This is a genomic window from Ensifer sp. ENS11, from assembly GCF_014851895.1.
Lineage (GTDB): Bacteria > Pseudomonadota > Alphaproteobacteria > Rhizobiales > Rhizobiaceae > Ensifer > Ensifer canadensis.
Map to the genome: position 1 here is coordinate 1 of NZ_JACVAN010000031.1, position 57,223 is coordinate 57,223.

General features: G+C 62.3%; 51 protein-coding genes (1 of these 51 cut by a window edge). 32 read left to right on the forward strand and 19 right to left on the reverse strand.

The window, feature by feature from the left end:
• Positions 1-214 precede the first annotated feature (214 nt).
• Together IB264_RS32210 and IB264_RS32215 are read left to right on the forward strand one after the other, a co-directional pair.
• Positions 215-1,612, forward strand: a complete 1,398-nt coding sequence (locus tag IB264_RS32210) for a PLP-dependent aminotransferase family protein (RefSeq protein ID WP_025428411.1) — start codon at positions 215-217, stop codon at positions 1,610-1,612.
• Positions 1,613-1,995: 383 nt separating this feature from the next.
• Positions 1,996-3,039, forward strand: coding sequence for a glutamine synthetase beta-grasp domain-containing protein (locus tag IB264_RS32215; RefSeq protein ID WP_025428412.1), 1,044 nt, complete (start codon positions 1,996-1,998; stop codon positions 3,037-3,039).
• A gap of 185 nt (positions 3,040-3,224) precedes the next feature.
• On the opposite strand, the gene IB264_RS32220 is transcribed toward IB264_RS32215, so the two are convergent.
• The 7 genes from IB264_RS32220 to IB264_RS32250 all read right to left on the reverse strand — a co-directional run bounded on the left by IB264_RS32220 (position 3,225) and on the right by IB264_RS32250 (position 10,172).
• Positions 3,225-4,133, reverse strand: a complete 909-nt coding sequence (locus IB264_RS32220) for an ABC transporter ATP-binding protein (RefSeq protein ID WP_025428413.1) — start codon at positions 4,131-4,133, stop codon at positions 3,225-3,227.
• Positions 4,130-4,933 carry an ABC transporter ATP-binding protein gene (locus IB264_RS32225; protein ID WP_025428414.1) on the reverse strand — a complete coding sequence of 268 codons (804 nt, stop codon included), beginning with the start codon at positions 4,931-4,933 and terminating at the stop codon, positions 4,130-4,132. Before IB264_RS32225 ends, IB264_RS32220 begins: the two co-directional genes overlap by 4 nt.
• Positions 4,930-5,820 (reverse strand): ABC transporter permease, encoded by an 891-nt coding sequence (locus IB264_RS32230; protein ID WP_025428415.1) that lies wholly within the window; start codon positions 5,818-5,820, stop codon positions 4,930-4,932. The genes IB264_RS32225 and IB264_RS32230 overlap by 4 nt, the downstream gene beginning before the upstream one ends.
• Position 5,821: 1 nt before the next feature.
• Entirely contained in the window at positions 5,822-6,799 is a 978-nt protein-coding gene (locus IB264_RS32235; protein WP_025428416.1) for an ABC transporter permease, read from the reverse strand.
• Between the two features lie 164 nt (positions 6,800-6,963).
• A complete protein-coding gene (locus IB264_RS32240) occupies positions 6,964-8,610 on the reverse strand; it encodes an ABC transporter substrate-binding protein (protein WP_025428417.1) in 1,647 nt (548 codons plus the stop codon).
• A 35-nt stretch (positions 8,611-8,645) separates the two neighbouring features.
• Entirely contained in the window at positions 8,646-9,668 is a 1,023-nt protein-coding gene (locus IB264_RS32245) for a glycoside hydrolase family 3 N-terminal domain-containing protein (protein WP_025428418.1), read from the reverse strand.
• Between the two features lie 24 nt (positions 9,669-9,692).
• Positions 9,693-10,172 (reverse strand): GNAT family N-acetyltransferase, encoded by a 480-nt coding sequence (locus IB264_RS32250; protein ID WP_057208907.1) that lies wholly within the window; start codon positions 10,170-10,172, stop codon positions 9,693-9,695.
• Positions 10,173-10,693: 521 nt separating this feature from the next.
• Between IB264_RS32250 and napE the strand changes: the two genes are divergently transcribed.
• From napE to IB264_RS32280, 6 genes are read left to right on the forward strand one after another with little or no spacing between them, the layout of a single operon-like run.
• Complete coding sequence (gene napE, locus IB264_RS32255) at positions 10,694-10,885, forward strand: periplasmic nitrate reductase, NapE protein (protein ID WP_025428420.1); 192 nt, start codon at positions 10,694-10,696, stop codon at positions 10,883-10,885.
• Positions 10,886-10,893: 8 nt separating this feature from the next.
• Entirely contained in the window at positions 10,894-11,388 is a 495-nt protein-coding gene (napF, locus tag IB264_RS32260; protein ID WP_081788922.1) for a ferredoxin-type protein NapF, read from the forward strand.
• Positions 11,381-11,668 (forward strand): chaperone NapD, encoded by a 288-nt coding sequence (locus IB264_RS32265; RefSeq protein ID WP_025428422.1) that lies wholly within the window; start codon positions 11,381-11,383, stop codon positions 11,666-11,668. Before napF ends, IB264_RS32265 begins: the two co-directional genes overlap by 8 nt.
• Positions 11,643-14,147, forward strand: coding sequence for a periplasmic nitrate reductase subunit alpha (napA, locus tag IB264_RS32270; RefSeq protein WP_084815339.1), 2,505 nt, complete (start codon positions 11,643-11,645; stop codon positions 14,145-14,147). Before IB264_RS32265 ends, napA begins: the two co-directional genes overlap by 26 nt.
• A complete protein-coding gene (locus IB264_RS32275; RefSeq protein ID WP_038577799.1) occupies positions 14,117-14,617 on the forward strand; it encodes a nitrate reductase cytochrome c-type subunit in 501 nt (166 codons plus the stop codon). Before napA ends, IB264_RS32275 begins: the two co-directional genes overlap by 31 nt.
• A 4-nt stretch (positions 14,618-14,621) precedes the next feature.
• Entirely contained in the window at positions 14,622-15,317 is a 696-nt protein-coding gene (locus IB264_RS32280; RefSeq protein ID WP_025428425.1) for a NapC/NirT family cytochrome c, read from the forward strand.
• Positions 15,318-15,357: 40 nt separating this feature from the next.
• Here the strand turns inward: IB264_RS32280 and IB264_RS32285 are convergent, their stop codons facing one another.
• Positions 15,358-15,726 (reverse strand): YbaN family protein, encoded by a 369-nt coding sequence (locus IB264_RS32285; protein ID WP_025428426.1) that lies wholly within the window; start codon positions 15,724-15,726, stop codon positions 15,358-15,360.
• 19 nt (positions 15,727-15,745) lie between these two features.
• On the reverse strand, positions 15,746-16,447 hold the full coding sequence (locus IB264_RS32290; protein WP_025428427.1) for a DUF2161 domain-containing phosphodiesterase: 702 nt from the start codon (positions 16,445-16,447) through the stop codon (positions 15,746-15,748).
• Positions 16,448-16,691: 244 nt separating this feature from the next.
• Here IB264_RS32290 and IB264_RS32295 point away from each other — a divergent pair, with 244 nt between their 5' ends.
• Positions 16,692-18,056, forward strand: a complete 1,365-nt coding sequence (locus IB264_RS32295; protein WP_025428428.1) for a nodulation protein NfeD — start codon at positions 16,692-16,694, stop codon at positions 18,054-18,056.
• Positions 18,057-18,082: 26 nt separating this feature from the next.
• On the forward strand, positions 18,083-18,856 hold the full coding sequence (locus IB264_RS32300; protein WP_025428429.1) for a slipin family protein: 774 nt from the start codon (positions 18,083-18,085) through the stop codon (positions 18,854-18,856).
• Positions 18,857-18,878: 22 nt separating this feature from the next.
• Here IB264_RS32300 and IB264_RS32305 read toward each other — a convergent pair whose 3' ends face one another.
• The 4 genes from IB264_RS32305 to IB264_RS32320 all read right to left on the reverse strand — a co-directional run bounded on the left by IB264_RS32305 (position 18,879) and on the right by IB264_RS32320 (position 24,274).
• Complete coding sequence (locus IB264_RS32305; RefSeq protein ID WP_025428430.1) at positions 18,879-19,691, reverse strand: inositol monophosphatase family protein; 813 nt, start codon at positions 19,689-19,691, stop codon at positions 18,879-18,881.
• 122 nt (positions 19,692-19,813) lie between these two features.
• Positions 19,814-20,875, reverse strand: a complete 1,062-nt coding sequence (locus tag IB264_RS32310; protein WP_025428431.1) for an ABC transporter ATP-binding protein — start codon at positions 20,873-20,875, stop codon at positions 19,814-19,816.
• On the reverse strand, positions 20,872-23,109 hold the full coding sequence (locus IB264_RS32315; RefSeq protein WP_057208918.1) for an iron ABC transporter permease: 2,238 nt from the start codon (positions 23,107-23,109) through the stop codon (positions 20,872-20,874). The genes IB264_RS32310 and IB264_RS32315 overlap by 4 nt, the downstream gene beginning before the upstream one ends.
• 136 nt (positions 23,110-23,245) lie before the next feature.
• On the reverse strand, positions 23,246-24,274 hold the full coding sequence (locus IB264_RS32320; protein ID WP_192435074.1) for an ABC transporter substrate-binding protein: 1,029 nt from the start codon (positions 24,272-24,274) through the stop codon (positions 23,246-23,248).
• 192 nt (positions 24,275-24,466) lie between these two features.
• Here IB264_RS32320 and IB264_RS32325 point away from each other — a divergent pair, with 192 nt between their 5' ends.
• Positions 24,467-25,468 (forward strand): substrate-binding domain-containing protein, encoded by a 1,002-nt coding sequence (locus IB264_RS32325; protein WP_025428434.1) that lies wholly within the window; start codon positions 24,467-24,469, stop codon positions 25,466-25,468.
• A 39-nt stretch (positions 25,469-25,507) separates the two neighbouring features.
• Here IB264_RS32325 and IB264_RS32330 read toward each other — a convergent pair whose 3' ends face one another.
• Together IB264_RS32330 and fabZ are read right to left on the reverse strand one after the other, a co-directional pair.
• Positions 25,508-26,305: a phosphatase PAP2 family protein gene (locus IB264_RS32330; RefSeq protein ID WP_057208920.1), complete on the reverse strand. Its 798-nt coding sequence runs from the start codon at positions 26,303-26,305 to the stop codon at positions 25,508-25,510.
• A gap of 277 nt (positions 26,306-26,582) precedes the next feature.
• Complete coding sequence (gene fabZ, locus IB264_RS32335; RefSeq protein WP_192435076.1) at positions 26,583-27,071, reverse strand: 3-hydroxyacyl-ACP dehydratase FabZ; 489 nt, start codon at positions 27,069-27,071, stop codon at positions 26,583-26,585.
• 354 nt (positions 27,072-27,425) lie between these two features.
• Here fabZ and IB264_RS32340 point away from each other — a divergent pair, with 354 nt between their 5' ends.
• The 4 genes from IB264_RS32340 (at position 27,426) to IB264_RS32355 (ending at position 31,048) form a co-directional block, all read left to right on the forward strand.
• Positions 27,426-28,121: a response regulator gene (locus IB264_RS32340; protein WP_025428437.1), complete on the forward strand. Its 696-nt coding sequence runs from the start codon at positions 27,426-27,428 to the stop codon at positions 28,119-28,121.
• Positions 28,118-29,290, forward strand: coding sequence for an ATP-binding protein (locus IB264_RS32345; protein ID WP_171521349.1), 1,173 nt, complete (start codon positions 28,118-28,120; stop codon positions 29,288-29,290). The genes IB264_RS32340 and IB264_RS32345 overlap by 4 nt, the downstream gene beginning before the upstream one ends.
• Positions 29,291-29,506: 216 nt before the next feature.
• Positions 29,507-30,511 (forward strand): DUF535 family protein, encoded by a 1,005-nt coding sequence (locus IB264_RS32350; protein ID WP_234908102.1) that lies wholly within the window; start codon positions 29,507-29,509, stop codon positions 30,509-30,511.
• 144 nt (positions 30,512-30,655) lie between these two features.
• The gene (locus tag IB264_RS32355) at positions 30,656-31,048 is read left to right on the forward strand and encodes a GFA family protein (protein WP_025428440.1); all 393 of its coding nucleotides are present in this window, start codon (positions 30,656-30,658) and stop codon (positions 31,046-31,048) included.
• Positions 31,049-31,073: 25 nt separating this feature from the next.
• Here IB264_RS32355 and IB264_RS32360 read toward each other — a convergent pair whose 3' ends face one another.
• The 3 genes from IB264_RS32360 to IB264_RS32370 all read right to left on the reverse strand — a co-directional run bounded on the left by IB264_RS32360 (position 31,074) and on the right by IB264_RS32370 (position 33,304).
• Positions 31,074-31,703, reverse strand: coding sequence for a LysE family translocator (locus tag IB264_RS32360; protein WP_025428441.1), 630 nt, complete (start codon positions 31,701-31,703; stop codon positions 31,074-31,076).
• Positions 31,704-31,706: 3 nt separating this feature from the next.
• Positions 31,707-32,156: an Lrp/AsnC family transcriptional regulator gene (locus tag IB264_RS32365; protein WP_025428442.1), complete on the reverse strand. Its 450-nt coding sequence runs from the start codon at positions 32,154-32,156 to the stop codon at positions 31,707-31,709.
• Between the two features lie 89 nt (positions 32,157-32,245).
• On the reverse strand, positions 32,246-33,304 hold the full coding sequence (locus IB264_RS32370; RefSeq protein WP_057208922.1) for a LacI family DNA-binding transcriptional regulator: 1,059 nt from the start codon (positions 33,302-33,304) through the stop codon (positions 32,246-32,248).
• Between the two features lie 242 nt (positions 33,305-33,546).
• Here IB264_RS32370 and IB264_RS32375 point away from each other — a divergent pair, with 242 nt between their 5' ends.
• From IB264_RS32375 to IB264_RS32410, 8 genes are all read left to right on the forward strand, one after another.
• Complete coding sequence (locus IB264_RS32375) at positions 33,547-34,539, forward strand: autoinducer 2 ABC transporter substrate-binding protein (RefSeq protein ID WP_025428444.1); 993 nt, start codon at positions 33,547-33,549, stop codon at positions 34,537-34,539.
• Between the two features lie 183 nt (positions 34,540-34,722).
• A complete protein-coding gene (locus IB264_RS32380; RefSeq protein ID WP_192435078.1) occupies positions 34,723-36,237 on the forward strand; it encodes a sugar ABC transporter ATP-binding protein in 1,515 nt (504 codons plus the stop codon).
• The gene (locus IB264_RS32385) at positions 36,230-37,231 is read left to right on the forward strand and encodes an ABC transporter permease (RefSeq protein ID WP_192435080.1); all 1,002 of its coding nucleotides are present in this window, start codon (positions 36,230-36,232) and stop codon (positions 37,229-37,231) included. The genes IB264_RS32380 and IB264_RS32385 overlap by 8 nt, the downstream gene beginning before the upstream one ends.
• A complete protein-coding gene (locus tag IB264_RS32390; RefSeq protein ID WP_025428447.1) occupies positions 37,228-38,226 on the forward strand; it encodes an ABC transporter permease in 999 nt (332 codons plus the stop codon). Before IB264_RS32385 ends, IB264_RS32390 begins: the two co-directional genes overlap by 4 nt.
• 2 nt (positions 38,227-38,228) lie before the next feature.
• Complete coding sequence (locus IB264_RS32395; protein ID WP_025428448.1) at positions 38,229-39,077, forward strand: sugar phosphate isomerase/epimerase; 849 nt, start codon at positions 38,229-38,231, stop codon at positions 39,075-39,077.
• A 93-nt stretch (positions 39,078-39,170) separates the two neighbouring features.
• The gene (locus IB264_RS32400; protein WP_057226875.1) at positions 39,171-40,616 is read left to right on the forward strand and encodes an FGGY-family carbohydrate kinase; all 1,446 of its coding nucleotides are present in this window, start codon (positions 39,171-39,173) and stop codon (positions 40,614-40,616) included.
• Between the two features lie 20 nt (positions 40,617-40,636).
• Positions 40,637-41,332 carry a class II aldolase/adducin family protein gene (locus IB264_RS32405; RefSeq protein WP_192435082.1) on the forward strand — a complete coding sequence of 232 codons (696 nt, stop codon included), beginning with the start codon at positions 40,637-40,639 and terminating at the stop codon, positions 41,330-41,332.
• Between the two features lie 93 nt (positions 41,333-41,425).
• A complete protein-coding gene (locus IB264_RS32410) occupies positions 41,426-41,998 on the forward strand; it encodes a gluconokinase (RefSeq protein WP_162254190.1) in 573 nt (190 codons plus the stop codon).
• 370 nt (positions 41,999-42,368) lie between these two features.
• Here IB264_RS32410 and IB264_RS35205 read toward each other — a convergent pair whose 3' ends face one another.
• Positions 42,369-42,491, reverse strand: a complete 123-nt coding sequence (locus IB264_RS35205; RefSeq protein WP_025428452.1) for a hypothetical protein — start codon at positions 42,489-42,491, stop codon at positions 42,369-42,371.
• 620 nt (positions 42,492-43,111) lie between these two features.
• Here IB264_RS35205 and bcsN point away from each other — a divergent pair.
• The 9 genes from bcsN to IB264_RS32455 all read left to right on the forward strand — a co-directional run.
• On the forward strand, positions 43,112-44,089 hold the full coding sequence (gene bcsN / locus IB264_RS32415) for a cellulose biosynthesis protein BcsN (protein WP_246811868.1): 978 nt from the start codon (positions 43,112-43,114) through the stop codon (positions 44,087-44,089).
• Positions 44,090-44,201: 112 nt separating this feature from the next.
• Positions 44,202-46,382, forward strand: coding sequence for a UDP-forming cellulose synthase catalytic subunit (gene bcsA, locus IB264_RS32420; protein ID WP_057208928.1), 2,181 nt, complete (start codon positions 44,202-44,204; stop codon positions 46,380-46,382).
• Positions 46,379-48,727, forward strand: a complete 2,349-nt coding sequence (locus IB264_RS32425) for a cellulose biosynthesis cyclic di-GMP-binding regulatory protein BcsB (protein ID WP_113567706.1) — start codon at positions 46,379-46,381, stop codon at positions 48,725-48,727. The genes bcsA and IB264_RS32425 overlap by 4 nt, the downstream gene beginning before the upstream one ends.
• Positions 48,724-49,779, forward strand: a complete 1,056-nt coding sequence (locus IB264_RS32430) for a glycosyl hydrolase family 8 (protein WP_192435084.1) — start codon at positions 48,724-48,726, stop codon at positions 49,777-49,779. Before IB264_RS32425 ends, IB264_RS32430 begins: the two co-directional genes overlap by 4 nt.
• Positions 49,776-51,986, forward strand: a complete 2,211-nt coding sequence (locus tag IB264_RS32435) for a cellulose synthase (RefSeq protein WP_192435086.1) — start codon at positions 49,776-49,778, stop codon at positions 51,984-51,986. The genes IB264_RS32430 and IB264_RS32435 overlap by 4 nt, the downstream gene beginning before the upstream one ends.
• Before the next feature lie 283 nt (positions 51,987-52,269).
• A complete protein-coding gene (locus tag IB264_RS32440; RefSeq protein ID WP_025428458.1) occupies positions 52,270-53,433 on the forward strand; it encodes an isovaleryl-CoA dehydrogenase in 1,164 nt (387 codons plus the stop codon).
• A 53-nt stretch (positions 53,434-53,486) separates the two neighbouring features.
• Positions 53,487-55,094 carry a carboxyl transferase domain-containing protein gene (locus IB264_RS32445; protein WP_025428459.1) on the forward strand — a complete coding sequence of 536 codons (1,608 nt, stop codon included), beginning with the start codon at positions 53,487-53,489 and terminating at the stop codon, positions 55,092-55,094.
• A gap of 10 nt (positions 55,095-55,104) precedes the next feature.
• Complete coding sequence (locus tag IB264_RS32450; RefSeq protein WP_057208934.1) at positions 55,105-55,488, forward strand: RidA family protein; 384 nt, start codon at positions 55,105-55,107, stop codon at positions 55,486-55,488.
• A gap of 16 nt (positions 55,489-55,504) precedes the next feature.
• Positions 55,505-57,223, forward strand: partial view of an acetyl/propionyl/methylcrotonyl-CoA carboxylase subunit alpha gene (locus IB264_RS32455; protein ID WP_025428461.1) — the 5' portion only. It continues 270 nt past the right edge of the window; the window shows 1,719 of its 1,989 coding nt (coding positions 1-1,719); the start codon lies at positions 55,505-55,507; its stop codon lies beyond the right edge, outside the window.

Genomic DNA, 57,223 nt, shown 5'->3' on the forward strand with positions numbered 1-57,223 from the left:
GTTGAGATCTTCGAAACCCCAATAAGGTAAGCCGAAAGGCCGGAAGCGTGACTGTCCCTCGATCATCACCTGCATCTCAATGGTCCGTTCTCTCCTGGGACGCGGCTGCTTTCATGCCACCTCCTTTCCACCTGTATCGGCTGGGGGCGATGGTTCTTCCAGAGACAATGCGGTACAGTTACGCCAAACTGTCCTGTGCGAAGGTCCAATACAGATGGCGTTTCAACAAACGGAGATCGGTGGCGAAACCTTGCTCGACGGGGTCATGGGCACGATCCGGCAGCGCATTGCCAGCCGGTCGTTGACGCCGGGCGCCAAGCTTCCGTCCATTCGGGCGCTTGCGACAACGATGCGGGTTTCCAAATCGACGGTTGTCGAGGCTTACGAGCGTCTGGCGGCCGAAGGCGTGATCCGGTCGCGGCCCGGCTCCGGCTTTTTCGTGTCTGCCCCCCTGGCGCCGTTGTCGCTCACGGAAGTCGGACCGCGGCTCGACCGCGCAGTCGACCCTCTCTGGGTTTCGCGTCAGGCGCTTGAAACGGACGCCCACGTTCTGAAGCCCGGTTGCGGCTGGTTGCCGGCGTCCTGGATGCCGGAGGCAGCGCTCAGGCGGGCGCTGCGCTCGCTCGCGCGCACGGATGCCGCGAGCCTGACGGATTACGGCACGCCGCTCGGCTTGCGACCGCTGCGGCAGTTGCTGTCGCGAAGGCTGGCCGAGCATGGTGTCGAGGCATCGCCCGATCAGATCATCCTGACCGAGTCAGGCACCCAGGCGATCGATCTTCTCTGTCGGTTCCTGCTCGAACCGGGCGATACCGTCATCGTCGACGATCCATGCTACTTCAATTTCCAGGCGCTGTTGCGGGCGCATCGCGTCAATGTCGTCAGCGTGCCCTATACGCCTGTTGGTCCCGATCTCGATCGCTTCGCCGAGGCGCTGGAGGCCTACCGTCCTCGCCTCTACATCACCAATTCCGCCGTGCACAATCCGACCGGCGCCACGCTTTCTCCCGTGATTGCCCACCGCCTGTTGCGACTTGTCGAGCAGGCAGGGTTGACTGTTGTCGAGGACGACATCTTCGCCGATTTCGAGCATGTGCCGGCGTCACGGCTTGCCGCCTTCGATGGGCTCGACCGTGTGGTGCAGATCGGCAGCTTTTCCAAGACGCTCTCCGCCTCGGTGCGCTGCGGCTATATCGCCGCCCCCCGAGGCTGGATCGAGGGGCTGACCGATCTCAAGATCGCGACCACTTTCGGCGGCCCGAGCCTTGCAGCCGAACTGGTGCTGACCCTTTTGCGCGATGGCAGCTACCGAAAGCACATGGAGGCGCTGCGGCTGCGGCTGACGCGGACGATGACCGAGACGGTAGCGCGCCTGGCCACGGTCGGGATCACGCCCTGGATCGAGCCGCAGGCCGGCATGTTCCTCTGGTGTCGGCTCTCGGAAGGTCTTGATGCCTCGGAGCTGGCCCAGAAGGCGCTGGCTCACGATATTGTCCTCGCCCCCGGCAATGCTTTCAGCCATTCGGGTTCGGCGGCAGGATTTCTGCGCTTCAACGTCGCCCAATCGATTGATGAGCGGCTCTATCGCGTGCTGGCTGAGATTGCTCGATAACCACTCATATCCATAGCGGCCGATTTGAGCGAGCCGCGAGACGGTGCTTGTTCTTCGAGCAACCCTTTTGACGCAGGTTGTTGTCGACCGCGCGGCCGCGCCGCTTCTATTCGCCGGTGTTTACGGCACTCCGCCGGGCCTATGCCTCAAACCGCGGCGTTCAATGCCTATTTTATGTGCAATCCGCTTCATCCTTAGTCTTGGCGCGTCTTTCGCTCCATCGCCGCGAGTGGCGTGGGCATTGATTTTTCGATCTTTGGCGGCGCAAACGCAAACTGGCACGATTAATGCTTTCTTGTGAGTACCGGTTGTTGGGCAGCTGAATTGGGTTGCCGGGCCGCTTCGGAACTTAGCCAGATCATGGCGCCATGTGAGAGAACGCAATGACAAAGTATAAGCTCGAGTACATTTGGCTCGATGGGTACACACCGGCCCCGAACCTCCGCGGAAAAACCTTGATCAAGGAATTCGATGCATTCCCGAAGCTGGATGAGCTTCCTTTCTGGGGCTTCGACGGAAGCTCGACGATGCAGGCGGAAGGCAAGAGCTCGGACTGTGTCCTGAAGCCTGTCGCCGTCTATCCCGACAGCGAGCGTAAGAACGGCGTTCTGGTGCTCTGCGAAGTCATGATGCCCGACGGCAAGACGCCGCATCCGTCCAACACCCGCGCAACCGTCATGGAAGACGATAGCGCCTGGTTCGGCTTCGAGCAGGAATACTTCTTCTACAAGAACGGCCGCCCGCTCGGCTTCCCGGAAACCGGCTTCCCGGCACCGCAGGGCCCGTACTACACCGGTGTCGGCTACAGCAATGTCGGCGATATCGCCCGCCAGATCGTCGAAGAACATCTCGACATCTGCCTGGCGGCCGGCATCAACCACGAAGGCATCAATGCCGAAGTGGCTAAGGGCCAATGGGAGTTCCAGGTCTTCGGCAAGGGTTCCAAGAAGGCCGCCGACGAAATCTGGCTGGCGCGCTACCTGCTGCAGCGCCTGACTGAAAAGTACGGCATCGATATCGAGTATCACTGCAAGCCGCTCGGCGACACCGACTGGAACGGCTCGGGCATGCATGCCAACTTCTCGACCGCCTTCATGCGCGACGTCGGTGGCAAGGACTACTTCGAAAACCTGATGTCGGCTTTCGAGGACGCCCGCGCGGATCACATCGCCGTCTACGGACCCGACAACCATATGCGCCTGACCGGCAAGCACGAGACGCAGTCGATCCACCAGTTCAGCTACGGCGTGGCTGACCGCGGCGCTTCGATCCGCGTCCCGCACAGCTTCGTCAACAACAACTACCGCGGCTACCTCGAAGATCGCCGCCCGAACTCGCAAGGCGACCCCTACCAGATCGCTTCGCAGATCCTGAAGACGATCTCGACGGTTCCGACCGATGTCGAAAACCAGATGAAGGCGGCCTGAGCATGTGTCATGGCGTGCTGTAGCGGCACGCCATGCACGCTCTGTCTCCAAGCATATGCAATCGCTAACGGTTGCAAAGACAAAACGCCCCGCTTTCGAGCGGGGCGTTTTGTCTTTTGCTGTCCTGGGAGGATAGCTTCGGGGAGGGTGGGTGCCGGCGGCAATGCCGGCGGCGGCGCCGCGGTTCAGGCGGTGCGAACGAAGTGGTCCGTATCCACTTCGACGATGCGGTCCTGCGTCATCGCGGATTTGCGCCGGATCTCTTCGACATCCTCCGGACGCAGCCGAACGCTCGGGTCGTCGAAGCGGATATCCGGGTCAGGCACGGCAGAGAGCAGCAGCTTGGTGTAGGGGTGAGCGGGGTTGTCGATCACCTTGCCGACATTGCCCCATTCGACGATCTGGCCGGCATACATGACGGCGATATCCTCGGCGACATAACGGGCGGTGGCGATGTCGTGGGTGATGTAGAGCAGACCGAGCTTCATCTGCTGCTTCATCTCGCTCAAGAGATTGAGCACGCCGAGGCGAACAGAGACGTCGAGCATCGACGTCGGCTCGTCGGCGACGATCACTTCCGGCTTGGCGGCAAGCGCGCGGGCGATATTGACGCGCTGGCGCTGGCCGCCGGAAAGCTCGTGCGGATATTTGGGCGCGACGAGGTCGGGGTCGAGTTTCACCTGTTGCAGCAGCGCACGAACCGTCGCGTCGATCTCGGAACGCTTGATATCCGGGCGGTGCAGCAGCAGCGGCCGCTTCAAATGATAGGCGATGGTATGAGCCGGGTTGAGCGAGGCGAACGGGTCCTGGAAGATCATCTGCACCGCGCGTCGGTAGAGGACCGTCTCGGCCGGGCTGGCGCCGTCGACCGGCTCGCCCCTGAAGAGGATCTTTCCCTCCGTCGGCATATATTCGCGCATCGCCATACGGGCGCAGGTGGTCTTGCCGCTGCCTGACTCGCCGACGAGGGCGAGTGCGCGGCCTGCATGCAGCGAAAACGAGATCGAGCGGGCCGCATGGACTGCGCCCGGACCGTGGCCGAATGTCTTGGTGACCCTGTCAAGCGCAAGGATCGGGGTTGGCTGGGCGGTCATAGCAGGACACCTCCATGGAGCGACGGGAAGGAGGTCCAAAGTTGTTTTGTGTAGTCGTGCTGCGGCGATCCGTAGATCGCCTCCGCCGTGTTCTGCTCGACGAGCTTGCCGGCGAGCATGATGCCGATCCGGTCGCAGAACTGCACCATCAGCCCGAGATCGTGGGTGATGAACAGAACGGCGAAGCCGAGGGTTCGCCGCAATTCGTTGATTCGCTGGAGGATTTCACGCTGGACGACGACGTCGAGCGCCGTCGTCGGTTCATCCATGACCACCAGCCTCGGATCGAGCGCCAGGCAAATGGCGATGACGATGCGCTGGCGCATGCCGCCGGAAAACTGATGCGGGTAGTCGCGCATGCGGTCCGGGGCGATATCGACGAGTTTCAGCATTTCGGCGGTGCGGTCGCGCGCCTGCGCACGGCTCATGCCTTTGTGGGTCTTCAGCACGTCGTAGAATTGCTGCTCGATGCGCAGCACCGGATTGAGCGAGTTCATCGCGCTCTGGAACACCATGGCGACCTCGCGCCAGCGAAAATCGCGCAAGGCCTTGTCATCTAGGTCGAGCACGTTGCGGCCATTGAGCAGAATGGTGCTTTCCCTCCTGATCAGCGCTGGTGGCTTGTGTAGCCGGCTGATGGCAAAGGCAATGGTGCTCTTGCCGCAACCGGATTCGCCGGCAAGGCCGAAGACCTCGCCGGGAGCGACGTCGAAGCTGACATTGTCGACGGCGCGAAAGTCCTTTTCCTCGCCGATATAGTCGATCGTCAGGTTTTTGACGGATAGCAGTGGCGCGGTCACAGGCGACCCTCCCCGGATCGGATGAGTGCGGACCAGCGACCGAGCCGATTGCCGGTGCGCAGCCGCGGGTTGGCGATCTCGTCAACGGCGAAGTTCAGAAGCGACAGGCCGATGCCGAGGAAGGCGAGCGCAAAGCAGGGCGTGAGAATGTCCCACCACGCGCCGACCGAAAGCGCCGACGCCTTCTGCGCGGCATAGAGCATGGTGCCCCAGGAGACGACCTTCGGGTCGCCAAGGCCGAGAAACTCGAGCGTCGCCTGGGTGATGATCGCGAAAATGACGCTGCCGATGAAGTTGATGCCGACGATCGAGATCAGGTTGGGGAAGATCTCGAAGGTCATGATGCGCCAGCGCGGCTCGCCCATCATCTCCGCCGATTTGACGTAGTCCTTCTGCTTGACGGAAAGCGTCTCGGCGCGGGTGACGCGGGCGCCCCAGGCCCAGGAGGTTCCGCCGAGGATCAGCGCGATGACCCAGGGGCTGGCCTGACCGATGAAGGCGGCGAGCACCAGGAGCAGCGGCAGGTTGGGAACCACTAGCACCATGTTGGTGAAGAAGCTGATGACTTCGTCGACCTTGCCGCCGCGATAGCCGGCGAGAATGCCGAGCGCCGTGCCGACGATTGTTATGAGCAGGCCTGCGCCGAAGCCGACGGCAAGCGAGGTGCGGGCGCCATAGATCAGCCGCGTGAACACATCCTGGCCGATGCGGGTGGTGCCGAGCCAATGGGCAAACGACGGCGCCTGATGCGGGCGGCCGACGCGGGCACCCGGATCGTAAGGGGTAAGCAGCGGTGCGGCGATCGCCACGATGAGGATGAAGGCGATGATGGCGACGCCGACCAGAGCCTTGCGATTGCGGATCAATCCGAAGGGTTGGGTCTTCATCTCACGCCTTCTTCAGTCGGGGGTCGAGCAGCACATAGCTGACGTCGACGATGAAATTGGCAACCAGCATGGTCGCAGTCATGATCAGCAACTGCCCCTGGATAACGGGATAATCACGGGCGAGGATCGCCTGATAGAGGATGTTGCCGAGACCCGGATAATTGAACACGACTTCGGTGACGAGCGAGCCGCCGAGGATCGTGCCGATGGCGATGGCAAGGCTCGATACGGTCGGCAGCAGCGCATTGCGCGCCGCGTACCAGAGCATCACATGTCCGTCCGATAGGCCCTTGGCGCGGGCCATGACGATATAGTCCTCGCCGAGCAGGTTGATCATGTTGTTGCGCATGGTGACGGCGAAACCGCCGGTCAAGACCGTGCAGAGCGTCAGCATCGGCAGAATGCCGTGATAGAGGACGCTGCCGAGGTATTGCAGCGTAAAGGCCGGGTCGAGCGCCGGATCGGCAGCGTAGCCCGTCGGGAACCAGTTCAGCGTAAAGCCGAAGAAGAAGACGACGATCAGCGAGGTGACGACGGCCGGAACCGAGGTCGCGAAGATCGCACCGACCGAAACGATGACATCGAAAAGGCTGCCGCGGCGCCAGGCGGCGAGAATGCCGAGGAAGGTTCCCAGCGTGAAGCTGATGATGGTCGCCGTGCCCATCAGGCCGACCGTCCAGACCAGCGCGTTGCCGAGAACCGTCGTCACCGGAAGCGGGAAATATTTGATCGAGCGGCCGAGGTCGCCGCTGAAGATGCTGCCGAGATAGGTCAGATATTGCTGCCAGAGCGGGCCATCGACGAAACCGAAGGTGAGCTTCAGCGCCTGCAGGCTTTCGGGGGGAAGCTCCGCGCCCGCGCTCGAAAACATGATCTGCACGGGGTCGCCGGGCATCAGCCGTGGCAAAAAGAAGTTGATCGTCGCCGCCGCGACGAAGGCTGCCAGATAGAAGCATAGGCGGCGAAGCAGGAAAGCCATGGGGACTCCATCGACTGCGCCATGGCCCTGTTACCGGCAGGAAAGGCGGCAGAAACGCTTTGAAATGGCGCAAGCCTTTAATCGCGGAGCTATTGTGCTCCCGAGGCCGGCGCGAAAGCGGGAGCGGCCCGGTGATGAGCCACTCCCGCCAGTCCTGGGGGTGTTTAGTTGACCGGTTCGAGTGCCAGCAAATGCAGCAGGCGCGCCGGGTTGGTCCGCGAGATCGACGGATTGACGAACGGGGTCTCGGCCGTCACCCAGCCTTTGAAGCGCTTGGTGTTGTACTGGTACCAGTTTGGATTGTTGAAGACCGGCATCATCGGCAGGTTCTCGGCGACGATGCGCTGAGCCTTGTTCATGGCCTCCTTCTGCTTGGCGAGGTCAGCCGTGTGGGTGAACTCGGTCAAAAGCTTCTCGACATCGTCATTGAACCAACGCTGCGCGGTAAAGCGCGTCTTGCCCTTGTCCGAAGCACTGAAGGCGCGCTTGTACGGATAGTAGGGCGAGGCGGAGGCCGGCAGGCTGTTGATCGCCGCGTCGAACGTGCCGTTGATGAGATTGCCGGTCCAGACCGCTTCTTCCGGCGTCTCGATCTTGGCATCGAGGCCGACGGCTTGCAGGCCCTCGACGGCGATCGTCACCGTGTCGATCCAGTCGGTCCAGGAGCTCGGCACGATGATCGAGAAGGAGATCTTGCTACCGTCAGGATTGTCGCGGAAACCGTCGCCGTCCTTGTCGACATAGCCGGCCTCGTCGAGCAGAGCCTTGGAAGCATCGGCGTCGTACTTGCCGTAGGTGCCGAAGTCGGTCGCGACCGACGGATCAGCCCAGCTCTTGTAGAGTTCGCCCATGCCGGCCGGATCTTCGTTGAGCGTCGGATAGCCGTAGCCGGCAACGTCGACCATGGTGCCACGGTCGAGCGCCATGCTGGCCGCACGACGGAATTTTACGTCGTTGAAGGCCTTGCGGTTGTTCTCGTTGGCGGTTTCCTGGTTGAAGAGGAATGCCACCATGCTGCTCGGCGAGTACCAGAAATGGAAGTGCTCCGGATCCTTGGCGACGTAGACGTTCTCGATATCCGGGATGAAGGAAACGCCCCAGTCGAGCGTGCCCGACGCGGTCGCGGTCAGGATCTGGTTGTTGTCGGCGAGCTGCGGGAAGCGCATGCAATCGACCTTGAGCGCGGCGTCCCAATAGTGCGGGTTGCGGCACTGGTCGTAGGTCTGGCCGGTGAAGCGCGGGATCTCCGTCATCGGGCCGCTGCCAACAGGTGTTTCGTTGGCGAAGGTCACCGGTTCGGCGACATCCTTCCAGACATGCTCCGGCACGATCGGCAGCTGGGCAAGCTGTTCGGCAGCAAGCGAGCTTGGATTGGCGAGCGTGAAGCGAACGGTCTGGCCGTCGACGGCCTCGACGCCGGTGATGAAGGTCCAGATGCTGACGAAGTCGAGCGCCGGGAACTTCTTCAGGTAGTCGTAGGTGAACTTGACGTCAGCAGCCGTCAGCGGCTTGCCATCGGACCATTTCAGGTTTGGGCGCAGCTTGAACTCGATGCTTTTCAGATCGTCGGCAAGCTTGAAGCTTTCGGCAAGCCGGAAGACCGGTTTGTTGTCATCGAAGCGATTGAAGACGACCAGCGGCTCGTAGATGAAGTCGAGCGTGCTTTGGCGCGCCGACGTCTGGTTGAACGGGTTGAAGTTGCGAACCCAGGTCGTGGCCGGCTCGATATTGACCGTCAGGATCGACTGCGCCATGGCCGGTGCAGCGAAAAGGGTCAGCGCGGTCGCTGCCCAGAGAATGGATTTTTTCATTGTTTCTCCCCTCTTGATTTGTGAGTGGCGTCTCGTCAGGCGACGAGAACGCTCTTGAACATCTCTTCGACTTCGGCGTGGGCCGCGCGAATGTCGACCTTGAGCTTGCCGAGCCGGCTCTGGCCGGCGGCGATGCGCTTCTGGGCGGCCTCTGTCAGCGGACGGGCGGCCTTGGCGGCAGCCTCGCTCTCGGCCAGATCGCCGTGGCTGTGAAGTGCGACGTCGGAGCCGGCGTCGAGCACCTGCTTCACACGCTCGGGCAAGGTGCCACGCAGCGATTCCATGAAGATGCAATCGGACACCAGCACGCCCTCATAGCCCATGTCGTTGCGGATCACTTCATGCATCGTCGGCGAGATCGAGGCTGGCAGCTCGCTGTCATAGGCGGAGTAGACGACGTGAGCGACCATCGCCCAGGGCGTGTCCTTGAGGGCAACGAAAGGCTTGAAGTCGGTCGCGACGAGCGTTTCTCGCGATGCATCGACGACCGGGCGCTCCTTGTGAGAGTCGCGTGTGGCGCGGCCATGACCGGGGATGTGCTTCATGACAGGCATGTTGCCGGTCTCAAGCAGGCCATCGACCACCTCGCGGCCGAGGGCGGCGATGAAGTCCGGATCCGAACCGAAGGAGCGCGCACCGATGACGGCGCTGGTCGTTTCGAACACGAGATCGAGGACCGGCGAGCAGCCGCTGGTGAGGCCGAGTTCGCTCATCATCGTGCCCATTGCCTGGGACGACAGGCGAAGCGCCTTCTTGCCGAGCGCAAGGTCATGGCGCGCCAGTTCGGCAAACTGGCCGAAGCTGCGGAAAAGCGGCCAGGGACCGGCGTCGAGATGCTGGACGCGGCCGCCTTCCTGGTCAGTGAAGACAGGTGCGTCTTCGCGCTCGACCGCCTCGCGGAAGCGCTCGATCAGGATCTTGACCTGGCCGGGCTCGCGCAGATTGCGCCGGCCGACGAAGAGGCCGAGCGGGTTGGTTTCGCGAAACAGGGCGAACTCGTCGTCCGAGAGTGTTGGGTTTGGTAGGCCGACGAAGAGGGCGAGCGGTGTCGATGCCATTGGAGAGCTCCGATGTTCAGATGATTATTTGGATGGATTACGAAGCATGCCTTCGTAGATGCCTTTGTCGGCGGCGGGGATGGCAACGGCGCCGATGGTCTTGGCGTAGAAATCGACCGGGCCGGCATCGCCGATAAAGGCATAGGCATGGCCGAGCGTCTTCATGGTCTCGAGCGATGCGGTCAACAGATCGACGCCAATACCGCGCCCACGGCTCTCGCCGGCGACCCCGGTTGGGCCGAAGAAGCCGCGCGCCGTCGTGTCGTAGCAGGCAAAGCCAAGCAGCTTGCCACCTTCCACCGCGATCAGGCAGGCGATTGGCTGGCGGGAGAAGGCGACCGAAACCTCGCTCGCCCAATTCTCACTGAAGTTCTGCCTTACCCAGTCGACGACGACATGCATTTCCGGCGGAAGCGCCGGGCGAATGCGAATGCCGGTCGTGTCGGTTTTCCGCTTGAGATTGGCGAGCGTCGGCGAATACAAGCTGACAAGCAAGTCCGGCACCCCTAGTCCTCCGTATATTCCTTTATTAAGGAATTGATCCCTTTGTAATGCAATATGTGTCCTCATCTCCGGCGGGTTGTCAACCGGCAATCGCGGCGATGGGGTGGGAGGGTTGACGCTTCACCATGACGGCAGCGAGAACAGTCGGCTGCGCAAGTATTATCGCGTCACAGAGTCTTGGCTCCGGCGAACTCGTCGGCGGTCAAACGACGAATCATCGAGTTGCCTTCGAAAACCAATGGCTTCGAGACCGAACATGCGCGCACTGCCAGCACACGCGTCAAGCTGTCGCCGCCGCTCTTTGTTCTGCTATTGTTCTTTTCATATTGTAATTTACAAAAATACTAAGTTTGATTTTCGCTGTTTTTCTCCAAGGAACCACTGCAATTCCCAGGGCAAATATCTTGTTGAATTGACAGATGTTATTTTTATTCTTGATTACAAAAGTAGAGTTTGTTCCGCTTTATTTTCTGTCACGGATTGTTACTATGCTTTCGGTTCAACGAGCCCGGGAGCCAGGCGTGTCAGAGTTACCTCCACAGCACTTGACCGAGCAGGAGCCGCGATCTCGCCGGCGCCAGGAGCTTTTGACATTTCTTGTTCTTGCCTTTGGCATCTGGCCGTTGGTCGCCGTCGGCGTGGTCGGCGGTTACGGCTTCATCGTCTGGATGCTGCAGATCGTTTACGGCCCGCCGGGCCCGCTTGGGCATTGAGGTGATCGATGGGGGCAATGACAACCAGACGAGGATTGTTCTTGGGCCGGCAGGCGGAGCGAAGGCGCGTCCTGCCGCCGGGCGTCACGCTTGAAAGCCTGACGGCATGCACCGGTTGCGGCCAATGTGTGGAAAAGTGTCCCACCCGCATCATTTCGCTCCTGGACGAGCGTCCATCGCTCGATTTTTCAGGCGGCGAATGCACCTTCTGCGGCGACTGTGCGCGGGCCTGTCCGGAGCCGGTATTCGCAGCCGAAGGCGTAACGCGGCTTGCCCATGTCGTTGCGATCGGCGACGGCTGCCTCGCGCGCAACAACGTCGCCTGCCAATCCTGTCGCGATGCCTGTCCGCAGCAGGCGATCCGCTTTCGGCCCCGGACCGGCGGGCCGTTCCTGCCAGAGGTGGATGTCAACAGTTGCAGCGGATGCGGTGCCTGCATCGGCGTCTGTCCTGTCGGTGCAATCGGCATTGCGGATCGGGTTCAGGAGGGCGTCCATGCCTGATCCCTCCCGGCAATATCATATCTCAAGCGCCGTCGTCGTCGCTCTTCCGGCGATGAAGGATGCTGTCCTTGCCGCGCTGGCGCGCATGGCAAATGTCGAGGTTTACGGCCATGAGGGCGGCAAGATTGTCGTCGTCATCGAGGGAACGAGTACCGGCATGCTTGGCGAATGCCTGTCGACGATCTCCACGCTCGAGGGCGTGGTAGCGGCCAATATGGTTTTCGAACATGTCGAAACGGAAGGAGTGACGGACGATGACCACCGAACTGACGCGGCGTGATATCCTGAAGGCGCACGCGGCCGGCATCGCCGCCGCCACCGCCGGCATCGCACTGCCCGCCGCCGCTCAACCGGTGCCCGGCGGTATCAGCGCGCTCGAAATCAAGTGGTCGAAGGCGCCCTGTCGCTTCTGCGGCACCGGCTGCGGCGTCATGGTCGGCGTCAAGGAGGGGCAGGTCGTTGCCACCCATGGCGACATGCAGGCCGAGGTCAACCGCGGCCTCAACTGCATCAAGGGCTATTTCCTCTCCAAGATCATGTATGGCTCCGACCGGCTGAAGACGCCGATGCTGCGCAAGCTGAACGGCGCCTACAGCAAGGACGGCGAGTTCGAGGCGGTGAGCTGGGACGAAGCCTTCGACGTCATGGCCGAACAGTGCAAGAAGGTGCTGAAGGAAAAGGGGCCGACGGCGGTCGGCATGTTCGGATCCGGCCAGTGGACGATCTTCGAGGGCTATGCTGCGACGAAGCTGATGCGCGCCGGCTTCCGCTCGAACAACCTCGACCCCAATGCCCGCCACTGCATGGCCTCGGCGGCTTACGCCTTCATGCGAACCTTCGGCATGGACGAGCCGATGGGCTGCTATGATGACTTCGAACATGCGGACGCCTTCGTGCTCTGGGGCTCGAACATGGCGGAGATGCATCCGATCCTGTGGACAAGGCTTGCTGATCGCCGCCTGGGCCAGTCGCATGTGAAGGTGGCTGTTCTGTCGACCTTCACCCACCGCAGCATGGACCTCGCCGACATTCCGATGGTGTTCAAACCCGGCACCGACCTGGTGATCCTCAACTACATCGCCAATTACATCATCGAGAAGGGCCGGGTGAACGAGGACTTCGTTCGTAAACACACCACCTTCATGCGCGGCGTCACCGATATCGGCTATGGCCTGCGTCCGGACAATCCCATCGAAGTTAAGGCGGCCAATTCATCCGACCCCGGCAAGATGGAGCCGATGGACTACGAGGCGTTCAAGGCGTTCGTGTCGGAATACACTCTGGAGAAGACCGCCGAGATGACCGGTGTCGACCCGGCGTTTCTGGAGGAACTCGCCGAACTCTACGCCGATCCGCAGCGCAAGGTGATGTCGTTGTGGACCATGGGGTTCAATCAGCATGTGCGGGGCGTCTGGGCCAACCAGATGGTCTACAACATTCACCTTCTGACCGGAAAGATCTCGGAGCCCGGCAACAGCCCGTTCTCGCTGACCGGCCAGCCGTCGGCCTGCGGCACCGCGCGCGAGGTTGGCACCTTCGCCCACCGTCTGCCCGCCGACATGACCGTCACCAATCCGGAGCACCGCAAGCACGCCGAGGAGATCTGGCGCGTTCCGCATGGGATCATCCCGGAAAAGCCCGGCTATCACGCTGTCGAGCAGGATCGCATGCTCAAGGATGGCAAGCTCAGCTTCTACTGGGTTCAGGTCAACAACAACGTCCAGGCCGCCCCCAATACCAGCAACGAAACCTACCAAGGCTATCGAAACCCGGAGAATTTCATCGTGGTCTCGGATGCCTATCCGACGATCACGGCCATGAGCGCCGACCTCATCCTGCCGGCGGCCATGTGGGTGGAAAAGGAAGGCGCCTACGGCAATGCCGAGCGGCGGACCCATGTCTGGCACCAGCTGGTGCACGCGCCGGGCGAGGCGCGCTCGGATCTCTGGCAGATGGTCGAGTTCTCCAAGCGCTTTATAACCGACGAAGTCTGGCCGGCCGAAATCCTCGCTGCCAACCCAGAGTTCAAGGGCAAGAGCCTGCATGACGTCCTGTTCCAGAACGGTGAGGTCAACCGCTTCCCCTTAAGCGAAGTCAGCGGCGACTACGCCAACAACGAGGCCGAAGCCTTCGGCTTCTACCTCCAGAAGGGGCTGTTCGAGGAATATGCCACCTTCGGTCGCGGCCATGGTCACGATCTCGCGCCCTACGACCGGTACCACGAGGAACGCGGTCTGCGTTGGCCGGTGGTCGACGGCAAGGAGACGCGCTGGCGCTATCGCGAGGGCTACGACCCCTACGTCAAGGCCGGCGAGGGCGTGAAATTCTACGGCCGCCCGGATGGCAAGGCGGTCATTCTTGCGGTGCCCTACGAGCCGCCGGCGGAATCGCCCGACGAGGAATTCGATCTCTGGTTGGTGACGGGTCGCGTGCTCGAACACTGGCATTCGGGTTCGATGACGATGCGTGTGCCGGAGCTCTATCGCGCCTTTCCGGGCGCCCGCTGCTTCATGAATGCGGATGACGCCCGCAAGCGCGGCATCAATCAGGGAGCGGAGGTGCGGATCATGTCGCGGCGCGGCGAGATCCGCTCACGCATCGACACGCGCGGACGCAATCGCATGCCGCCCGGCGTGATCTTCGTGCCGTGGTTCGATGCGAGCCAGTTGATCAACAAGGTGACACTCGACGCAACGGATCCCATCTCCAAACAGACGGATTTCAAAAAATGCGCAGTCAAGATCGTCTCAGTCGCTTGAAGCGACCAGAATGGGTGGTCGTTGCCATCGGCCTCGTCATGTTTGTCACGACGACGGCGATTGCCCAGGTCGTCCAGCAAATGGTGCCGCAGCTTGAAGGCCCGACACCACAGATGGAAACCGGGGCTGCCGCGAGCTTGCCGAAATGGGTGGTCGATGACAAACGCAAGATGCGCGCCTACCCGGACCAGCCGCCGATCATCCCGCACTCGATCGAGGGTTACCAGCTTTCGGTCAATACCAACCGCTGTCTCTCCTGCCACAAACGCGAGTTCACGCAGGATAGCGGCGCACCGATGATCAGCGTGACGCACTACATGACGCGCGACGGGCAGATGATCGCCGACGTTTCGCCGCGGCGCTACTTCTGCACGGCATGTCATGTGCCGCAGGCGGATGTTCGCCCATTGGTCGACAATGTCTTCAAGGACATGAGCGAACTCGGCGTCAAGCCGGCCGGAAGCGAGTGAGCCCATGCAGCGGATCCGGAGACTTATCCTGTGGGCGTGGCGGCTTGTCAGCACGCCGGCGGGCACGCTCAGCCTCGGCTTTCTGACGCTGGGCGGCTTCATCGGTGGCGTGATGTTCTGGGGCGCCTTCAATACGGCGCTGGAGATCACCAATACCGAGAAGTTCTGCACTTCCTGTCACGAGATGAAAGACAACGTCTATGAGGAACTGACGCGCACGATCCATTTTTCCAATCGTTCCGGCGTGCGCGCCTCCTGCCCGGATTGTCACGTTCCGCATCAGTGGACCGACAAGATCGCCCGCAAGATGCAGGCGTCGAAGGAGGTCTGGGGCAAGATCTTCGGCACCATCAACACCCGCCCCAAATTTCTGGAAAAACGGCTTGAACTGGCCCAGCACGAATGGGCGCGGCTGAAGGCCAACGACAGCCTGGAATGCCGCAACTGCCATTCCTCTGTTGCCATGGATCTGCAGAAGCAGACGGAGCGGGCCGCCACCATTCACACGCGCTACCTGCTATCGGGCAAGGCGACCTGCATCGATTGCCACAAGGGCATCGCGCACGAACTGCCGAACATGCAGGGTATCGATCCCGGCTGGAAGATGCCGAAGGAGCTGGAAGGCACAAGCACCTCGGGCATGACGCCGATCGACGATCTTCGCCGCGCGATGATGGAGCTTCACGCCAGCAATCTCTGATCGTCGCTTCCGGTAAATGCGCCGCGAAGGGGGTGACCCCTCAGGCGGTCGGCCTGGTGATGATAAAAAGGGCCGGGAGCAGCATCGCCCCGGCGACAACCGACGCAAGCGGCAGGCTCGGTTTGCTGACGATGCAGAAGAAGGCGAAGCTCGTAGCCATCAGCGAAATGGCTATGATCTTTGCCCGAGCCGGTATCGCACCTTTTTCCCGCCAGAGCCGCAAGGATGGACCGAAGGTCGGGTGTTCCAGCAGCCAGCGCTCAAGTCGCGGCGACGCGCGAGCGAACAGGCCGGCCGCCAGGAGAAGAAAGGGCGTGGTTGGCAAGATCGGCAAAAAGATGCCGGCGACGGCGAAACCGATCATCAGCCATCCAAGACCAAGACAGAGCAGCCGAAGAGGAAGGTTCATAGCTGGTCTCCAAGCCGGGTCAATCTTCGGAACATGTCGACATCGCCGCGGTATCATTCTCACCCGATACTCGGCCTTGCGGCCAGCGCCGAAGTGCTTCAGCTCCCATTCCGGTCAGCGCATAGATGCCGCGGTCGACCCGTTCGAACCAGCCATAGACATTGCCTTGCAGGATCTTGGCGGCATCGGGTGCGGCCTCACGCAGGTCGCGAGGACGTAGATTGCCATCCTGCAATGCCGCCGCGCAGGCGAGGGCCTGCTGGCGATAGGCGGTCATGATCGGCGCGCGCGTGCTGCCGCCGAGCGTCGGGTCGCCCTTGCGACGGCGGTGTTCCTTGATGAGACGCGCTCGCTTTTTCAGGTTCCTGCGCGGCATGGCGGCCGATGCCGCAACAATCACGTCGACCGTGCCGTTGTCGGCAACGGCGAGCATGCCGAACCCGAGCCGGCGGCAGAGATCGCGAAAGCGGCGGTCGCTCTCCCGCCCTTTGCCCTTGGCCGAGACACGCGCTGCGATCCAAACTTCGTCACCGGCATTGGCGCGATCCACTGCCTGCAGCACCAGTTCCAGATTGAACGTCAGCTTCAGCTCGCAGATAACGACGAGCGGCGGCTCGTCGTCGCTGAGCGCAAGGATATCGCAGCCCCCGACCTCACCTTTGACGGAGTATCCCGCCTCTTCGAGGAAGCGCTTGATCGGAAGATAAAGTGTTGTCTCCAAGCGGATGGGTTCCTGTCGAGATCGAAGGCGGTTCGTCTTGGCAAGTGCCGCCATGGTCGTTTGTTACGCGAGCCGGGGCAATTGTTCTGACATGCAGATAGCCCCGATCCGGGGCTTTGTCATCCGGTTGTCCGGTCGCAGCGCGGTGGTGCGTTGTGCTTCGTCTTAACTTTATGGTGTGTTAATATTGCTGCGTGGGCGGCCTTCGCCGGAGGGCGCCCGGTATCCGAGGCTTTGACGACAGATGTTGCGAGTCCTCACCCTGTTGCTGTCGCTGATATCAGCATTCGTGTTTCCCGCCGCGTCCGCGCCAGAAACCGAGAAGGTTGTTTTGGTGCTGTCTTTGAAGGGGGCGATCGGTCCGGCATCGGCTGAATATATCAAACGCGGATTGCAGAAGGCCAATGATCGGCACCTGCCGCTTGTCGTTCTCCAAATGGATACGCCGGGTGGTCTCGATACCTCCATGCGCGAAATCATCCAGGCGATCCTGGCATCATCCGTTCCAGTCGCGAGCTTCGTTGCACCCAGCGGAGCACGTGCGGCAAGCGCTGGCACCTACATCCTCTATGCAAGCCATATCGCTGCCATGGCGCCGGGAACCAATCTCGGGGCGGCAACGCCGATCGCTATCGGCGGAGACATGTTCGGCGGCCAGAAGGACGAGCGTCCCGGCGAGAACGACAAAGATACTGCTGCCCAATCTCGGCCAACCCAGACGACAATCGAGGCCAAGCTCATCAACGATGCCGTCGCCTATATCCGCGGACTGGCCGAGTTGCGCGGGCGCAATGCCGATTGGGCCGAACGGGCTGTGCGCGAGGCTGCGAGCCTGTCTGCGGCTGCTGCCGTTCAGGAGAAAGTCGTCGATTTCACTGCCGCTTCCATCGACGATCTGCTGAAGCAGGCGCAGGGGCGAATTGTCCGTGTCGGGCAGGCGGATATCACGCTTGAAACGACTGGGCTTGGCGTGGAGGCTTTTGTGCCCGACTGGCGCACGCGCCTGCTTGGGGTGATCACCGATCCGAACATCGCGATCATTCTGATGATGATCGGCATCTATGGACTGATCTTCGAGTTCCTGACCCCCGGATCGGTCGTGCCTGGCACCGTCGGCGGGATCTGCCTGCTGCTCGGTCTCTACGCACTGGCCGTTTTGCCGGTGAGCTATGCCGGTCTCGGTTTGATCCTGCTCGGCGTCGGCCTGATGGTTGCGGAGGCGCATTCGCCTTCTTTCGGTGTACTCGGTGCCGGCGGCGCCCTGGCGCTGGTTCTCGGCGCTGCGATCCTTTTCGATACCGACACTCCGGGGCTGCAGGTCTCATGGGCGATGCTTGCCGGCGTCGGCATTGCCAGCCTCGGTTTCAGCCTGCTCGTCGCCCGTCTCGCCTTCAGCGCGCGGCGCCATGCGGTGGTGACCGGCGGCGAGCAGATGATCGGGCTGGCGGGCAAGGTCGATAGCTGGGCCGGCGCCAGCGGCTATGTGATCGCCCACGGCGAACGGTGGCAGGCTGTCAGCAGCCAGACGCTGGATGCGGGAGAAAATGTGAAGGTTGTCGGCCGCAACGGGCTGACGCTCGAGGTCGCGCGCGACGAGGCAAAAGCCTGACGCATGCGGTAGAAGGAGTAAAGATCATGGACATACTTGGGAGCCTCGCTCCCTATCTCGCGATCCTGTTGTTCCTCCTGATCGTCATTGCCTATGCGATCAGGATCCTGCGCGAATATGAGCGCGGCGTCATCTTCACACTCGGTCGCTTCACGGGCGTCAAGGGTCCGGGGCTGATCCTGCTTCTTCCCTATGTCCAGCAGATGGTGCGGGTCGATCTTAGAACCCGCGTGCTCGATGTTCCAAGCCAGGACGTCATCTCGCACGACAACGTGTCGGTCCGCGTCAGCGCGGTCATCTACTTCAGGGTGATAGATGCCGAAAAGTCGACGATCCAGGTCGAGGATTTCATGATGGCGACGAGCCAGCTCGCCCAGACGACATTGCGCTCAGTACTCGGCAAACACGACCTCGATGAGATGCTGGCAGAACGCGACCGCCTGAACGAAGACATCCAGAAGATCCTCGACAGCCAGACCGATGCCTGGGGCATCAAGGTTGCCACGGTCGAGATCAAACATGTCGACATCAACGAAAGCATGGTCCGCGCCATTGCCCGCCAGGCAGAGGCCGAACGGGAACGTCGTGCCAAGGTCATCAACGCCGAAGGCGAGCAGCAGGCGGCGGCCAAGCTGCTCGAGGCCGCCGAGATCCTCGCCCGGCAGCCCGAAGCCATGCAGTTGCGCTATTTGAGCACCTTGAACGTGATCGCCGGCGAAAAGAACTCGACGATCGTGTTTCCGTTCCCGATGGAGCTCGTCAACCTGCTGTCGGCCAAGGTCGATAAGTCGACGAGCTGATCACGTTTGGGGTCTCGATGTTTCAGGCTGCCTTGCGTTCGAGTTGCGCGACCTTGAGCAGGTCGTCGATAGCACCGGGCGCTGCGACCAGAACAGCGCTTCCCCGGGTCAGGGCTTCGCCCTGTGTCGGGAAGGGCAGCGACCAGCCGCCTGCCTCGTTGACGAGGCAATAACCGGCCAGGCAATCCCAGGCATGCATGTAGGGTTCGTAGTAGCCGACGAGCCGACCGGCGGCCACATAGGCGATCATCAGCGCGCCCGAACCGTTGCGCATGAAGTTGCCGCCGGCGGCAAGAAGGCGCTCGACGATCCCCGCGACTTCGGCCGGCGTCACGTGATTGTTGGCGCCAAGTCCTGTCACGGCATCGCGGATCGTCCGTGTCGCATCGAGGCGCAGGGTCTTGCCGTTCAGTGTCGCGCCCAGTCCGGAAGCAGCCGCATAGAGCTCGTCGTGACACGGCGACTGGATCACGCCGATCACGGGTTTGTCGGCATAAAGCACGGCGATCGAGATGCACCAGTTGGGCATGCCGTTGACAAAGGGCGTCGTTCCATCGATCGGATCGATCACCCAGGTGAAGCCCGAAGTGCCACTGACAAGGCCGTGTTCTTCGCCGAGCACACCGTCGTCCGGGAACGAGGCGCTGATGCGATCGCGGATCAGCGTCTCGACGTTCCGGTCGGCGATTGAAACAACGTCATGGGCGTCGGCCTTGGTTTCGATGACCAGAGTCTCGCGCTGCAGGAAGTAGTCATGGGCAAGCCGTCCGGCTTCCTCGGCAATGGTCTTGGTGAGCGCGAAGCGAGCTTCAAGGCCCGCGATTGGCGAAGTCATGCAATAGTCCTTCCTGTGTCGATCTCAAGACATCATACGCTACAGAGGCGCGCGTCAGTTGGGCGCGCAAAAGATGCTGTAACGCTCTAAATTTGCTGCATAATGTTCCCGGGTTTAAGGAGTTATGCAGTAATCAAAGCAAGGCCGCGGTTGCGGAAGCCGATGGCGACTTCGGTCGAGGGAGATAACATCTCCTCGATCGCATCATCAACCACGAATAGCAATCCATTCTGTGTTTCAACTTCATACTCGATGTGGCCGCCGAGATAGGCGGCGGTACTGATCGTACCGGGCAGTGCTGCACCAGTCGCCGGCGTCAGCGTCACGGCATTGGGGCGCACGGCAAGCTTCGATGGGCCGGGCCGAGCATCGCGCGATGGCAGCCTGTGTTCGAGGCCGCCGACACGGATGGTGGCAAGGCCGGCGTCGGATGCGGTGATCTCGCAAGGCAGCACATTGGCCTCGCCCATGAAGTCGGCGATGAAGGCCGATGCCGGCGCCTCGTAGAGTTCGCGCGGCGCCCCCTCCTGGGCGATCTCGCCATCCTTCATGACGATGATCCTATCGGAGACGGCAAGCGCCTCGTCCTGGTCGTGCGTGACGTAGACGGCGGTAAAGCCGAGCCGTTGTTGCAGCTCGCGGATTTCGGTGCGGACGCGCCGGCGCAGCCGCGCGTCAAGGTTGGAAAGCGGTTCGTCGAGCAGCAGCACCTGCGGCTCGAGCACCAGCGCGCGGGCGACGGCGACGCGCTGCTGCTGCCCACCGGACAATTCGGCCGGCAGCCGCTGGCCAAGGCCGCCGAGGCCGACGAGCTTCAGGCCTTCCTCGGCCCGATCGCGTGCCTCCTTCTTTTTCATGCCCGAGGATTCCAGGCCGTAGGCGACGTTGTCGAGCGAGGTCATATGCGGGAACAGCGCGTAGGACTGGAACACCATCGACACATCGCGCTCGTTGGCCGGTAGCATGGTGACGTCCTTGCCGCCAATCAGGATCCGGCCGGCGGATGGATGCTCCAGGCCGGCGAGCATGCGCAGCGTGGTGGTCTTGCCGCAGCCGGATGGCCCCAGCAGGGTGACGAGAGTGCCGGGTTCGATGGTCAGCGACAGATCGTGGATGGCGGTGAAGGCGCCGAACTGCTTGCGCACGTTCTGGAAGACGACCGAGCCGGTGCGTGGGGTGCTCATGCGGGGTTCTCCTGGGAAAGGGTCTTGGTGGCAGCGCGGGCCGGAGCCGCGCCGAAGACGCGGTTCTCCCGCCGAAGCTTGCGCTCGCCGACAAGCAGTTGCAGGCCGGTGATGACAGTGATCATCACCACGATGAGGGCCGACGAATAGGCGATCGCCACGCCGAACTCGCCGTTTTCGACGAGGCCGACGATATAGGACGTCGCCATGTTGTATTCGGCGCTGACGAGGAAGACGACGGCGCTGATCGACGTGATCGCCCGGACGAAGGAGTAGACGAGGGCGGCGACGATCGCCGGACGCAAGAGCGGCAGGATGACCTTGCGCAGCGTGCGGAAGCTGGTTGCCCGGAGCGTCAGCGATGCCTCGTCCAGGCTTTTGTCGAGCTGGCTCATCGCCGCGATGCCGCCGCGTACGCCCACCGGCATGTTGCGGAAGACGAAGCAGGCAACGAGGATCAGTGCCGTGCCGGTCATTTCGAGTGGCGGCAGGTTGAAGGCGATGATGTAGCTGATGCCGATGACCGTGCCGGGAATGGCAAAGCTCAACATCAAGGCGAATTCGAACACATCCCGCCCGGCAAATCGCTGCCGGACGATCAGGTAGGCGGTCAACAGCCCGACGAGGGCCGTCAGTGGCGCTGAGATCAGCGCGATTTCCATCGTCGTCCAGAATGAATTCCAGGCGACGCCGGTCCAGGCGATGACGCCGTCGGTGACCGAGAACGAGAAGGCCTTGATATAGTGCTCAAACGTCAGCGAGTTATCGAGACCCCAGGTTTTCACGAAGCCGCCAAACAGGATCATGCCATAGACCACGACCGTGAAGATCATCCACGGGATCACCACGGCGTGGACGCCGATCGACAGCGAGCGGGGCAGAGCGATATGCGAGCCGGAATCGCCCTTGCCGGTGACGGTGGAATAGTTCTTGCCCGCCAGCCAATAGCGCTGGGCGAGGAACGCCGACAAAGTGAAGCACAAGAGGATGATCGCGAGCACGGCGGCGCGTGACGGGTCGTTCTGCGCGCCGACGACGGCAAAGAAGATTTCCGTCGAAAGCACACCATGGCTGCCGCCAAGCACGAGCGGATTACCGAAATCGGCCATGCTCTCGATAAAGCCGATCAGGAAGGCGTTGGCGAGGCCCGGCTTCATCAGCGGAAGCGAGACGTTCCAGAATGTCCGCCAGCGGTCGGCCCGCAACGTCTGCGATGCCTCTTCCATCGAAGGGCTGACGCCCTCGACGACGCCGATCAGTACCAGGAACGAGATCGGGGTGAAGGACAGCACCTGCGCGATCCAGATGCCGGTGAGGCCATAGAGCCAGCGCCCCGGCTCGATGCCAAAAGCATCGGACAGGAACTCGGTAATGACGCCGGCGCGACCGAAGAGCAGGGTCAGCGCCAGGCCGATGACGAAGGGCGGCGTGATGATCGGCAGCACCGTCAGCATGCGCATGCCCTTCTTGAAAGGGAAGCGGGTGCGGGTTGCGACGAGCGCGAAGGCAAGGCCGAGCAACGTCGAGCCGGAAGCGGTCATCAGCGCCAGCCACAGCGTGCGCCAGGCGACGCCGCAGCGCTCGCCCCCGGTGACGCAGCCAAGGCTCCAGATCGAGCCGTCCTGGATGTTGCGCAGGAAACCGTCAGGTTTGAACGAACCGTCGAAGTCCTGGACTGAAGCCGCAAACATGCTGCCGACGGGATAGAAGACGAAGACGACGACGAGGCAGACGAGCAGCGCGATGGAGGCGACGATGAAGGCATCGCCCTTCATGACGCCGCGCTCCGCCAGCCCAAATGCGAAGATGAGGATGAAGGCGAGGGAGGCGAGAACGGCGCCGGCGCCCATCGAGGGCTGTCCGTCGGCAAGCGGGCCGAACAGGGTTTCGCTGATCGTCCAGGTCCAACCGGTAAAGCCGATCGCCAGACCCTGGGCAGCGATGAAGAGAAGGCCGAGCGCGCCGGCTACCGCCAACACCAGGCCGCGGCGGGCCGGATCGCGGACGAACCGGGCAACTGCGCAGATGCCGAGCAGGACGAGCGCGACGACGAGCCATGAACGCCCGTGGGCAAAGATTTGCGCAAGGCCGGGTGCCACGGCAGCATCGGAGGGGAAGCCGGAAAGCCAGCCAAGCCCGAAGAAGCCTCCCTCGATGCGGTACCAGGGCACAGCCAAGAATGCGGCCAGCCCGAGCCCGAGTGTGAGGTCGAGCCTACGGTTGCGATGTTCCATCACGGTCCTCGCGTCTCTTCAATATTGGAATGTCGATTTGTTGCAGGGCCGGCTTTCGGCCGCCGGAAACGCCTGCGGTCTTTCGAGATGTGATCGACCGGATCGTTCGATCCGGCCGATCGTAAACCGAATGGCGTCAGTTGGCGCTGGCGCCGACGTCGCGGTCCCAGCGCTCAAGCAGCGCCTTGCGCTTTTCGGAATCGCCGTAGGTGGCGAAGTCGTAGTCGATCAGCTTGATGTCCTCGAACTTGGGTGCTTCCTTCGGCACTTCCGCACTCTTGTTGGACGGCAGCTGGAAGGACTTGGCATCCTTCATGCGCGACTGAACGTCTGCCTTCAGCGCCCAGTCGTACCACGCCTTGGCATTGTCAAGGTTCTTGGCGCCGCGGATGATCGACATCGAACCGATCTCGTAGCCGGTGCCTTCGCAAGGGGCGATCGCCTTGATCGGGAAGCCTTCGGCTGCCTGGGCGACGGCATCATGCATGAAGACGATGCCGAGGCCGGCTTCGCCGCGGGCGGCCGACTTGACCGGCGCCGAGCCGGACTTGGTGTATTGCGCGACGTTGGCGTTGAGCTTCTTCAGGTAATCGAACGCCTGGTCTTCGCCCATGATCTGCACCAGCGATGCAAGCGCCGTATAGGCGGTGCCCGACGAGTTGGGGTTTGCCATCTGGATCTCGCCCTTCAGCGACGCGTCCAGCAGGTCGGCCCAGCATTTCGGCTCCTTGAAGCCCTTCTTCTGGAAGATCTCGGTGTTGTATCCCCAGCCGAGCGCGCCGGCATAGACGCCGACGGTGCGATAGCCGGAGCCTTCGGCCTGCTTCTTTGCCCAATCCTGGAGCTGATCGAGCATTGGCGACTTGTATTCGAGCGTCAGCCCGTCGGATGCGGCCTGCAGATGCGGGTCGCCGGTGCCTGCCCACCAGATATCGGTCTTGGGGTTGCGTGCCTCGGCACGAACCTTGGCATAGGTCTCGCCGGAAGACAGGCGAACCATGTTGACCTTGATCCCGCTTTCCTTCTCGAAATCGGCGGTCATCTGCTCGCAAATGACGACGTCCGCCGAGCAGATTAGATTAAGACTGCCTGCCGCCTGCGCCTCAGACGCCGCGAATGCTAGGCCGGTTGCGGCGAGCGCAACCGAAATGGATACAGCTTTCATAACTTCCTCCCAATGATGCGATGCCTCCACACCGCAGTAATGCAAGCGCGTGCAAGGTGTCACATGGATTGGAATGTTGTCAATCCGAGTCCAAACAAAAGCGGAAAGTTTAATCTGTTGGGTTTGATCGAGCTTGCACAGGTCTGCGATTTGTTGCAAGAAGTTTGCAAGGCCGTGCAAGATTGGTTCCCGATGAGCGACAAGATATTCGTCAGTGCCGAGGAAGTAGCAAGGAAGGCCGGCGTTTCCCGGTCCGCCGTTTCACGCGCGTTTACAGCGGGTGCAAGCATTGCGCCGGAGACACGCCGCAAGGTTATGGAAGCGGCCGAGGTGCTCGGCTATCACGTCAATCATCTGGCCCGCGGACTGATGCGCAACGAAAGCGGCATCGTCTGCCTCGTCGTTTCCGATATGGGCACGCCTTATCGTTCTGCGCTGATCAAGGCGCTGACGCAGCAACTGCAGAACGCCGGCAAGATCGCGATGCTCGTCAACACCGACCGCTCCGACGAACGTGTCGATATGGCGTTGCGGCAGGCGATCCGGTACCGGGCCGATGCCTCGATCGTGCTGTCCGGCATGCCGGACAAGTCGCTCGTCGACCTCTGTGTCAGGAATGGCCAGCGGTTGGTTCTGATCAATCGAAACGACGAGCATCAGGGACCGCTCCGGATAAACCTCGACGAGGACGACACGGCGCAGAGCGTTGTGACGGCGTTCCTGCGGGCTGGCTGTCGCCGTCTCGCCTTTGCCAATTCGGAGGCGGGAACGCCAAGCCTCATGGCGCGCGAAGTGGGCTTCGTTGCCGCCGCGCGGGAGCAGGGGCTCGATGTGACCGTCGAGCGCTTCGGCCCGACGGGTTACGAAAGCGGCAAGGTTCTCGCTCAGCGACTGATGACCCGCCGCGAGCGCCCGGATGCGGTCTTCTGCGTCACCGATCTCGTGGCTCTCGGCTTCATGGACGCGGCCCGACATCAGTTTTCGCTGTCGATCCCCGACGATCTCTGCGTCGTCGGCTTCGACGACATTCCGCAGGCGGCCTGGAACTCCTATGACCTGACGACATTTGCCCAGCCGATCGAGGAGATCGCGGCAGCGGCGGTCGCGTGGCTGATGAGTGATGATGTCGGGCAATCGCAGTCGCTGCGGCTCAACGCCCCCTTCGTCTGGCGCCGGTCCGTGCGCAGCGCCTGAGTAAGCAGAAACCGACCGGCAGCGAGGCTGCCGCCGATCTCATGTTTCGAGATGGCGTCGGCCGCGTGTCAGAGCGGCATCGATGCGCGTGCCGTGGGCTGCAAAGGCCGACCATAGCCACAGCATGATCCAGAGCATCAGCAACCAGGCGAGCACAACATCCGAGAGAAAATGGGCGCCGAAGGCGATGCGATTGAGCGAGAAGGCGAGCACGACGGGGATCAAGGCGATTATCGTCGTCAAGCGCCATCGTGTTGGTAGAAAGACCACCAATGCAATCAACGCAATTGCTGTCGCCGCCTCGCCGGAGGCAAACGAACAACTGCGCGAACAGGCGCCGGACACCTGCCAGGCGGGCGTAAACGGCAGGGTTCCGCCGAACTCGATGATTTCGGAGGGGCGGGCGCGACCGACCAGTCTTTTCAGAAGCTGGATGGCAAGGCCCGGGCCGGCCGCATAGAAGGTCAGGAAAAACAACATTTTGTGCGGGCGTGGCAGCCAGGCGCGCGGCGCGCGCATCTGCACGGCTAGCGTGACTGCTACGGCAGGCAGGATCAAAATCGGGATCAGACGGTTGAAATCGCGCAGCAAACGCAGCGCGTGTTCTCGCGATAGCGGAAAATCCGCGTCACCGGCCGCCGCCCAGCGAGACACGGCAAGATCGATGCCGGGAAACGCCATGAAAATGAAGCCTACGAAGATCGTTGCCGATGCGGCTGCCTGGACCGGCTGTTCCTGGACGTAGGCGTAGCATCGCGCAAGCCATGTCTGGGGATTGGCAGCCTGCCACCGGCGGCCGGCGGCAGGTGTGATGGTGGATCGCAGGAAGCTGGACATTCCGAATGCTCGCGATGAAAAAATCTGAGGAGGTGCGAGCGGGAGAGTTGCGGTTGTCTGTCAAGGAAGGGCGGGGAACTCGAGAAGGCTCGGAGCGCACGGAAAATCAACCATTCGAAGTGGTGCTTAGGGCCGCTGGGGCAGGCATTCCTCCCCACGCGGCGCTGGGCAAGGCTGCGCCACCGCGAGCGCCAAAGTGACTGCTAAGCGGTTAACGCAAGCATCGATAAGAAACGGACGACCCATCGAATCGCCACGCGTGGCTGTCATGGCAAGCTCAAGCCGCCGCCACGGGTTGCTTCCCTTCGGTCTCCAGGTATGCCGAAATCTCGGCCTCGGCAACGAGCGCGCCGTCGACCAGGGCCTCGCCGCGGTAACGCCAGATATTGCGGCGATAGGCGAGCTTGGTCATGTGATAAGCGATGGCGTCGCCAGGGCGGACGGGCTTGCGGAACCGTGCCTTGTCCACCGTCAGCATGTAGATGATTTTGGGCGTCAACCCTTGCGCCAGCTTGGAGGCGGCACACATGACGCCTGCCGTCTGCGCCATGCCCTCGATGATGAGCGCTCCGGGAAAGACCGGATTGCCGGGGAAATGCCCTTGAAACTGCGGCTCGTTGATCGAATCATTCTTGATCCCTACGCAGCTTTCTTCGCCACGGATCGAGACGAGCCTGTCGACGAGCAGGAATGGATAGCGATGCGGGATGCATTGCAGAATCCTGGCAATGTCGGCCGACGTAAGATGGTTCGTTTCAAGAGGCATGAAAGTTTCCTTGTGGTTTTTAATGGTTGGCCCGCGTCCGGCCATGCGAGAAGAGGTGGCGGTCCGCCATTCGGCCCGATCCGGATGAGCGAGCCAGGCGTGTGCAGTTTCGATCGGTCGTGTTGGATGGGGCCGCAAGTTAGCGTTACCGGCACATGCACCGTGCTCGACAGCTATGGTCCGGGGGCGTCGGCGGGGACACTCTGTTCGATTTGTCAAGAAATGGCGGAGAAACGAAGAACGCTTGATGCGGAACGCTCTGTGATGCTGTCGAGCACTGCTCGGATGAATTGCATGCCGGATTTTTTCGTCCCATAAGTTCGAGACCACAACACATGCGCGAGGAATTTGCAGATGGTCGACAAGGGGCTCATCCTTTTGGTCGAGGACGAACCGGAGATCGCGCAGATCCTCGATGCCTATCTCGTGCGCGATGGCTTCAGGACTGTGCGTGCCGCGGATGGTGAAACCGCGCTTACCCACCATTCCGTGCTTTCGCCCGATCTCATTCTTCTCGACGTGCGCATCCCGCGGCTCGACGGTTTCGAAGTGCTGGCGCGCATCCGTCGCGAGAGCAACACTCCAACGATCATGGTGACGGCCCTTGCCGAGGATCTCGATCGACTGGCTGGCCTTAGGCTCGGCGCCGACGACTATGTCGTCAAGCCGTTCAATCCGCAGGAGGTCGTGGCTCGCGTCAATGCGGTGCTGCGGCGGACGCGAAACGGCGCCGGCGCCACGATATTGCGCTTCGAAAACGTCGAGGTCGACCTCGACGCCCATGCCGCCTTTATCGACGACAGCGGCAAGCGCCGGTCCCTGCCGCTGACGCTCAGCGAGTTCCGTATCCTGGCCCACATGATCCGCCGCCCGACGCACGCCTTTGATCGGGCCGACATACTCGACGCCTGCCTTCCGGATAGTGACGCGCTGGCGCGCACCGTCGATACCCACGTCGCCAACCTTCGGCGCAAGCTTGAGGATCTCGGAGCCTGCGGATTCTTCACCGCGGTTCGCGGCGTCGGCTACCGGTTCGTGGAGCCGAGATGAAAATCAGAATGTCGCGGCTGCCGCTCAGCGTTCTCACCGCCATGCTTCAGGCGGTCCTGCTCGTGGTCAGTGTTTGTATCGTCTATTTCGGGGTCATGTGGGTCGAGTCGGACCTTGAGGAGCGGATGCTCAAGCGGATGCCGTCTGGCGCGGCCCAGGCATATACCGACCTCAATGCCGGCCGCATGCCTCAGGAGGAGCACCTTCGGTCGCTCGTCACCAACATCCCGCAGATTGAGGAATGGGGCAACAACGAGATCGACCTGTCGATCATCACGTTCGGTGTCATCGCTGCGGCAACCTGCAGCCTGATCGGCTATTGGCTTGCCCGCAAAATCAGCCGCCCATTGGAATTGCTCGCGCAGGCAACCGAGGATCTGCGCGCGGGCGATTTCGCAGTCCGTGTTGGATCCGTGCGGAAGGGGGCGAAGGAAGTGGCGACGTTGATCAGGACTTTCGATGAACTTGCGGCGGAACTTGAAAGCATGGAAAGCCGTCTGCGCTTCAACACGATGGCCGTCGCCCACGAACTGCGCACACCGCTGACGATATTGCAGGGCAATCTGCAGGGCATGGCCGACGGGGTCTTTCCGCTGGAACAGGAGCGTGTGCGGCAGCTCCTCGTGCAGGTGGAAGGGTTGTCCGCCCTGGTCGAGGATCTGCGCACACTCTCGCTGGCGGCGGGCCAGAAGCTGGTCACCCAGCTCAGCGCCGTCGATCTTTCTGCCGAGGCGACACAGGTGCTCGGCGCCTCCCGCACCATTCTGGCATCCGCAGGCCTCTCGCTTGAGGCAGCGCTCGAACCAGCGGTCGTGTCGGGCGATTCCCAGCGCCTGCGCCAGGCCCTGCTCGCGCTCGTCGAAAATGCCTGCCGCTATGCGGCCTCCGGTGGCGTGCTTCGCTGCGAAACCGGTGCGCGTGGAGCCGATGAAGCCTTCATCCGCGTGCTCGATCGCGGGCCAGGGCTCCCGGACGACGTGTCGACCCATTCGATCGACCTGTTCTGGCGCGGCGATGCGTCACGATCGCGAGCAACCGGCGGAACAGGCCTTGGCCTCTCCGTCGTGCAGGCGATTGCCAAGGCCCACGGCGGCCGGCTGGAGTTCGCAGCGCGCCCCGGCGGCGGAGCGATGATCACCATAATGCTGCCGCGCGAAAGCGCCGCCTGATCACTATCAGAATGACCTTGAATAGGGCCGGGTCAGGTCCTGTGCAGCGTTCGGCGAAAGCCGAGCGGCGATTTGCACGCGGAGATGGATGCGCCACAAACGGCGCTCAATTCCCGATCACATCTCCGCATTCCCTTGACAAACAGAAGGCAAACCCAGCGGCGCCGGATATCCCGGCGATGCTTGGACAAGCATTTGCTTTCAAGGAATTGCATCATGTCCCTGGAAGGTCGTTTGCAGGAATACAGCGCTCGATCGGGTTTGCCATCGCTCCCCTTAGATGGCGGTGACACAGTAGAGGCCCTGCCGCCATCGGTGGGCTTTGTCGCTGCCGCCAATATGCCGGAGCGCGGTCGCTCGGGCCGGCAGATCCTGTGGCAGGTCCTCAAACTCGGCGGGCGGCTCACGTTGAAGCGAGCGGCCGTGTTCTCGATGCGCCTTTTGCTTCAGCCGGTGCTGACGACGCGCTGGCTCGCCTTTCTCGGCGCGTTCGGCGATCGCTACAAATTGGGGCTTCCGCATGACGATCTCATCCGCAAGTCGGTCCCGACCTTTCTGCTGCATGGCGCGTCCTCGCGGCGGCGTCTTGAACTGTTGATGGACCACTTCGATGTGGCGAGCGAAGTCCTGTCCCGCCGCTCGCTGATGGCGCTTTGGCGCGGCACACCGATGGAAATGGGCACCGTTGGCGGGCGCGACGAAAACTATCGCATCCAGTTGCTGCTGGCCGACCACTGCGGCGGCCGCCATGAGGGCGCCTTTGCGATCAGGCTCAGCCGGCAAAGCGATCGCTATGCGCTGTGTACCGTCAGTTTTGCCTTCGTGCGCTGCGGTGAAGGCGCCTATAGCCTGGCGATCGGCGGTATGCAGGGGCCGCGCGGAGGCGATGCGAAACGTGCGTTGATTACCGCGACCCGCGATCTTGGTGGTTTGCGGCCCAAGGACGCCGTTTTGCTGACGCTTCAGGGGCTCGCCTCCGAGGGCAACGCTCCGCACGTCTATGCCGTCTCCAACGAAAGGCATGTGATCAATCGCAGGCGGCGCAAACGCCGCCGGATGATGATGGCCGATCTCGATGCCTATTGGCGCGACAGGGGAGGCGAGCCGTCTGATCCGTTCGGCTTCAGTCTTCCGACCGGCGAGGGCCAGGCCGCGCAAGGCGGAAACAGGCGCGACCAGAGCAAACGTGCGTTTCGCGACATCGGCGCGTGGTTCTACTGACCGCCGGCGCATGACTGCTCTTTTCCTGGACCTCTGACGGAGTGTGTCAATACAGCGCTACGCCAAGTTGCGTGCTGCACGCTATGTTGTGCGAATCGAAACTGCAACTGAGGGTAAAGAGTGACAAGAGCCGTGACCAAGAGGATGAAACCACATACTGGTGGATGCCTTTGCGGGGCGATCCGTTTTGAGGCGCAGGGGCCGGCTGGAAAGCCGCACACGTGCTCCTGCAAACTGTGCCAGCGGCATTCGGGTGCACTGACCGTCGCCTGGGTTGAATTCCCAACGGAAGCTGTTGCCTGGATCGGGCCGGGCGGTGCGCCCTCGACCTATCGCTCCTCGGACTATTCCAGTCGCGCCTTCTGCGCCACGTGCGGGAGCACGATCGGTGCGCTCGATGACGCACCCGTCGTGGCATTGGTGCTCGGCTGTTTCGACAAGACCGGTGCCATTGATCTGATCCCGGTCTCGCATAGCTACCGCGGCGGACGACCGAAATGGTGGCATGTCGAATGCGTTAAGCCGACAGCCGGATAGCCGCCGACAGCTGTTGGCGTAGCTCTTAATCTGAGGCGAGGTTCACAACGACCGATCCGATGGCTATCGCACCGAAGGCAATCAGGACGATACCCGAAAGGCGTGAGACCCAGCTGACAAAACGGTCGGGCAGGCGTTGCCGGGCAAGGGCGATCCCGCCGCTCAAAAGCATCCACCAGGCGAGTGAACCGAGGAATACGCCGGCAACGACGATGGCGGCGTTCGCAAGCCCACCGGCTTTCGCCAGGCCGAGGACGGCGAAGAACGCGGCAAAGGACAGGATCGTCAGCGGATTGGCGATCGTCAGCGCGAAGGTCGCCGCGGTTGTCTGGATGAGGTCGCGCGCACCGACCTGGGCCGCGGCTGTGACCGGGCTCGGTTGAAGCCCACGCCAGCCAAGCCAAATCATGAAGGCGCCGCCGAGCAGGCTGAGCGGTGTCGATACCGTGGCGAGCAGGGTCGCAAAGGCAGCAAAGCCGGCGGCCGCTAGCAGCGCATAGCTGGCGTCAGCAAGCGCCGTGCCCAAGCCGCCGGCGACACCGGCCCAGAAGCCGCGCTCGAGCGTGCGGTTGATGCATAGCACACCGATCGGGCCGAGCGGGGCAGCAATGGCCAGGCCGAGCAACAGGCCTTTTCCAAACAGCAATGCAGACATGGATCAGCGCTCCGGGCTGGTGAACTGGGTTTCCCTTACAGTCGACAAGGCAATCACCGTCTCGCTACGAGCCAGGAAGCGGCGGTGCTTGAGCTCTGCCAGGAAGGGCTCGATATCGCCGAGCGATGGCATGCGTACCTTGACGCAATAGGACCAGGCGCCGGTGACGTGATGGCACTCCGCCACGCAAGGGTGATCGGCCATGAAGGTGCGAAACGCGGCTTCATCCGCATCGGGGGATAGTCCGACCCAGACATAGGCGAGCACGTCGAGCCCGAGCGCGCTATGGTCGGCGTCGATGGTGAAGCGGCGGATCACCCCGCTAGTGACGAGCCGGCGGATACGTTCGTTGACCGAGGAGGGCGAAAGCTCGACCGCAGCACCAATGTCGGTCAAAGACCGGCGGGCGTCCTGCGCGAGAATTCCAATGATTTTTCTGTCTATTTCGTCCATATCCAATGAATACGTGGAAATAGAATAGATGTACAGAAAAATCATCGGTGGAAATATTGCGCAGCCGAAAAATCAACGGAGATCGTAGCTCAGTCGATGTCCTTGAGGGCATCGAGCGGGCCAGTGAGCGCCGTGCGCGGTTGGACCAGCTCGGGGCTGATCAGGTGAATGCGTGGCTGGGGCCGCCCTTCTTCGATGACCTCGAACGCCTTGGCGATCATGCCTTCGACGTCCTGCCGGATCATGATGACCGGGAAGGGCAGGAAGGACGCGAAGGGGTCGTAGTCATAGCAGCCGACGGTGAGGTCGGCGAAGTTCTCGTGCGGATGACCGGCCATGAAACGCAACAGGCCCTCGAAGTTGATCGAGGAGTTGACGAACAGGGCGCGCGGCAGCTTGCCGTGTTTTTCGTAGAAGGCTTCGAAGGCGAGCCTGGCATTGTTGGGAGCGTAGCCTGTCGGCTGGATGCAGCCGTCCGGATCCTCTCCCAACAGCTCGCGTTTGACGGCGCGGAAGCCACGGATGCGCTCACGGCTGGCGTGGTCGTCGCGGCCACCGAAGAGGTAGAGCTCATCCGGCCGCAGTGGCTGATCCGCCGGGAAATGGCGGATGATCGCCTCGGTCAGCATCCGGCCGCCTTCGTAGTTGTCGCTGATGACGGACGGAACCTTGGTGCCGGGTAGGTCGATATTGATATGCTTCAGGCCCACGGTCTCGCAGACTTCGTGCACGCCGTCCGGGTCTGTCGCTCCGCAGATGAATAGCTCGTCGATCGAGTAGGAGATCAGCGTCTCTGCAGTCCGGCGCTCTTCTTCCGGGTCGCGACTGGCGCTGACGACGATCGGGCATTGTCCCTTGCTTCTGACATGCGCTTCGAAGGTCTGCGCCATCGAAGAGAAGTAACGGTTGTCATGGACGGGCAGCAGCAGGCCGATGAGGCCCGAGCGCGAACTGCGCAGGCCGCGTGCCTGGCGGTTGGCGGTGTATTGGTGGGTTTCGGCCAGGTCGCGGATCAGCGCCGCCGTGCTCTCCTTGATCCGCCGCTTCTGCCAGGTTCCATTCAGAACCGCACTCACGGTTGAAGGCGAACTGCCTGATAGCACCGACAAGTCGTAGATCGTCGCCTTCTTCTTGCTGCTCTTCGTCATCCACGTGCCTCCCTCATCGTCTTAGTGCCGATTTCCCCTTGACGAAAGATTAAGTCTGCACAATAGTCTTTGCACCATCGATTGTGCAAACAAGAAATATCGATTGTGCATGCGATGGTGTCGTCTGAGGAGGCGGCGATCAGGGAGGCGGGAATTCGTTCCCAGCCAGTTGCGATTTGAAACTGGAGGCCGGCGCTTTTGCAGCCGGGCGTGTCCCCTATGGGGGCGAGTGGAGGAGAGACATGATCAAGAAAATTCTGGTCGCCGCCCTGGCGACATCGCTGTCGCTTGCCGGTGCGGCTGCCGCATTCGCTCAGGACGCCGGAAAGGTCGGCGTCGTGGTCAAGATTGGCGGTATTCCGTGGTTCAACGCCATGGAGGCCGGTATCAAGGAACGTGGCCAAAAGCTCGGCATCGACGCCTTCATGGTCGGCCCGACGAGCGCCGACCCGGCGCTGCAGGTACGCGCCATCGAGGATCTGATCGCCCAGGGCGTGAAGGTCATCGGCGTCGTGCCCAACGATGCCAAGGTTCTGGAGCCGGTTCTGACCAAGGCGAAGGAAAAGGGCATCATCGTCATTACGCATGAATCGCCGAGCCAGAAGGGCGCCGACTGGGATTTCGAGCTGGCGTCCTCGACCGGCTTCGGCGAAGCGCATGGCAAGCTGCTCGCCGAGAAGATGGGCGGCAAGGGCGAATATGCCGTCTTCGTCGGCTCGCTGACCGTGCCGCTGCACAATGCCTGGGCCGATGCAGCGATTGCCTACATCAAGAAGAACCACCCGGATATGACGCTGGTCGGCGAACGCTACGGCGTTGCCGAAGACGTCGACAAGAGCCGCTCGACCGCGCTCGACCTGATTTCCGCCCATCCGGACCTCAAGGGCTTTCTTGCCTTCGGCAGCCAGGGACCGATCGGGGCAGGCCGCGCCGTGGAAGAGCGCCGCAAGGTCGGCGAGATCTTCGTGCTCGGCCCGTTCTCGCCGGGCCAGGGGCAGAAGCTGGTGAAGTCGGACGCGATCTCCGGCGGCTTCATGTGGAATCCGAAGCAGGCGGGCGAAGTGTTCGTGACGCTCGCCGACAAGCTGATGAAGGGTGAGGAAGTCAAGGACGGCGACGAGATCGAAGGTCTCGGCAAGGTCAAGCCGGACTTCGAGAACCACAACATCATCGTCGATCAGCTCGTGCCGATCAACAAGGATACAGTCGCGGACCTTGCGGCCATGGGTCTCTGACCCGCTACAGCGTCGCACGTCCTATTGGACGCGCAAAGACCGCTGTAACGCTATGAATTGTTGCATGTTTTATCCCTAGATCAGCAGCGATTTAAGGAAACATGCAGTGGGTTCTCCCGGCTGCTGGGCCGGCTTCGGCCGGCCTGGCACGTCCCTTCAAAACGGTATTCGGGGCACACGTTCATGCATCAGCTTGCGACCGCGGGAGGCAGCGAAATGCCGCTTCTGTCCCTGCACGACATCAACATGACTTTCGGTGGCGTCAAAGCGCTCAAAAATGTGAGCTTCGACGTTCGTCCGGGCGAGGTCCATTGCCTCGCGGGCGAAAACGGTTGCGGCAAGAGCACCCTGATCAAGATCATTACCGGCGTCTACCGCCCGGCCGAAGGCGCCTCGATCGAATATGACGGCGAGACCTATTCGCACATGTCGCCGGTGACCGCTCAGGATCGCGGCATTCAGGTCATCTGGCAGGACCTGGCGCTTTTCCCCGAAATGAGCGTCGCTGAAAACATCGCCTTCCAGACCGTTCTCGGCCGCTGGCCGAAGCTGGTCGATTATGGCCGCATGCGCAAGATCGCGACGGATGCGCTTGAGCGCCTCGGCATCACGCTCGACGTCGACCTGCCGCTCAAGGAATATGCGATTGCCCAGCGCCAGATCGTGGCGATTGCCCGCGCGCTCGTCGGCGAAGCGAAGCTCGTCTTCATGGATGAACCGACCGCATCGCTGACCCAGTCGGAGACCGATCATCTGCTCGACATCGTTCGTGGCCTTTCGGCCTCCGGCGTCGCCGTCGTCTTCGTCAGCCACCGCCTTGCGGAAGTGCTGGAAATTTCAAGCCGCATCACCGTGCTGCGCGACGGTGCGCTGGTCGGCGTCTATCCCGCCGCCGGCATGACGCAATCGCGCATCACCGAACTGATGACCGGCAAGACCTTCGACCAGCAGGTCCGCGCCAAATCCGGGCAGGATCAGCCCGTCGTGCTGGAGGTAAAGGGCCTGAGCCGCCCCGGCCAGTTTGATGACATATCGCTGACCGTCAGGCGCGGTGAGACGCTGGGGATTACGGGTCTTCTCGGCGCCGGTCGAACCGAACTCGCGCAGACGCTCTTCGGCATGCTGCAACCGGTGGTCGGTACGATTACGCTCGAGGGCAAGCCGGTCCGTTTCGCCTCCAATCGCGATGCCATCAAGGCGGGCGTCGCCTATCTCTCCGAAGACCGGCTGTCGCTCGGCCTCATCCAGCCGCAGTCGATCGCCGACAATCTCGTCATCAGCTCGCTCGGCAAGATTGTTTCGGGCGGCTTTCTTTCGGATGAGCGCAAGCGCAAGCTCGTCGCCGGCTGGATTGCCGATCTCGGCGTCAAGATCGGCCTGCAAGGCGACGCGATCTCGACGCTGTCAGGCGGCAATCAGCAGCGTATCGCCATCGCCAAATGGCTGGCGACCGATCCGAAGCTGCTCATCCTCGACGCGCCCACCGTCGGCGTCGACGTCGGCGCACGCGCCGGCATCTTCGACATCGTCGCCAAGCTCGCAGAGACGGGGCTCGCGATCATTCTGATCTCCGACGAGGTTCCGGAGGTCTATTTCAACGCGGACCGCGTCCTGCACATGGCGCAGGGTCGCATCGTCGGCAGCTATGAACCCCGCAGCGTTCCGCTCGCCGAAATCGAGGGGGCGGTCTATGCATAGTTTCGCCCGCACCCACGCGACGGAAGTCGCGCTGCTCGCCGTCATCGCCGTCATCTGCACGGTGCTGTCGTTGGCGACGGCCAATTTCTTCTCGCTCGGCAACGCCTTCGATCTCCTGAACACCAGTTCGGTCAACATCATCTTTGCCGTCGGCCTGCTGGTCGTGCTCATCGCCGGCGGCATCGACATCTCCTTCGCTGTTGCCGCCTCGGTGGTGCAGTACGGTACGGCGATCGCGCTTGGCTGGATCGGCGGCGGCGGCTGGATCTCCGGCCTGATCATCGCCGGATCGATCGGCATATGCCTTGGCGCCATCAATGCGCTGCTGATCCACCGTTTCCGCATCATTTCGATCGTCGCGACGATCTCGACCTTCAATATCTACTTCGGCCTGCTGATGTTCTTCACCAAGGGCGTTTCGATCTACGACCTGCCGGAATGGCTGATGGATCGCGTCGTGCTCTTCGAGCATGAAATGGCCGACGGCAGTTGGATCGAGATCACCCTTCCGGTGCTGGTAATGGTGCTGTGCGTCATCGCCACTTGGGTGCTGATCACGCGCACGACCACCGGTCGCCAGCTCTATGCCTTCGGTGATAATCCGGAAGGCGCGCGCCGCTTCGGCATCAACATCGGTGCCATGCAGTTCATCGCCTTCGGCTGGCTCGGTCTGATGGCCGGCATCGGCGGGCTGGTGCAGGCACACTATGCGCAGGAAGTGGTGCCGAACGCGCTCTACGGACGCGAACTCGATGTCCTCGCTGCCGTCGTTCTCGGCGGTGCAAGGCTCGGCGGCGGCAAGGGCTCGGTGCTTGGCTGCGTGCTCGGTGTGCTCTTGATCGCGATCACCCAGAACGGGCTGAACCTGATGGGCGTTTCCCCCTTTGCGTTCAAGATGATCGTCGGCGCCATCATCCTGATCGCCATCACCCTTTCCAACACCAGCATCGAACGGCTCCTGCCCTTCGCCAGCCAGAAAGGTGCACGCCGATGACAAGGTTTTCGGATCGCCTGAAGGCATGGATCGGACCAGAGATGGCAGGCCCAGGCTTGGCGCTGGTTGCCGTCATCCTGGTGTTCGGCCTGGCGTCGCCTCAGTTTCTGAGTGCCGCGACCTTTGGCTCGGTGGCGTTCCAGCTGCCCGAACTTGGGTTGCTGACCCTGGCGATGCTGCTGCCGATCCTGACCGGTGGCCTCAACCTTGCCGTAACCTTCACCGCCAACATTGCCGGGCTGACGCTTGCCTGGGTGCTGCAGGCAAACGGTGGCGCGGATGCCGGTGCCGGTGCCTTTGCGCTCGGCTGTGTGCTCGCTGTCACAGTCGGGGCCGCAAGCGGCGTCGTGATGGGCCTGGTCATCGCCTTTACCCGCGCACACCCGATCCTCGTCTCGTTGTCGATGATGATCTTCCTGCGCGGTCTCGGCGAATTTCTGACGCGCGGTGGAGACGTTTCGGGTTTTCCCCCATTCATCGGGCCGCTCGGCCATGGTTCGATCGCTGGCGTACCGGTCCCGTTGATCGTCTTCATCGTCTGCGTGCTCGCCTGGCATGTGCTGCTGACCCGAACCAGGCTCGGCTTCAACACCTACATGATCGGCTCAAACCTTGAGGCAACGCGCTATTCCGGTATCAACACCCGCAAGGTGATCGTGCTTGTCTACACGCTCTCGGGCGCCATGTGTGCGATTGCCGGCATCATCATGCTGGCGCGGTTCAACTCGGTGCGCATCGGCCATGGCGAATCCTATCTGTTGATCACCGTGCTCGCCTGTTTCCTCGGCGGCGTCAATCCGTTCGGCGGCTTCGGCCGGGTCATTCCGGTGTTCGTGGCGCTCGTCGTGCTGCAGCTGCTGTCGTCCGGTCTTAATCTCATCGGCGCCAATCAGCACCTCGCCACGGCGGTCTGGGGATTGCTGCTCGTCGGCGTCATGGTGCTGCGCTTCGCCGCCTCCAAGTTCAAGATTTCATTTGTCAGAAAAGGAACGTGATCATGCAGGGTTTTGGCGTCCATACGAGCATGTGGACCATGAATTGGGACCGGCCCGGTGCCGAGCGTGCGGTCGCAGCCGCGGTCAAGTACAAGGTGGATTTCATCGAGATCCCGATGCTCAATCCGCCGGCCGTCGACACCGCCCACACCAAGGCGCTGCTGGAGAAGAACAAGCTGCGCGCGGTCTGCTCGCTCGGTCTTCCTGAACGCGCCTGGGCTTCCGTCAGGCCAGATGCGGCGATCGAGCACCTGAAGATCGCGATCGACAAGACGGCCGATCTCGGCGGCGAGGCGCTGTCCGGCGTCATCTATGGCGGCATCGGCGAGCGTACCGGCGTACCGCCGACCGAAGCCGAATACGACAATATCGCCCGCGTGCTGACGGCGGCGGCAAAACACGCCAAATCGCGCGGCATCGAACTCGGCGTCGAGGCCGTGAACCGCTACGAAAACCACCTGATCAACACCGGCAGGCAGGCCGTCGACATGATCAAGCGCGTCGGCGCCGACAATGTCTTCGTGCATCTCGACACCTACCACATGAACATCGAGGAAAAGGGCATCGGCACCGGCATTCTCGATGCGCGCGAGCACATCAAATACATCCACCTATCCGAAAGCGATCGCGGCACGCCGGGCTATGGCAATTGCGCCTGGGACGAGATCTTTGCGACGCTTGCGGCGATCGGCTTCAAGGGTGGCCTTGCCATGGAGAGCTTCATCAACATGCCGCCGGAAGTCGCCTATGGCCTCGCCGTCTGGCGCCCCGTCGCCAGGGACGAGGAAGAGGTGATGGGCAACGGCTTGCCGTTCCTGCGCAACAAGGCCAAGCAATACGGGCTGATCTAGAGCGTTTCCGGGCCTCGTTTAAACCGGAAACGCTCAAATTGGGCGGCGATCCGATCCTTGGCGGCCGGGCATGTGACGGGAGGTGCGGACATCATGCCAACACCATCACGCAACGAGCAGGGCACGATCGCGGTGCTCGACGTCGGCAAGACCAACGTCAAGCTCAATGCCGTCACGGCAGATGGTGTCGTGCTTGAGACGCTCAGCATCCCCAACCCGGTGCTGCCCGGACCACCCTGGCGCCATCACGATCTCGGCGCCATTAGCGAGTGGGTCTTTTCCGGCATCGGACAACTCTGCCGGCGTCACCCACTTTCGGCCTTCGTTGCCTCCGGACACGGTTCCGGAGGCGTCCTTGTTGGTGACGATCCCGAGATCGGCGAGGGCGCCACCCTGCCGATGATCGACTATGAACAGCCGCTGCCGGAGGCGATCAAAGCCGGTTATGTCCCGCTGTCCGGATCGTTCTTCGACCGCGGCAGCGCGACGATGCATGCGGCAACCCATCAGGCCCGGCAGCTCTACTGGATGCAGGAGTGCGAACCGGAAGCCTTCTCGCGGGCGCGCTGGTATCTCGGTCTGCCGCAATACTGGGCATGGCGGCTTTCGGGCGTGGCGACCTCGGAGGCGAGCCTGCTTGGCGCGCAGTCGCATCTCTGGAACGTGGCGGAGCGGCATTTCGCACCGATCGTCGCGGCGCGTGGCTGGGGCCGGCTGATGCCGCCCTTCGCCGACGCCTGGCAGGATCTCGGGCCGGTGCGCGCAGATTTGGCGCGGCGTCACGGCTTGCCGCAGGGGCTTCGTATCCTGGTCGGTGCGCATGACAGCAGCCTCAACCACTACCGCTATCATGCCGCCGGACTGCACGAGTTCACCGTCATTTCCACCGGCACCTGGATTGTCGGTTTCTCCGGTCAGACCTCGATCGACAAGCTCGAAGAAAACAGGGGCATGACCTTGAACAGCGACGTCTTCGGCAATCCGCTCGGTGGCGTGCTGACCATGGGCGGGCGAGAATTTTCGCTGGTGGCCGGCCCCGGGCAACCAAGCGACCCTGTGCCCGAACAGATCGTCCGGCGATTGATCGCCGGCAGAACGATGGCGCTGCCTTCCTTCGGCGACGACAACGGCTTGTTTCCGGGCAGCGCCGGGCAGGGACGTATATCAGGGCCGAAGCCGGAGACTGCCATGGAGCGGAAGGCGGTGGCGCTCGTCTATTGTGCGCTCTTGACCGCCGAATGCATCGAGGCCCTGGGGGCGGGATCTCTGGTCGTTCTCGACGGCAGCTTCCTGGGCGACCCGCTTTATGCCCGCCTTGTCGCCGCACTGCTGCCGGACCGACAGGTCCGGTTCAATCTCGATGCCTACGGCGTTGCATCCGGCGCGGCCCTGCTTGCCGGCCAACATTCCCGCAGGCGGCCAGCGCCGCTTTCGCTGGCCGAGGCCAGCGATGTCGCATCACTCACGGCTGCGATCTCCGACTACGCGACTGAGTGGCGTGCGAGGGCGCGTCAGCCAGCCGAACCCGTTTTCCACTGACACTTCGAAAGGAACGACTGATGAACCAGCCCGATGTACTCTCCCTTCGCCGCGAGATGGTGGATATCTGCCGCCGGATGAATTCGAGCGGCATCAACCAGGGGACGGCCGGCAACCTGTCGGTGCGCATCGGCGATGGTTTCCTGGTCACGCCCTCGTCGCTCGCCTATGAGACGATGCAGCCGGAAGATCAGGTCGAGATGGATTTTAAGGGCAACTACACAGGCCTTCGACCGTCATCCGAATGGCGTTTCCATCGCGATATCCTGCGCGAGCGCACGGATATCAACGTGGTTCTTCATTGCCACTCTATCTATGCCACCACGCTTGCTTGCCACCACAAAACCATCCCCAGCTTCCACTATATGACCGGCATTGCCGGTGGCACGACGATCCGCTGCGCCGAATATGCGACGTTCGGGACCCAGGCGCTGTCCAACAACGCGCTGGTGGCGCTCAAGGACCGCACCGCCTGCCTGCTCGGTCAGCATGGTCAGATCTCGCTCGGCAAGACGCTGGAATCGGCATTGTGGATGGCGATCGAAATCGAGACCCTCTCGCGCATGTATGTCCAGGCCCTCACGCTCGGCGAGCCGCCGGTTCTGCCCGACGACGAGATGCAGCGGGTGATCGCCCAGATGCGCCGGATGAGTTATGGCCAGGCACCTGATGATGAGGGCGTCAACGATCTCGCTCGCCCGCGGGCCGCCAGTTGACAGCAGCCGGGCTTGTGTCGTTGCTGGTGCAGCGCTATCAGCGACGTCGCGATTAGGCACCGGAGAGACGAGCGATCCATGGCGAGCCCCGATATGTCATCCCGTAGTCATGCGCCGAGGTTCCGTTGCTCGATTGTCGTCATGGGCGTTTCCGGCAGCGGCAAGACTTCTGTCGGCGAGGCGGTGGCACGGGGCTTTGGCTATCGCTTCATCGAAGGCGATGCTTTGCACCCGCAAGCCAATATCGCCAAGATGTCAGCCGGCATCCCGCTCACCGATGAGGACAGATGGCCCTGGCTCCGTGAGATCGGAAAGCAGCTTTCCTCGAGCGCCGACCCGCTCGTCGTTTCGTGCTCGGCGTTGAAGCGGAGCTATCGCGATCTGTTGCGCGAGAATGCAGGGGGAGATCTGGTCTTCGTCTATCTCCATGGCAGCCGCGACGTTCTCGCCGGCCGAATGCAACACCGCGAGGGGCATTTCATGCCGGCGTCACTGCTCGACACGCAGTTGGCGACGCTTGAAGAGCCGATCGGCGAGCCGCTCACGGTCGTCGTCGATGTCGATCAGCCCACGGTCGACGTGGTCAAGGCAACGCTTGCCGCACTCGACGGCCTGGGTTTGTCGAACAATGCTGCGTCATCTGATACCGCATTCGGATCGCGCTAGACCCGTCATCATCTGGATCTCCAGCAATTGCTGTGTCAGCTCCGACCGGGTGTCGGAAAGGCACCGCAAGTGCAGCAGTGCCGACCGTGAAACCGGCAGTACCGCTATTGATGACCGTCTGGATGCTAGCAGCCCTGTCTATCGGTCTCCCCGGCTTTTGTTCAGTGCCACAAACGGATTTGATCAAAGCCGGCACATCGGGCGTGAGAGCGATAGGCGTGGCTGGCCGCGCCCATGGGCTTGACATCCGATGGTTCCGATCATGGCGTTGTCCAAGCGGCGTTGAAGCCAGAAACGCGGCGTGCCTTGCTGTTCAAGGTGTGGCTGCAGACGCAGATCGCATAAACAGGCCTGCTGTTGGTGCGCCTCGCTAGAGGATGCGACCAAACAAGGAGCCGTAGGCGATGACGGCGATCGCGAGAGTAAACCCGGCACCCACGAAGATGGGGGTGAAATCGTAGTCATGGAAACGGGCGGGAAGTAGGCTTCGCATGGCGAGCTCCAATTTTCACTCTGCTTGCGACGGCCGCCGGACGGTGCGGGCAGCACGCTGCGATGACGAAAATGCCTCAAAGGAACCCGCAGCAGAGGCTTTGGCTCGTTCAAGAATTCGATCAGGTGGATCAAATCTATTTCAGCGTAAATCTCGGCGCAGATTTTTGTTGAAGATGAGCTTCACCAAAGATTTTGTACGCAGAAAGTTTTTCTATCCTGCGCTTCGGATATTAATAAGTAAACGTCTGGCTGCGGCAAATCTTCATGGATTGCATCGCTTCTGATGTTTTCTATTATTACCTGTTCGGCGAAAGAATTTATTTGAGTATTTTTCCGATTTTCACCCGGTCTTTGTATGTGAGGCGCGATAGCTATGCGCCTGTAGCGCCGTTTATGTCGCCTTTTTCAACATAGCGGCGGGCTCGCGGCGGTTGATCTGAAATGGCTCTGTAGGTTGCGCCGGATTGCCCGAGTTGGCGACCGCTGATGGACGCGTTTTCGCGGGGCTACTGTGCCAACTGCAATAGCTGCAACGGTCACCCCGCCACCAGAGCTCGAAAAGCCATCCCCTATCCTTTGCGGGTTTGCGAAATTGCCTGAATCACCTAATGCTCGGGCATGGCAGGACGATTTTTCAGCAGGCGATTCGACGTATCGGACGACCGCTCCACGATCACCAACAAGCCGCTGGGCGTGGTCGCGCCTACAGCTCTGCTTGCGGCAGGCCTCCTCATGTCCGGCTGCGCGACGCACAATGACGTCGGTACGCCGACCAATGCGACGATTGTTCCGGCCGAGAATGCGCTGATCCTGCCGCCGCCAGGCGGGCCCGCCGTTCTGAATGTGGTCGAGCGGCGAAGAACCAACGCCATCGAGCAGGATATCTACCTCTACACTTCGGCCGCGACGCCGGGGCAGAACTTCCTGCGCGCGCAGTTCTTCGGGCCGATGGAGACCAGGTTCGACCAGCAGAAGAGCAGCGGCTACGTTGCGGTCAGGAGCTCCGAGATGATGCGGCAGGCGCGGCGTGCGCTTCCCGGTGTGTCGTTGGAGCAGTCGTCGGACTTTCTGCAGAACAATTACGGGCCCTTCGGTTATGCTTATGGCCGTGGCCGCGGCGACGACGCCTGCATTTTCGCCTGGCAGCAGATACGCGGGGCGGAAAATCATCGTTCTCCCCTTAAAGGCTACGGCACCATTCAGATCCGCTTCCGCTATTGCGCAACTGGCGCAAGCGAAAACGACCTTCTCGCACCCGTCTATGGCTATACGATCGTCGGCACATTCGGCGATCCCGCCTGGAACCCTTACGGCGCCCCGCCGCCGCTGGAGGCGGGCATCGGCCGCGTTGGCAACCCGATTTACCGCAAGGAGCCGGCGCCCACTGACACGCGACCCGTGACCGTGATGACGGCGCCTGCGCGGACCAGGCGCGTGGTCCGCGTCGAGCAACCCGCGCGTCAGCAGCCAGTCGCCGTGCCGGCGACGGCGAATTCGATCAGGTTGCCGGAACCGGGTGGCGCGGCAAAGACTGGAGCGACCGTGATTGTGCCGTTACCTGCCTGCGATGCACCGGCGGGGGGCAATTGTCCTTAATCAGCTCCTAACGATCGTTTGGTATGGGCTCGTATCGGGCTTGCAAAAGCCCAGATGAAGTCAGGTCAAGCGATACCAGTGGCATGATGCCGAATGCTGGAAGGCAGAATGAATGAGCAAGATCGGTCCCGTTGCAGCGTGGGCGTTTTTCTCCCTTTGCGTCATTGCCGTCATCACATTGCCGGTCAATCTTCAGACCCAGCTGATCGTGAGCGTGCTCGTCGTTACGTTCATGGCGATACTGAAGCTCATCAAGGCCGAAGGTCGCTGGCGCCTGATCGCGCTCGCCTTCGGAACGGCTATCGTGCTTCGCTATGTCTACTGGCGCACGACCAGCACGCTGCCGCCGTTGAACCAGCTTGAGAACTTCATTCCCGGCTTCCTGCTCTACCTCGCCGAAATGTACAGCGTGATGATGCTGTCGCTGAGCTTGTTCGTCGTCGCGATGCCGCTGCCGCCGCGCAAGGCAAAGGCCATCTCGCCGGGGGCGTTTCCGAAGGTCGACGTCTTCGTGCCGTCCTATAACGAGGATGCAGGGTTGCTGGCCAATACGCTGGCTGCCGCCAAAGGCATGGATTACCCGGCCGACAAGCTGCAGGTCTGGCTGCTTGATGATGGCGGCACCCAGCAAAAGCGCTACTCGATGAATCTGGTGGAGGCGCAGCGCGCCTCGGCCCGGCATATGGAATTGCAGGCTCTCTGCGACGATCTCGGTGTGCGCTACCTGACCCGCGAGCGCAACGAACATGCCAAGGCCGGTAATCTCAACAACGGCATGCTGCATTCAGACGGCGAGTTGATCGCCGTCTTTGACGCCGACCACGCGCCAGCTCGCGATTTCCTGTTGGAAACGGTGGGCTATTTCGAAAGCGACCCGAAGCTTTTCCTGGTGCAGACGCCGCACTTCTTTCTCAATCCTGATCCGCTCGAGCGCAATCTGCGAACCTTCGAAAAGATGCCGAGTGAGAACGAAATGTTCTACGGCATCATCCAGCGCGGCCTCGACAAGTGGAACGCGGCCTTCTTCTGCGGCTCGGCTGCCGTGCTCCGGCGCAAGGCGCTCGATGATACCGACGGCTTCAGCGGCATGAGCATCACCGAGGACTGCGAAACGGCGCTGGCGCTGCACGGCCGCGGCTGGAACAGCATCTATGTCGATCGGCCGCTAATCGCCGGGCTGCAACCGGCAACCTTTGCCAGCTTCATCGGCCAGCGCAGTCGCTGGGCGCAGGGCATGATGCAGATCCTATTGTTCCGTTTTCCGCTGTTCAAGCGCGGGCTGTCGATCCCGCAGCGGCTTTGCTACATGTCGTCGACGCTGTTCTGGCTCTTCCCGGTGTCGCGCACGATCTTTCTGTTTGCGCCGCTGTTCTATCTGTTCTTCGACCTGGAAATCTTCACCGCGTCGGGTGGTGAGTTCCTTGCCTATACGCTCGCCTACATGCTCGTGAACCTGATGATGCAGAACTATCTCTACGGCGCCTTCCGTTGGCCGTGGATCTCGGAGCTCTACGAATATGCCCAGACCGTGCATCTGCTGCCGGCGGTCATCTCGGTCCTGATGCGCCCGAGCCGGCCGACCTTCAAGGTGACGGCCAAGGACGAGTCGATCCTGGAGAGCCGCCTGTCGGAAATCAGCCGACCGTTCTTCGTCATCTTCGCCGTGCTTTTCATCGCCCTTCTGATGACGGTCTACCGGGTCTACACCGAGCCCTACAAGGCTGACGTAACCCTGGTCGTGGGAGGTTGGAACCTCCTCAATCTGATCATGGCGGGCTGCGCGCTCGGCGTGGTCTCGGAACGCGGGGAAAAGGCGTCATCGCGGCGCGTGAAGGTCAGCCGGCGCTGCGAATTCGGTGTCGCAGATCAATGGTATCCGGCAACGATCGAAGACGTATCGGCCAACGGCGCCCGAATTCAGGTCTATGGCGTCGATGCGGCGACGCTACCCGTCGACACGGACGGGCTCATTCGCTTCGAGCCCTATAGTGGCGATGGCACCTCCGAGACCTTGCCGGTCGCGATCAAGAACAAGGAGAGTGCCGGCGACATCACCACGATCGGCTGCCGTTATCTGCCGCAGGTCGCGCGTCACCACAGTCTGGTGGCGGATCTGATCTTTGCGAACTCCCAGCAATGGAGCGAGTTCCAGAAGGCGCGGCGCGGAAACCCAGGACTGGTCGCAGGCACGGCCTGGTTCCTGTGGCTGGCTTTCTATCAGATGAGCCGCGGCCTGATCTATTTCGCGCGCAGCTTGCGCTCCTCCGACAGGCAAGCGGAGGCGCGGCGATGAAGCGGATGCCGGTTGCCCTCCTCATCATGTTCCTTGCCGCGACGACACAGACGTTCGCGCAGTCGAACCCGTTCGACATGTCGCCGGAGCGGCCGGCCGTCGAGCCGTCTATCGAACTGCCGGAAGGGACGGATGAGGGCCAGCCGACCAGCGAGCCCGGCGCGGACGCAAGCAGTCCCGCAGCGGTTGGCGGCGGGCCCGATGGTTTCAGGCGGTACATCATTCCCTTCAGCGCGCTGTCGCTCACCGGTGAGGTCGATGAACGCGCCTGGTCGATGTATCTGACGCCGGCCCAGGCACAATCGGCTGCAACGTTGAATTTCGGTTATCAGAATGCGATCGTGATCGCGCCGGAGGCTTCGTCCCTTTCGGTTTTCGTCAACGGCGAGCTGGTCGGCGAGGGGCCGATCAAGGCGTCGGGCACCGCCGAGACCCGGAGTTACGCACTGCCGGCCGGTCTGCTGCGGGCCGGTTCCAATGACATCAGGTTTCGGGTGCAGCAGCACCACCGTACCGACTGCACCATCGAATCCACCTATGAACTCTGGACCGAAATCGCGCCGGAGACGGCTTTCATCAGCTTTGCGGATGCGCAGAGCGCGGCATTTGCGAGCGTGGACGATATCCGCGCCGTCGGTCTGGACGACAGGGGACACACGCAGTTCAATCTTGTCGTTCCGGGAATGCAGCAGCCGAGCCGCGCTGCGGGCCTGATGCGGCTTGCACAGGGGTTGGCCCTGCGCGGCCATATGCCGGCGCAGCGGGTCATTCTCAGCGAAGGACTGCCGGAGCTGGGCAAGCCCGGCGAGTTGACCGTGATTGCGGGCACCGTCGATGAGGTATCGCCGCTGCTCCCTTCGCTGCCCGATGGCGCTGCCAGTGGGTCGGTTGCGGCCTTCGTCCGCGATGGCGAGACGAATGCGCCGGTTCTGGTTCTCAGCGGCCCCGACTGGCCGGCCGTTCAGGCCGCGATCGAGGCTATCGCCGAGCCAATGGACCGGCCGAGCAATGTCCCCCGCGACGTCATCAACACCGAACGTTGGCTTTTGCCGGAAACACCTGTCGTTGCCGGCAACACGCGCTTGCGTTTCTCCGAGCTCGGCGTCGAGACCAGCGAATTCACCGGTCGTCGCTTCCGGTCCCGGTTTTCGGTGGCAGTCCCGTCGGATTTCTATGCGGACGCCTATGGCGAGGCGACGATCCTGCTGGATGCGGCCTATACCGAGACGGTGCGGCCCGGCAGCCGGATCGACATCTATGTCAACGGCAACATCGCCTCGACGGTCCCGTTCGATTCGGCGACCGGCGGCATCCTGCGGCATTTGCCGATCAATGTGACCATGCGCCATTTCAAGCCCGGGCCCAACCTGATCGAGCTCGAGGCCGTGCTTTTGACGGAGCAGGACAAGGCCTGTGCGCCGGGTGCGCCAGCCTCGACGGATCCGCGTTTTGCACTGTTCGACACGTCCGAACTTCATATGCCCAACTTCGCGCGGATCGGTCGGCGGCCCAATCTCGCCGCGATGTCGGGCGCGGCGGCACCCTATCGCAACAGCGCGGGCGTGATCCCGCTCTTCATTGACCGGGCCGATGCCGACACCTTGTCGGCCGCTGCCACGTTCCTGGCACGGTTGGCGGTGGCCGGCGGGCGGCCGATCGCGGTCGAGATGATTGCCTCGCCTTTGGCCGCTGGCACGCGCAATGCGCTCTTCATCGGTACGTTGCCCGAATTGCCGAAAACTGTGCTGACGCAAGTCGGTATCGATCCCAGCCGCCAGATGTCCTGGGGCAGCGCACAGGCCGTCGGGCGCGGCGCGGATACCCAGAAGGCGATCGATGAATGGCAGACGCGCCTGAGTGGCGGCGCCTGGCGCACCCAGATCACGGCTCTTCAGGATTGGGTAAAGCAGGAGTTCGACATCTCCCTGAGTTCGCTACGCATTCTGCCGCAGGAACAAAGCGATTTTGTCCCTCCGGAAACGGCAACCTTGCTCCTCGCTCAAGGGGCAAACCCCACGGATGACGCCACGTGGACGCTGGTTGCAGCGCCGTCCGCCAAACAGTTGAGCGATGGGGTGTCGGCACTTGCCGACATCGATCAATGGCGAGAGATCGCCGGGCACATCTCGACCTACGAGCCGGCAACCAACGCCGTCAAGGTGGTGCCGGTCGCCAATTTCAGTTTCGTGCAGACAAGGCCGGCCTCGTTTGGCAATTACCGGCTGATCATTGCCAACTGGCTGTCGAGCAACATTCTTTTCTACGCCGTGCTGCTCGTAACACTATCGGTGCTGCTGGGCCTCGCCACGTCATCCATGCTCAGTCGGCTCGGGCGCCGCCCATGATCTGGCGCACGGTTCTTCTCCTCACCCTGGCTCTTGTCGTCGCTCTGCCTCAGACGCGCGCGGCAGCCCAGGGACGGGGCGAGACCGTGAGCGCCGAGGATTGGCAGAAGTATAAGACAAAGTTCCTCGATCCCGGTGGGCGCATTATCGATGACGGTAACGGCGGCATCAGCCACAGCGAGGGACAAGGTTATGGTTTGTGGCTGGCGGTGCTTGCCGGCAGCGCTGCCGATTTCGAGCTGATCTGGTCCTTTACCCGTCGCGAGCTGCTTTTGCGCGACGACGGACTTGCCGCCTGGAAATGGAGCCCGAGCGAAAAGCCGCATGTGATCGATATCAACAATGCGACCGACGGCGATATCCTGATCGCCTATGCGCTGACGCTTGCCGGCGAACGGTGGAAGCGAAAGGACTACCTCTCGGCGGCCTCCAAGATCGCGAAAGCAATCCTCGACCGGACCGTGATCGACTACGGCGGCCGAACCTTGCTGCTGCCGGGGGTTGCCGGTTTTTCCGCAACCGATCGCGAAGACGGTCCCGTCGTCAACCCTTCCTACTGGATCTTCGAGGCCTTCCCTGTCCTTGATCGCGTCGCGCCTTCGCCGATATGGGCGGAGCTGGCGAATGATGGTCGCAAGATGCTTGATCAACTGCAGCTCGGCCCGCGAAAGATGCCGGCCGATTGGATCAGCGCCAAAACGCGCCTGAAGGCGGCGCAGGGCTTCCCGGCGGAATTCGGCTACAATTCGCTGCGCATTCCGCTCTACCTGGTTCGGGCAGACATCGATGACGCCGAATTGCTTTCAAGATTGCGGCAGGGCATGCTTGGTGCCAATGGCGAATTGCTCATCAGCGACGTAACGACAGGGGCTGTTCGGGCGACGCTGACGGACCCCGGTTATCAATTTGTTAACCATATTCTGGCCTGTCTCATGGAGCGGGCTCCGTTGCCCGACAGCGTCAAGGTGTTCAGCCCGACGCAATATTACCCTTCGACACTGCACCTCCTCGGGTTGTCTTATGCGAAGGAGAAGCGTCCGGAGTGTCTATGAAGTCCTCAACCGTTGTCATCGCCGGAATCATCCTCACGGCGGTCGGGATTGTCGGATTTACCGACGATGGGCTTCTGCGCAAGAATTGGGCCGGCAACGCCGGTGCGCCAGCGACGGGCCCTGACGGAGGCGCGCTTCCCGACGAGGCGTCGTTCGGTGTCGTGGACAGAGGTTCGAGAGGCGCAGCGCCTGAGTTTCGGCAGGTCACGCAGAATACGCAGCCCGCCGATGCGAGGCGGTCGCAGGCAACGGCGCCGGTGGTAGACGAATCGGCACTGCGCTACTTCGCCAGCAAGGGTGATACCGCTCGACTGCAGGCCGAGATATCACGGCTGAGGGCGCTCTATCCCGATTGGACGCCGCCCAAGGACCCACTTGCGGTTCCGCGTAACAAGGATGTCCAGCTCGAAACGATGTGGCAGCTCTATTCGGAGGGGCGCTACGCCGAGGTTCGAAAGGCGATCGCCGAGCGCCAGGCAAGCGAGGCCGCCTGGAAACCGCCGGCCGATCTGCTCGAGCGGCTGAACGTCGCCGAAGCACGGGCGCGCCTGGTGAATGCCTCCGATCTCAAGCAGTACGAGACGGTCATCGAGGTTGCGGCGAGCACACCGAGCCTGTTGACGTGCTCGGAAGTGGATGTGCTGTGGCGGGTGGCCGATGCCTTCACCGAGACCAAACGTCCCGATCGCGCCCGAGACGCCTATCTCTACGTGCTGAAGAATTGCGAGAACGCTCCGGAGCGGCTGGCGACGGTGCAGAAGGCGGTTTCCGGACTGCCCTATGAGATGGCGCAGGAGATTTTGGCCCACGAACGGACAGCACCTGGAGGCGCTGCCGAGTTCGAAAGCATTCGCGACGACCTGGCGCGCCGCTTCGTTGCGGAAGGCGACGCGGATGGCAAGCTGGCGGTCGATCCCAAATATATCCAGCGCCTCGAACGCCTGGTCGAAACCGAGGGCATGGCGAGTGACGCGCTGCTCCTGGGCTGGTACCAGCTTCGCCGGGAGAATATCAGCGCGGCCGAACAATGGTTCCGTCGCGCCCACGACAAGGAAGATTCAGCCTCCGCGTCGCAAGGCCTGGCGCTGACCTTGATCGCCCGCAAGGCGCATGAGGATGCGGAAAAAGTACTGTATCCTTGGCGCGATACGTCGACCGATGCCAAGGCGACCTATTTTGCCGCGACGGCAAACCTGCTGGCGATCGAGCCACCGGTCACGCTGAGCGAGGAAGTACTGACCCGGATCGCGCAGGAGACGACCAAAGGGCGTGATCCGGCCACGGCGCAGCAGTTCGGCTGGTATGCCCGTGCCATGGAACAACCGGCGACGGCCGCACAATGGTTTGCCACCGCGCTTCGCTGGAAGCCCGATGACGAACCTTCGGCCTATGGCCTGGCGCTCAGCCGCAACCAGCTGGGCGATGCTGCCGGCGTCGCCGAGATCCAGCGGCTCTGGGCGGGGCGCTCGGAGCGCATCGCCCTCCTCGGCGAGACCGAGGAGGAACGGCGCGACGCCATCGCCCGGCAACAACAGCCGCTTGCGCGAGAGCCGGCACCGATAGCTGATGCGGAGCGAAGGTCACCTGCAGTCGTGACGGAGGCCGCGCCACGAACGAAGACACGCTATGTGGTCGAGCAGCCGGTTGCCGTTGCTCGCCGACCACAAGCGGCCGGCAGGGCGGTAACGGGATGCCGGACGACCATCAACCCGGCGCGGCTGTCGCCGCAGGCGGCGCTGACGCGCGGCTGGTGCCTGATGGATCTGAACCGCCCGCTGGAAGCGGCCGAATCCTTCGAGGTCGCCCTGCAGGCACCAGCATTGCAAATGCGCGAAGATGCCGCTTATGGCCAGAGCCTCGCCTATCTCAGGGCCGGGCTGACCAACAAGGCTGCGGTCGCCGCAACGAAATCAACACAGAGCCGTGGTCGGGCCGAAGAACTCCAGAGCGCGATCCTCGCCGACCGGGCGATTGCCGCTTTCGATGCCAAACGTTATCGCGAGACGCTGATTTTTCTCGATCAGTTGGGGCAGATCTCGACGCAGCGGTCCGACCTGATGGTGCTGCGCGGTTACGCCTATCTCAGTCTCAAGTATTACGCCGAAGCCCGACGTATCTTCGAGGCAGTCGCTGCCACCGGCAATCGTGAGGCGCAGCGCGGCCTTGCCGATGTCGGCAAGGCGCAGGAGATCTGGCCGAACAAGTAAACGCTTCGCAAGCGATTCCGTCGCGACACGACAGTTGCCGCGAGCCAGATTGGCCGAAGCACCTTCACGCAGCGGATGTATCGCCAAACGTTCCTAAACTTTGCAGATCGTGCTTCCCGGATTTCCTCTTTGGAAGGAAATTAGCGGGACGCGGTGTTATCGTCGCTCGACATCGCGGCGTTGATATCATTGCAATCGCCGCGTTGCGCGTAGAGGATGGAGCGCAGACCGGCCAGTTGGTGGTGAGGAGATCACTGATAGGGTCGAGGGGAGGAGACGAGAGATGTTTCAGGGCGGATTGAGCTTCGCGCTCGGCGAGGACATTGACGCGTTGCGCGATAGCGTGCGCCGTTTTGCGACTGAGCGTATCGCGCCGCTGGCGGCGGAAACCGATCGCAACAACGCTTTCCCGACGCCACTCTGGCGTGAGATGGGAGATCTCGGGCTGCTCGGCATCACCGCCGACGAGGCCTATGGCGGTGCGGGCATGGGCTATGTCGCCCATTGCGTCGCCATGGAAGAGATCAGCCGCGCCTCCGCCTCCGTCGGCTTGAGCTACGGCGCCCATTCCAATCTCTGCGTCAACCAGATCAGCCGCAACGGCAACGAGGCGCAGAAGGCGCGCTACCTGCCGAAACTGATCTCCGGCGAACATGTCGGCGCACTCGCCATGTCCGAACCGGGAGCGGGCTCCGACGTCGTTTCCATGACGCTTCGGGCCGAGAAGCGCGGCGACCGCTACGTTCTCAACGGTGGCAAGATGTGGATTACCAACGGCCCGGATGCGGACGTGCTGGTCGTCTACGCCAAGACGGACCCAAGTGCCGGTCCGCGCGGAATTACCGCCTTCCTCGTCGAAAAAGACTTTGCTGGCTTTTCCACCGGCCAGAAGCTCGACAAGCTCGGCATGCGCGGCTCGAACACCTGCGAGTTGATCTTCCGGGATTGCGAGGTGCCGGCGGAAAATATTCTCGGCAACGAAGGCGGCGGTGTCCGAGTGCTGATGTCGGGCCTCGATTATGAGCGTGTCGTCCTGTCCGCCGGACCGCTCGGCATCATGTCCGCTTGCCTTGACGTCGTCGTCCCCTATCTCCACGAGCGCAAGCAGTTTGGCCAGGCGATCGGCGAGTTCCAGCTCATGCAGGGCAAGCTTGCCGACATGTATGTGACGGCGAACGCGGCGCGCGCCTATGTCTATGCGGTGGCTGCAGCCTGCGATCGTGGTGAGACCACCCGCAAGGACGCGGCCGGCTGTATTCTTTATGCGGCCGAGAAGGCAACGGCGCTGGCGCTCGAAGCCATCCAGGCGCTCGGCGGTAACGGCTACACCAACGACTATCCGGCCGGGCGGCTGTTGCGTGACGCCAAGCTCTACGAGATCGGTGCCGGAACCAGTGAAATCCGCCGCATGCTGATCGGCCGCGAGCTGTTCACCGAGACCAGATAGACGCCAGGGTAGACCTCCGAAGCCACAATCAGGCTCGATCGAATGAGGACTTCATGACTGTTCTGAAATCTCACATCTCGCCCTCGTCCGACGTGTTCAAGGCCAATCAGGCGGCGATGGCGGAGGCGATTACGACTGTGGAGGACGCCGTCAAGATGGCGGCCGGCGGTGGAGGCGAGACGGCGCGCGAGCGCCATGTCAGCCGCGGCAAACTGCTGCCGCGCGACCGCGTCGCCTCGCTGATCGACCCGGCAACGCCCTTCCTCGAAATCTGCTCGACGGCCGCACACGGCATGTATAACGGCGATGCGCCGGCAGCGGGTCTCATCACCGGTATCGGCCGGGTGTCCGGCCGCGAATGCATGATCGTTTGCAACGACCCGACCGTCAAAGGCGGGACCTATTATCCCATGACGGTCAAGAAGCATCTGCGTGCGCAGGAGATTGCCGCCGAGAACCAGTTGCCGTGCATCTACCTGGTCGATTCCGGCGGCGCCAACCTGCCGAACCAGGACGAGGTCTTTCCCGACCGGGAGCATTTCGGTCGGATCTTTTACAACCAGGCCAACATGTCGGCGGCCGGAATTCCGCAGATCGCCGTTGTCATGGGATCGTGCACCGCAGGTGGCGCCTATGTGCCGGCCATGTCGGACGAGACGATCATCGTCGAGGGTCAGGGCACGATCTTCCTGGCCGGCCCGCCGCTGGTGCGCGCGGCGACCGGTGAAGTGGTCTCGGCCGAGGACCTTGGCGGCGCCGACGTGCACACGCGTCTCTCCGGTGTTGCCGACCATATGGCGCGCGATGATGCGCATGCGCTGGCGCTTGCCCGCCGTGCGGTCGCCGCACTCAACCGCCGCAAACCGACGTCGGTGGAATTGCAGAGCCCGGAGCCGCCGCTTTACGATCCGCAGGAGATCGCCGGCATCGTGCCGGCGGACCTGCGCACGCCCTATGACATCCGCGAAGTCATCGCCCGACTTGTCGATGGCTCCCGCTTCGACGAGTTCAAGGCGCGCTACGGCACCACGCTCGTCTGCGGTTTCGCGCATGTCCACGGCGTTCCCGTCGGCATCATCGCCAACAATGGCGTGCTTTTTTCGGAATCGGCGCTGAAGGGTGCGCACTTCGTCGAGCTTTGCGCCCAGCGCAAGATCCCGCTGGTGTTCCTGCAAAACATCACCGGCTTCATGGTCGGCCGCAAATATGAGACCGAAGGCATCGCCAAGCACGGCGCCAAGCTGGTCACGGCCGTGGCGACGGCGCAGGTGCCGAAAATCACCATGCTGGTCGGCGGATCGTTCGGTGCCGGCAACTATGGCATGTGCGGTCGCGCCTTCTCGCCGCGGTTCCTCTGGACCTGGCCCAACAGCCGGATTTCTGTAATGGGCGGCGAACAGGCGGCCGGCGTGTTGTCGACGGTGCGCGGCGAGGCGCTGAAGCGCGCCGGAACGCCCTGGAACGAGGAAGAGGAAGCCAAGTTCCGGCAGCCGGTTCTCGATCTCTTCGAGCGCCAGAGCCATCCGCTCTATGCCTCGGCCCGGCTCTGGGACGACGGCGTCGTCGACCCGCGCAAGAGCCGCGACGTTCTCGGGTTGTCCCTGTCGGCGGCGCTCAATGCGCCAATAGAAGATACGCGTTTCGGCCTGTTCAGAATGTAGGGAGATCGCGATGAAGCGCGAAAACGTCAACGCCAAGAATGCGCCGCAACCCCGTGGCGGCTATTCGCAAGCCGTGCGGCTCGAGAATTTCGAGCGACTGGTTTTCGTCAGCGGCCAGGTGCCGCTCAATTCCGACGACGTGCTGCCCGACGGCTTCGAGGCACAGGCGCGCCAGGTCTGGCTGAACATTGACGCCCAATTGAAGGCCGCCGGCATGAGCAAGGCCGATATCGTCAAGGTGACGGCCTTTCTCGCCGATCGCAACCACACCATGGCCAACCGCGCGGCCCGTGCCGAATATCTCGGTCCGCTCGCGCCGGCGATGACGGTGGTGATTGCCGGCATCTTCGATTCCGGTTGGTTGCTCGAAGTCGAAGTGATCGCGGCACAATAGGGCGGGCCATATGCCGATGTTTTCAAAGCTTCTGATTGCCAACCGCGGTGAGATCGCCTGCCGCGTCATCCGCACGGCCCGGCGCCTGGGCATCCGCACTGTCGCCGTTTATTCCGATGCCGATGTCGACGCTTTACATGTGACGTTGGCGGACGAGGCGATCCGCATCGGACCGCCAACAGCCTCCGAGAGCTATCTTTCGATCGAGCGGATCGTGGCTGCGGCTCGGTCCGTCAACGCGGATGCCATTCACCCGGGCTACGGTTTCCTGTCGGAAAACGCCAATTTTGCCGAGGCGGTCGAGGCCGCGGGCATGACTTTCGTCGGCCCGTCGCCGGACGCTATTCGCGCGATGGGGCTGAAGGATGCGGCCAAGGCGCTGATGCAACAGGCCGGCGTGCCCGTTGTCCCCGGTTATCACGGTGACGAGCAGGAGCCATCCTTCCTGGCGGACCGGGCGGCTGACGTCGGCTTTCCCGTACTCATCAAGGCGCGCGCAGGTGGCGGCGGCAAGGGGATGCGCAAGGTCGAGCAGCCGCACGAGTTTGCTGCGGCCCTTGAAGCAGCGCGCCGCGAAGCCGAAGCCGCCTTCGGCGACGGCGCGGTGCTCATCGAGAAATACCTGACCAAGCCGCGTCACATCGAAGTCCAGGTCTTCGGCGACCGCCACGGCAATATCCTGCATCTGTTCGAGCGCGACTGCTCGCTGCAGCGCCGCCATCAGAAAGTGATCGAGGAGGCGCCGGCGCCCGGCATGACGGCGGAGGTTCGCCGCGCCATGGGCGAGGCCGCGGTCAAGGCTGCGCGCGCCATCGGCTATGTCGGTGCGGGCACGGTCGAATTCATCGCCGATGTCACCAACGGGCTCTGGCCGGACCAGTTCTATTTCATGGAAATGAACACCCGGCTTCAGGTGGAGCATCCGGTCACCGAGGCGATCACGGGCATTGACCTCGTCGAGTGGCAGTTGCGCGCCGCTGTCGGCGAGGCCTTGCCAAAGCGACAGAATGAAATCGCCATTGATGGCTGGGCGTTCGAGGCACGGATCTATGCCGAGGATCCGGCGCGCGGCTTCCTGCCGGCAACCGGGCGGCTCGCAACGCTCGATTTTCCTGTAGACGGCGTCCGCGTCGATGCCGGCGTCCGGCAGGGCGACGTCATCGCCCCCTACTACGACCCGCTGATCGCCAAGCTGATCGTACACGGGCCGAGCCGCTCGTCGGCGCTGGCGCGGCTGGAGAGCGCCCTCAAAGCCTGCCGTATCGGCGGTACCATCACCAATCTCGATTTCTTGGCCCGCCTCGCTGCAGAGCCCGAGTTTCGCGCCGGGCGGCCGGATACCGGCCTTATCGACCGGGCAATCGATCAATTGACGACGCCTGTGGTGCCGAGTGACGAGGCGCTGGCACTGGCGGCGATCGCCGCCACCGGCGTGCTGCAGCCGATGAAATCCGACGATCCCTGGTCGTCGCTCGGTCACTGGCAGATCTGGGGGGATGCTCATAGAAGCATTGCCGTCGACCACGCCGGCGGGCGATCGGTCGTCACGCTTGCCGCGCGCGGGCGCGATCAGTTCGCAGTGCGGGCTGGCGAAAGCACCTTTCCGGTGCTTGTGCTCGATCGGTTCGACGATGGCGCCCGTGTGGAGATCTCCGGCGAGCAACGCGTCTTCCGCTTCCTGCGCGAGCATGAAACCATCACGCTCTTCGTCAGTGGCGAGACCTTCGTTCTTCGC

What these genes read in the sequence shown, in the direction of transcription:
- IB264_RS32305 (WP_025428430.1), bottom strand. Translation starts at nt 19,691, where the DNA reads ATGACTTCGCCAATCGCGGGCCTTGAAGCTCGCTTCGCGCTCACCAAG.
- IB264_RS32220 (WP_025428413.1), bottom strand. Translation starts at nt 4,133, where the DNA reads ATGACCGCCCAGCCAACCCCGATCCTTGCGCTTGACAGGGTCACCAAG.
- IB264_RS32425 (WP_113567706.1), top strand. Translation starts at nt 46,379, where the DNA reads ATGAAGCGGATGCCGGTTGCCCTCCTCATCATGTTCCTTGCCGCGACG.
- IB264_RS32370 (WP_057208922.1), bottom strand. Translation starts at nt 33,304, where the DNA reads ATGACGAAGAGCAGCAAGAAGAAGGCGACGATCTACGACTTGTCGGTG.
- IB264_RS32265 (WP_025428422.1), top strand. Translation starts at nt 11,381, where the DNA reads ATGCCTGATCCCTCCCGGCAATATCATATCTCAAGCGCCGTCGTCGTC.
- IB264_RS32395 (WP_025428448.1), top strand. Translation starts at nt 38,229, where the DNA reads ATGCAGGGTTTTGGCGTCCATACGAGCATGTGGACCATGAATTGGGAC.
- IB264_RS32405 (WP_192435082.1), top strand. Translation starts at nt 40,637, where the DNA reads ATGAACCAGCCCGATGTACTCTCCCTTCGCCGCGAGATGGTGGATATC.
- IB264_RS32230 (WP_025428415.1), bottom strand. Translation starts at nt 5,820, where the DNA reads ATGAAGACCCAACCCTTCGGATTGATCCGCAATCGCAAGGCTCTGGTC.
- IB264_RS32285 (WP_025428426.1), bottom strand. Translation starts at nt 15,726, where the DNA reads ATGAACCTTCCTCTTCGGCTGCTCTGTCTTGGTCTTGGATGGCTGATG.
- IB264_RS32325 (WP_025428434.1), top strand. Translation starts at nt 24,467, where the DNA reads ATGAGCGACAAGATATTCGTCAGTGCCGAGGAAGTAGCAAGGAAGGCC.
- IB264_RS32275 (WP_038577799.1), top strand. Translation starts at nt 14,117, where the DNA reads ATGCGCAGTCAAGATCGTCTCAGTCGCTTGAAGCGACCAGAATGGGTG.
- IB264_RS32445 (WP_025428459.1), top strand. Translation starts at nt 53,487, where the DNA reads ATGACTGTTCTGAAATCTCACATCTCGCCCTCGTCCGACGTGTTCAAG.
- napA (WP_084815339.1), top strand. Translation starts at nt 11,643, where the DNA reads ATGACCACCGAACTGACGCGGCGTGATATCCTGAAGGCGCACGCGGCC.
- bcsA (WP_057208928.1), top strand. Translation starts at nt 44,202, where the DNA reads ATGAGCAAGATCGGTCCCGTTGCAGCGTGGGCGTTTTTCTCCCTTTGC.
- IB264_RS32240 (WP_025428417.1), bottom strand. Translation starts at nt 8,610, where the DNA reads ATGAAAAAATCCATTCTCTGGGCAGCGACCGCGCTGACCCTTTTCGCT.
- IB264_RS32320 (WP_192435074.1), bottom strand. Translation starts at nt 24,274, where the DNA reads ATGAAAGCTGTATCCATTTCGGTTGCGCTCGCCGCAACCGGCCTAGCA.
- IB264_RS32400 (WP_057226875.1), top strand. Translation starts at nt 39,171, where the DNA reads ATGCCAACACCATCACGCAACGAGCAGGGCACGATCGCGGTGCTCGAC.
- IB264_RS35205 (WP_025428452.1), bottom strand. Translation starts at nt 42,491, where the DNA reads ATGCGAAGCCTACTTCCCGCCCGTTTCCATGACTACGATTTCACCCCC.
- IB264_RS32430 (WP_192435084.1), top strand. Translation starts at nt 48,724, where the DNA reads ATGATCTGGCGCACGGTTCTTCTCCTCACCCTGGCTCTTGTCGTCGCT.
- IB264_RS32360 (WP_025428441.1), bottom strand. Translation starts at nt 31,703, where the DNA reads ATGTCTGCATTGCTGTTTGGAAAAGGCCTGTTGCTCGGCCTGGCCATT.
- IB264_RS32365 (WP_025428442.1), bottom strand. Translation starts at nt 32,156, where the DNA reads ATGGACGAAATAGACAGAAAAATCATTGGAATTCTCGCGCAGGACGCC.
- IB264_RS32245 (WP_025428418.1), bottom strand. Translation starts at nt 9,668, where the DNA reads ATGGCATCGACACCGCTCGCCCTCTTCGTCGGCCTACCAAACCCAACA.
- IB264_RS32280 (WP_025428425.1), top strand. Translation starts at nt 14,622, where the DNA reads ATGCAGCGGATCCGGAGACTTATCCTGTGGGCGTGGCGGCTTGTCAGC.
- IB264_RS32340 (WP_025428437.1), top strand. Translation starts at nt 27,426, where the DNA reads ATGGTCGACAAGGGGCTCATCCTTTTGGTCGAGGACGAACCGGAGATC.
- IB264_RS32450 (WP_057208934.1), top strand. Translation starts at nt 55,105, where the DNA reads ATGAAGCGCGAAAACGTCAACGCCAAGAATGCGCCGCAACCCCGTGGC.
- IB264_RS32345 (WP_171521349.1), top strand. Translation starts at nt 28,118, where the DNA reads ATGAAAATCAGAATGTCGCGGCTGCCGCTCAGCGTTCTCACCGCCATG.
- bcsN (WP_246811868.1), top strand. Translation starts at nt 43,112, where the DNA reads ATGGCAGGACGATTTTTCAGCAGGCGATTCGACGTATCGGACGACCGC.
- IB264_RS32235 (WP_025428416.1), bottom strand. Translation starts at nt 6,799, where the DNA reads ATGGCTTTCCTGCTTCGCCGCCTATGCTTCTATCTGGCAGCCTTCGTC.
- IB264_RS32330 (WP_057208920.1), bottom strand. Translation starts at nt 26,305, where the DNA reads ATGTCCAGCTTCCTGCGATCCACCATCACACCTGCCGCCGGCCGCCGG.
- IB264_RS32310 (WP_025428431.1), bottom strand. Translation starts at nt 20,875, where the DNA reads ATGAGCACCCCACGCACCGGCTCGGTCGTCTTCCAGAACGTGCGCAAG.
- IB264_RS32300 (WP_025428429.1), top strand. Translation starts at nt 18,083, where the DNA reads ATGGACATACTTGGGAGCCTCGCTCCCTATCTCGCGATCCTGTTGTTC.
- IB264_RS32410 (WP_162254190.1), top strand. Translation starts at nt 41,426, where the DNA reads ATGTCATCCCGTAGTCATGCGCCGAGGTTCCGTTGCTCGATTGTCGTC.
- IB264_RS32355 (WP_025428440.1), top strand. Translation starts at nt 30,656, where the DNA reads ATGAAACCACATACTGGTGGATGCCTTTGCGGGGCGATCCGTTTTGAG.
- IB264_RS32210 (WP_025428411.1), top strand. Translation starts at nt 215, where the DNA reads ATGGCGTTTCAACAAACGGAGATCGGTGGCGAAACCTTGCTCGACGGG.
- fabZ (WP_192435076.1), bottom strand. Translation starts at nt 27,071, where the DNA reads ATGCCTCTTGAAACGAACCATCTTACGTCGGCCGACATTGCCAGGATT.
- IB264_RS32215 (WP_025428412.1), top strand. Translation starts at nt 1,996, where the DNA reads ATGACAAAGTATAAGCTCGAGTACATTTGGCTCGATGGGTACACACCG.
- IB264_RS32315 (WP_057208918.1), bottom strand. Translation starts at nt 23,109, where the DNA reads ATGGAACATCGCAACCGTAGGCTCGACCTCACACTCGGGCTCGGGCTG.
- napF (WP_081788922.1), top strand. Translation starts at nt 10,894, where the DNA reads ATGGGGGCAATGACAACCAGACGAGGATTGTTCTTGGGCCGGCAGGCG.
- IB264_RS32295 (WP_025428428.1), top strand. Translation starts at nt 16,692, where the DNA reads ATGTTGCGAGTCCTCACCCTGTTGCTGTCGCTGATATCAGCATTCGTG.
- IB264_RS32440 (WP_025428458.1), top strand. Translation starts at nt 52,270, where the DNA reads ATGTTTCAGGGCGGATTGAGCTTCGCGCTCGGCGAGGACATTGACGCG.
- IB264_RS32385 (WP_192435080.1), top strand. Translation starts at nt 36,230, where the DNA reads ATGCATAGTTTCGCCCGCACCCACGCGACGGAAGTCGCGCTGCTCGCC.
- IB264_RS32380 (WP_192435078.1), top strand. Translation starts at nt 34,723, where the DNA reads ATGCATCAGCTTGCGACCGCGGGAGGCAGCGAAATGCCGCTTCTGTCC.
- IB264_RS32350 (WP_234908102.1), top strand. Translation starts at nt 29,507, where the DNA reads ATGTCCCTGGAAGGTCGTTTGCAGGAATACAGCGCTCGATCGGGTTTG.
- IB264_RS32435 (WP_192435086.1), top strand. Translation starts at nt 49,776, where the DNA reads ATGAAGTCCTCAACCGTTGTCATCGCCGGAATCATCCTCACGGCGGTC.
- IB264_RS32390 (WP_025428447.1), top strand. Translation starts at nt 37,228, where the DNA reads ATGACAAGGTTTTCGGATCGCCTGAAGGCATGGATCGGACCAGAGATG.
- IB264_RS32375 (WP_025428444.1), top strand. Translation starts at nt 33,547, where the DNA reads ATGATCAAGAAAATTCTGGTCGCCGCCCTGGCGACATCGCTGTCGCTT.